Annotated in this window: 50 protein-coding genes and 1 pseudogene; 32 read left to right on the forward strand and 19 right to left on the reverse strand. The window is 66.2% G+C overall.

Going from position 1 to position 53,014, the window contains the following annotated elements:
- From HMPREF2924_RS17900 to HMPREF2924_RS17910, 3 genes and pseudogenes are all read left to right on the forward strand, one after another.
- Window positions 1–231 (forward strand): annotated as a pseudogene (locus tag HMPREF2924_RS17900) (cytochrome C oxidase Cbb3); the annotation flags it as partial.
- Between the two features lie 2 nt (window positions 232–233).
- A complete protein-coding gene (locus tag HMPREF2924_RS17905) occupies window positions 234–455 on the forward strand; it encodes a hypothetical protein (protein WP_003132747.1) in 222 nt (73 codons plus the stop codon).
- A 91-nt stretch (window positions 456–546) separates the two neighbouring features.
- Window positions 547–1,704, forward strand: coding sequence for a CBS domain-containing protein (locus HMPREF2924_RS17910; RefSeq protein ID WP_003132748.1), 1,158 nt, complete (start codon window positions 547–549; stop codon window positions 1,702–1,704).
- On the opposite strand, the gene HMPREF2924_RS17915 is transcribed toward HMPREF2924_RS17910, so the two are convergent.
- Window positions 1,692–2,555 (reverse strand): LysR family transcriptional regulator, encoded by an 864-nt coding sequence (locus tag HMPREF2924_RS17915; RefSeq protein ID WP_003108721.1) that lies wholly within the window; start codon window positions 2,553–2,555, stop codon window positions 1,692–1,694. The two genes, HMPREF2924_RS17910 and HMPREF2924_RS17915, sit on opposite strands and share 13 nt — an antisense overlap.
- 284 nt (window positions 2,556–2,839) lie before the next feature.
- On the opposite strand from HMPREF2924_RS17915, the gene HMPREF2924_RS17920 reads away from it, so the two are divergent.
- Window positions 2,840–3,115 (forward strand): hypothetical protein, encoded by a 276-nt coding sequence (locus HMPREF2924_RS17920; RefSeq protein ID WP_003098204.1) that lies wholly within the window; start codon window positions 2,840–2,842, stop codon window positions 3,113–3,115.
- A gap of 48 nt (window positions 3,116–3,163) precedes the next feature.
- On the opposite strand, the gene HMPREF2924_RS17925 is transcribed toward HMPREF2924_RS17920, so the two are convergent.
- Window positions 3,164–4,369 carry a GGDEF domain-containing protein gene (locus HMPREF2924_RS17925; protein ID WP_003132751.1) on the reverse strand — a complete coding sequence of 402 codons (1,206 nt, stop codon included), beginning with the start codon at window positions 4,367–4,369 and terminating at the stop codon, window positions 3,164–3,166.
- Window positions 4,370–4,617: 248 nt separating this feature from the next.
- Here HMPREF2924_RS17925 and HMPREF2924_RS17930 point away from each other — a divergent pair, with 248 nt between their 5' ends.
- Genes HMPREF2924_RS17930 through HMPREF2924_RS17940 form a run of 3 tightly spaced genes read left to right on the forward strand, consistent with a single transcriptional unit; the run spans window position 4,618 to window position 7,061 of the window.
- Window positions 4,618–5,622, forward strand: coding sequence for a GlxA family transcriptional regulator (locus HMPREF2924_RS17930; RefSeq protein WP_003088040.1), 1,005 nt, complete (start codon window positions 4,618–4,620; stop codon window positions 5,620–5,622).
- Window positions 5,623–5,644: 22 nt separating this feature from the next.
- Window positions 5,645–5,887, forward strand: coding sequence for a DUF1272 domain-containing protein (locus tag HMPREF2924_RS17935; RefSeq protein WP_003088038.1), 243 nt, complete (start codon window positions 5,645–5,647; stop codon window positions 5,885–5,887).
- A gap of 4 nt (window positions 5,888–5,891) precedes the next feature.
- Window positions 5,892–7,061, forward strand: a complete 1,170-nt coding sequence (locus HMPREF2924_RS17940; RefSeq protein WP_003132754.1) for an MFS transporter — start codon at window positions 5,892–5,894, stop codon at window positions 7,059–7,061.
- Window positions 7,062–7,119: 58 nt separating this feature from the next.
- Here the strand turns inward: HMPREF2924_RS17940 and nfuA are convergent, their stop codons facing one another.
- Window positions 7,120–7,704 (reverse strand): Fe-S biogenesis protein NfuA, encoded by a 585-nt coding sequence (nfuA, locus tag HMPREF2924_RS17945; protein ID WP_003088034.1) that lies wholly within the window; start codon window positions 7,702–7,704, stop codon window positions 7,120–7,122.
- 122 nt (window positions 7,705–7,826) lie between these two features.
- Window positions 7,827–10,115 carry a fatty acid cis/trans isomerase gene (locus tag HMPREF2924_RS17950; protein ID WP_003132756.1) on the reverse strand — a complete coding sequence of 763 codons (2,289 nt, stop codon included), beginning with the start codon at window positions 10,113–10,115 and terminating at the stop codon, window positions 7,827–7,829.
- A gap of 361 nt (window positions 10,116–10,476) precedes the next feature.
- Between HMPREF2924_RS17950 and tsi1 the strand changes: the two genes are divergently transcribed.
- From tsi1 to HMPREF2924_RS17970, 4 genes are all read left to right on the forward strand, one after another.
- Window positions 10,477–10,995, forward strand: coding sequence for a type IV secretion system immunity protein Tsi1 (gene tsi1, locus HMPREF2924_RS17955; RefSeq protein ID WP_003132761.1), 519 nt, complete (start codon window positions 10,477–10,479; stop codon window positions 10,993–10,995).
- Between the two features lie 41 nt (window positions 10,996–11,036).
- The gene (gene tse1 / locus HMPREF2924_RS17960) at window positions 11,037–11,501 is read left to right on the forward strand and encodes a type VI secretion system effector peptidoglycanhydrolase Tse1 (RefSeq protein ID WP_003088027.1); all 465 of its coding nucleotides are present in this window, start codon (window positions 11,037–11,039) and stop codon (window positions 11,499–11,501) included.
- 274 nt (window positions 11,502–11,775) lie between these two features.
- Complete coding sequence (metH, locus tag HMPREF2924_RS17965; RefSeq protein WP_003113602.1) at window positions 11,776–15,480, forward strand: methionine synthase; 3,705 nt, start codon at window positions 11,776–11,778, stop codon at window positions 15,478–15,480.
- Between the two features lie 14 nt (window positions 15,481–15,494).
- A complete protein-coding gene (locus HMPREF2924_RS17970) occupies window positions 15,495–15,857 on the forward strand; it encodes a YggL 50S ribosome-binding family protein (RefSeq protein ID WP_003108731.1) in 363 nt (120 codons plus the stop codon).
- Window positions 15,858–15,908: 51 nt separating this feature from the next.
- Here the strand turns inward: HMPREF2924_RS17970 and HMPREF2924_RS17975 are convergent, their stop codons facing one another.
- Together HMPREF2924_RS17975 and HMPREF2924_RS17980 are read right to left on the reverse strand one after the other, a co-directional pair.
- A complete protein-coding gene (locus HMPREF2924_RS17975) occupies window positions 15,909–16,406 on the reverse strand; it encodes a prolyl-tRNA synthetase associated domain-containing protein (RefSeq protein ID WP_003122823.1) in 498 nt (165 codons plus the stop codon).
- 13 nt (window positions 16,407–16,419) lie between these two features.
- Entirely contained in the window at window positions 16,420–16,782 is a 363-nt protein-coding gene (locus HMPREF2924_RS17980; RefSeq protein ID WP_003122824.1) for a DUF1883 domain-containing protein, read from the reverse strand.
- Between the two features lie 37 nt (window positions 16,783–16,819).
- Here HMPREF2924_RS17980 and HMPREF2924_RS17985 point away from each other — a divergent pair, with 37 nt between their 5' ends.
- The 4 genes from HMPREF2924_RS17985 (at window position 16,820) to HMPREF2924_RS18005 (ending at window position 20,702) form a co-directional block, all read left to right on the forward strand.
- The gene (locus tag HMPREF2924_RS17985; protein WP_003132762.1) at window positions 16,820–17,860 is read left to right on the forward strand and encodes an RNA methyltransferase; all 1,041 of its coding nucleotides are present in this window, start codon (window positions 16,820–16,822) and stop codon (window positions 17,858–17,860) included.
- A 64-nt stretch (window positions 17,861–17,924) separates the two neighbouring features.
- Window positions 17,925–18,152 carry a DUF2970 domain-containing protein gene (locus HMPREF2924_RS17990; RefSeq protein WP_003088007.1) on the forward strand — a complete coding sequence of 76 codons (228 nt, stop codon included), beginning with the start codon at window positions 17,925–17,927 and terminating at the stop codon, window positions 18,150–18,152.
- A gap of 410 nt (window positions 18,153–18,562) precedes the next feature.
- The gene (locus HMPREF2924_RS18000) at window positions 18,563–20,221 is read left to right on the forward strand and encodes a nitrite/sulfite reductase (RefSeq protein WP_009876262.1); all 1,659 of its coding nucleotides are present in this window, start codon (window positions 18,563–18,565) and stop codon (window positions 20,219–20,221) included.
- The gene (locus tag HMPREF2924_RS18005; protein ID WP_003088003.1) at window positions 20,205–20,702 is read left to right on the forward strand and encodes a DUF934 domain-containing protein; all 498 of its coding nucleotides are present in this window, start codon (window positions 20,205–20,207) and stop codon (window positions 20,700–20,702) included. Before HMPREF2924_RS18000 ends, HMPREF2924_RS18005 begins: the two co-directional genes overlap by 17 nt.
- Window positions 20,703–20,766: 64 nt before the next feature.
- Here the strand turns inward: HMPREF2924_RS18005 and HMPREF2924_RS18010 are convergent, their stop codons facing one another.
- Window positions 20,767–21,348 (reverse strand): TetR/AcrR family transcriptional regulator, encoded by a 582-nt coding sequence (locus tag HMPREF2924_RS18010; protein ID WP_003098179.1) that lies wholly within the window; start codon window positions 21,346–21,348, stop codon window positions 20,767–20,769.
- Window positions 21,349–21,470: 122 nt separating this feature from the next.
- Here HMPREF2924_RS18010 and HMPREF2924_RS18015 point away from each other — a divergent pair, with 122 nt between their 5' ends.
- Together HMPREF2924_RS18015 and HMPREF2924_RS18020 are read left to right on the forward strand one after the other, a co-directional pair.
- Window positions 21,471–21,908, forward strand: coding sequence for a hotdog fold domain-containing protein (locus tag HMPREF2924_RS18015; protein ID WP_003098177.1), 438 nt, complete (start codon window positions 21,471–21,473; stop codon window positions 21,906–21,908).
- 94 nt (window positions 21,909–22,002) lie between these two features.
- Window positions 22,003–22,878, forward strand: a complete 876-nt coding sequence (locus tag HMPREF2924_RS18020; protein WP_003087999.1) for an alpha/beta hydrolase family protein — start codon at window positions 22,003–22,005, stop codon at window positions 22,876–22,878.
- On the opposite strand, the gene HMPREF2924_RS18025 is transcribed toward HMPREF2924_RS18020, so the two are convergent.
- Both HMPREF2924_RS18025 and sohB read right to left on the reverse strand, forming a co-directional pair.
- Complete coding sequence (locus HMPREF2924_RS18025; protein ID WP_003087998.1) at window positions 22,865–23,857, reverse strand: YhdH/YhfP family quinone oxidoreductase; 993 nt, start codon at window positions 23,855–23,857, stop codon at window positions 22,865–22,867. The two genes, HMPREF2924_RS18020 and HMPREF2924_RS18025, sit on opposite strands and share 14 nt — an antisense overlap.
- Before the next feature lie 58 nt (window positions 23,858–23,915).
- Window positions 23,916–24,941 carry a protease SohB gene (sohB, locus tag HMPREF2924_RS18030; RefSeq protein ID WP_003087997.1) on the reverse strand — a complete coding sequence of 342 codons (1,026 nt, stop codon included), beginning with the start codon at window positions 24,939–24,941 and terminating at the stop codon, window positions 23,916–23,918.
- Between the two features lie 233 nt (window positions 24,942–25,174).
- Here sohB and HMPREF2924_RS18035 point away from each other — a divergent pair, with 233 nt between their 5' ends.
- The 4 genes from HMPREF2924_RS18035 (at window position 25,175) to HMPREF2924_RS18050 (ending at window position 28,380) form a co-directional block, all read left to right on the forward strand.
- The gene (locus HMPREF2924_RS18035; RefSeq protein ID WP_003087996.1) at window positions 25,175–25,885 is read left to right on the forward strand and encodes a histidine phosphatase family protein; all 711 of its coding nucleotides are present in this window, start codon (window positions 25,175–25,177) and stop codon (window positions 25,883–25,885) included.
- A gap of 60 nt (window positions 25,886–25,945) precedes the next feature.
- Window positions 25,946–26,260 carry an SCP2 sterol-binding domain-containing protein gene (locus HMPREF2924_RS18040; RefSeq protein WP_003087993.1) on the forward strand — a complete coding sequence of 105 codons (315 nt, stop codon included), beginning with the start codon at window positions 25,946–25,948 and terminating at the stop codon, window positions 26,258–26,260.
- A 257-nt stretch (window positions 26,261–26,517) separates the two neighbouring features.
- Complete coding sequence (locus tag HMPREF2924_RS18045) at window positions 26,518–27,588, forward strand: phosphotransferase family protein (RefSeq protein WP_003087989.1); 1,071 nt, start codon at window positions 26,518–26,520, stop codon at window positions 27,586–27,588.
- A 24-nt stretch (window positions 27,589–27,612) separates the two neighbouring features.
- Entirely contained in the window at window positions 27,613–28,380 is a 768-nt protein-coding gene (locus HMPREF2924_RS18050; RefSeq protein WP_003087987.1) for an SDR family oxidoreductase, read from the forward strand.
- A 160-nt stretch (window positions 28,381–28,540) separates the two neighbouring features.
- Here HMPREF2924_RS18050 and HMPREF2924_RS18055 read toward each other — a convergent pair whose 3' ends face one another.
- A complete protein-coding gene (locus tag HMPREF2924_RS18055) occupies window positions 28,541–29,302 on the reverse strand; it encodes an SDR family NAD(P)-dependent oxidoreductase (protein ID WP_003113599.1) in 762 nt (253 codons plus the stop codon).
- Between the two features lie 131 nt (window positions 29,303–29,433).
- Between HMPREF2924_RS18055 and HMPREF2924_RS18060 the strand changes: the two genes are divergently transcribed.
- Complete coding sequence (locus tag HMPREF2924_RS18060; protein WP_003132802.1) at window positions 29,434–30,339, forward strand: LysR family transcriptional regulator; 906 nt, start codon at window positions 29,434–29,436, stop codon at window positions 30,337–30,339.
- Here HMPREF2924_RS18060 and HMPREF2924_RS18065 read toward each other — a convergent pair.
- Window positions 30,336–30,980: a hypothetical protein gene (locus tag HMPREF2924_RS18065; RefSeq protein ID WP_003087981.1), complete on the reverse strand. Its 645-nt coding sequence runs from the start codon at window positions 30,978–30,980 to the stop codon at window positions 30,336–30,338. The genes HMPREF2924_RS18060 and HMPREF2924_RS18065 overlap by 4 nt on opposite strands.
- Before the next feature lie 100 nt (window positions 30,981–31,080).
- Between HMPREF2924_RS18065 and HMPREF2924_RS18070 the strand changes: the two genes are divergently transcribed.
- Window positions 31,081–31,860: a TSUP family transporter gene (locus HMPREF2924_RS18070; protein WP_003087979.1), complete on the forward strand. Its 780-nt coding sequence runs from the start codon at window positions 31,081–31,083 to the stop codon at window positions 31,858–31,860.
- Here HMPREF2924_RS18070 and nudC read toward each other — a convergent pair.
- From nudC to HMPREF2924_RS18085, 3 genes are read right to left on the reverse strand one after another with little or no spacing between them, the layout of a single operon-like run.
- Complete coding sequence (nudC, locus tag HMPREF2924_RS18075) at window positions 31,828–32,664, reverse strand: NAD(+) diphosphatase (protein ID WP_003132805.1); 837 nt, start codon at window positions 32,662–32,664, stop codon at window positions 31,828–31,830. The two genes, HMPREF2924_RS18070 and nudC, sit on opposite strands and share 33 nt — an antisense overlap.
- Window positions 32,664–34,352: a type IV pilus/biofilm regulator FimL gene (gene fimL, locus HMPREF2924_RS18080; protein ID WP_003087974.1), complete on the reverse strand. Its 1,689-nt coding sequence runs from the start codon at window positions 34,350–34,352 to the stop codon at window positions 32,664–32,666. Before fimL ends, nudC begins: the two co-directional genes overlap by 1 nt.
- A 39-nt stretch (window positions 34,353–34,391) precedes the next feature.
- Window positions 34,392–35,204, reverse strand: coding sequence for a crotonase/enoyl-CoA hydratase family protein (locus HMPREF2924_RS18085; RefSeq protein ID WP_003087972.1), 813 nt, complete (start codon window positions 35,202–35,204; stop codon window positions 34,392–34,394).
- 223 nt (window positions 35,205–35,427) lie between these two features.
- Here HMPREF2924_RS18085 and nhaB point away from each other — a divergent pair, with 223 nt between their 5' ends.
- A complete protein-coding gene (gene nhaB / locus HMPREF2924_RS18090; RefSeq protein ID WP_003087967.1) occupies window positions 35,428–36,930 on the forward strand; it encodes a sodium/proton antiporter NhaB in 1,503 nt (500 codons plus the stop codon).
- Here the strand turns inward: nhaB and HMPREF2924_RS18095 are convergent.
- Both HMPREF2924_RS18095 and ldcA read right to left on the reverse strand, forming a co-directional pair.
- Window positions 36,914–38,269 (reverse strand): amino acid permease, encoded by a 1,356-nt coding sequence (locus HMPREF2924_RS18095; protein WP_003087965.1) that lies wholly within the window; start codon window positions 38,267–38,269, stop codon window positions 36,914–36,916. The genes nhaB and HMPREF2924_RS18095 overlap by 17 nt on opposite strands.
- A 23-nt stretch (window positions 38,270–38,292) precedes the next feature.
- The gene (gene ldcA, locus HMPREF2924_RS18100) at window positions 38,293–40,548 is read right to left on the reverse strand and encodes a lysine-specific pyridoxal 5'-phosphate-dependent carboxylase LdcA (RefSeq protein ID WP_003087961.1); all 2,256 of its coding nucleotides are present in this window, start codon (window positions 40,546–40,548) and stop codon (window positions 38,293–38,295) included.
- Window positions 40,549–40,741: 193 nt separating this feature from the next.
- Here ldcA and HMPREF2924_RS18105 point away from each other — a divergent pair, with 193 nt between their 5' ends.
- Window positions 40,742–41,131, forward strand: a complete 390-nt coding sequence (locus HMPREF2924_RS18105; protein WP_003132809.1) for a nuclear transport factor 2 family protein — start codon at window positions 40,742–40,744, stop codon at window positions 41,129–41,131.
- Window positions 41,132–41,158: 27 nt separating this feature from the next.
- On the opposite strand, the gene dnaQ is transcribed toward HMPREF2924_RS18105, so the two are convergent.
- The 3 genes from dnaQ to HMPREF2924_RS18120 all read right to left on the reverse strand — a co-directional run bounded on the left by dnaQ (window position 41,159) and on the right by HMPREF2924_RS18120 (window position 43,174).
- A complete protein-coding gene (gene dnaQ, locus HMPREF2924_RS18110; RefSeq protein ID WP_003087958.1) occupies window positions 41,159–41,899 on the reverse strand; it encodes a DNA polymerase III subunit epsilon in 741 nt (246 codons plus the stop codon).
- A gap of 64 nt (window positions 41,900–41,963) precedes the next feature.
- Window positions 41,964–42,410, reverse strand: coding sequence for a ribonuclease HI (rnhA, locus tag HMPREF2924_RS18115; protein ID WP_003087954.1), 447 nt, complete (start codon window positions 42,408–42,410; stop codon window positions 41,964–41,966).
- 2 nt (window positions 42,411–42,412) lie between these two features.
- Complete coding sequence (locus HMPREF2924_RS18120; protein WP_003087952.1) at window positions 42,413–43,174, reverse strand: methyltransferase domain-containing protein; 762 nt, start codon at window positions 43,172–43,174, stop codon at window positions 42,413–42,415.
- A gap of 101 nt (window positions 43,175–43,275) precedes the next feature.
- Here HMPREF2924_RS18120 and gloB point away from each other — a divergent pair, with 101 nt between their 5' ends.
- The 7 genes from gloB to HMPREF2924_RS18155 form a co-directional block, all read left to right on the forward strand.
- The gene (gloB, locus tag HMPREF2924_RS18125) at window positions 43,276–44,052 is read left to right on the forward strand and encodes a hydroxyacylglutathione hydrolase (protein ID WP_003087949.1); all 777 of its coding nucleotides are present in this window, start codon (window positions 43,276–43,278) and stop codon (window positions 44,050–44,052) included.
- 77 nt (window positions 44,053–44,129) lie between these two features.
- Window positions 44,130–45,734, forward strand: coding sequence for a lytic transglycosylase domain-containing protein (locus tag HMPREF2924_RS18130; protein ID WP_003132812.1), 1,605 nt, complete (start codon window positions 44,130–44,132; stop codon window positions 45,732–45,734).
- Between the two features lie 190 nt (window positions 45,735–45,924).
- On the forward strand, window positions 45,925–47,754 hold the full coding sequence (locus tag HMPREF2924_RS18135) for an extracellular solute-binding protein (protein WP_003132814.1): 1,830 nt from the start codon (window positions 45,925–45,927) through the stop codon (window positions 47,752–47,754).
- Complete coding sequence (locus HMPREF2924_RS18140) at window positions 47,751–49,598, forward strand: extracellular solute-binding protein (RefSeq protein ID WP_003132815.1); 1,848 nt, start codon at window positions 47,751–47,753, stop codon at window positions 49,596–49,598. The genes HMPREF2924_RS18135 and HMPREF2924_RS18140 overlap by 4 nt, the downstream gene beginning before the upstream one ends.
- A 6-nt stretch (window positions 49,599–49,604) precedes the next feature.
- Window positions 49,605–50,687 (forward strand): microcin C ABC transporter permease YejB, encoded by a 1,083-nt coding sequence (locus tag HMPREF2924_RS18145; protein ID WP_003087943.1) that lies wholly within the window; start codon window positions 49,605–49,607, stop codon window positions 50,685–50,687.
- A 4-nt stretch (window positions 50,688–50,691) separates the two neighbouring features.
- The gene (locus tag HMPREF2924_RS18150; protein ID WP_003087942.1) at window positions 50,692–51,711 is read left to right on the forward strand and encodes an ABC transporter permease; all 1,020 of its coding nucleotides are present in this window, start codon (window positions 50,692–50,694) and stop codon (window positions 51,709–51,711) included.
- A gap of 1 nt (window position 51,712) precedes the next feature.
- Window positions 51,713–53,014 (forward strand): ABC transporter ATP-binding protein (locus HMPREF2924_RS18155; RefSeq protein ID WP_070700595.1); only part of this gene is annotated, 1,302 nt, incomplete at its 3' end.

Consider the following 53,014-nt stretch of genomic DNA (forward strand, 5'->3'; position numbering starts at 1 on the left):
GTCAACGGCATCACCCAGGGCCTGATGTGGCGGGCGATCAACGAGGACGGCACGCTCACCTACTCGTTCGTCGAGGCGCTGGCGGCCAGCCATCCGGGCTACGTGGTGCGCCTGCTCGGCGGCGCCACCTTCGCCAGCGGCATGCTGCTGATGGCCTACAACACCTGGCGGACCCTGCGCAGCGCGCAGGAGCAGCGGCAGCCGGTCCTGGCGGCCGGCCAGGGGGCCTGAACATGCTGTTGTCCCTGCTGTGCCTCCCCACCCTGGTGCTCGGCCTCGCGCTCAGCCTCGCCGGCAGTACCCGCGAGGAACGCGAGCAGGCCGCCCTGCTGCCGTTCGCCGACGATCCCGAGGCCGCCCGCCGGGTCGCCCGGGATACCGGCAAGATCTGCCGGCAGGTGGTCCGCCCCCTCGAGGAATCCCGCGAGGCCGCCGGCCCGCCGTTCCTCGCCTGAACCGACTCCATCATCCAGGGATGGATGCCTCCAGCACGAAAGTGCCTTACGGGGCCGGCAACGGCCCCTTTCTTTCGCTTCGAAGAGTTCCATGAACGACTCCCCCAGCACCGCCGTACGCACCTGGCTGAAAGGCTTCCGCCCCCTGACCCTGAACGCTCGACCGCGCGACTGCCTGCGCGCCGGACTCGGTACCTGCATCGGCGCGCTCGCCGCGGTATTCGCCTGCCAGGCGTTGTTCGGCAGCGAACTGGCGCTGCGCCTGGCAGCGCCGCTCGGCGCATCCGCCGTACTACTGTTCGCCCTCGCCTCCAGCCCCCTGGCGCAACCTTGGTCGATGCTCGGCGGCAACCTGGTCGCCGCCCTGGCCGGCGGCCTCAGCGCCTACTGGTTCGGGCACGAACTGGCCCCGGCCCTGGTCGGCATGGCCCTCGGCATGCTGCTGATGTTCGCCCTGCGCTGCCTGCATCCGCCGAGCTGCGCGCTGGCCCTGAGCGTGGCCCTCAACCCGTCCCTGAGCGAAGTCGGCATCGACGTGGTCTGGCCGATCCTGCTCTCCACCCTGGTGCTGATCGGCTGCGCGCTGCTCTACAACAACCTGATGCGCTCTCCCTACCCGCGGCCCTACCAGCCGCCGCGGGCCAATCTCCATGGCACCCGCGACCTGGCGCCGAGCGCGCGGACGGACTTCTCCGCCCGGGACCTGGACCAGGCGCTGCAGGACTTCGGCGAATACGTCGACATCACCCGCGACGACCTCGAGCGACTGATCCACCACACCGAGCGCTACGCCTTGCGCCGGCGCATGGGCGAGCTGACCGCGGCACGGATCATGTCCCGCGACGTGCAGACCGCCAGCACCGAGACCTTCATCGACGACGCCTGGAAGCAGTTGCAGGAACACCGCCTGAAGGCCCTGCCGGTGCTCGACGAGCATCGGCGGCTGGCCGGCATCGTCACCCAGAGCGACCTGCTCAAGCACTTCCGCCCCGACGGCAGCCCGTTCAAGCGCCTGCGCTTCCTGCGCGGGACCAAGCTGAAGACGATCATGACCACCCCGGTGGTCTGCGTACAGGCCGACACCCACGCCGTCGAGCTGGTCTCGCTGCTATCCGACGAAGGCCTGCACTGCCTGCCGGTGCTCAACGAAGCCGGCTACCTGGTCGGCATCGTCAGCCAGACCGACCTGATCGCCGCGCTCTACCGCAACTGGCTGCAGCACCTGGGCCAGGCCGATCAGATCACGTAGTCCCAGCGCTGCGACCAGTCGCTGTCCTCGCGGACCACTTCGCGCAACAACTGGAACGCATGGCGCAGGGTCGGCGACAGGCGCTCGCGGGAGTACACCAGGTAGGTCGGGTAGGCGAACTCCGGCGCCTGCTCGACCCGTTGCAGGGTGCCGCCATCCAGGTAGCTGCTCACCACCCGGGTGCGGAAATAGCCGCTACCGCCGTTCTGCATGATGTACTGCAGGGCCAGCGGCCCGAGGTTGCAGGCCAGCGCGGCCTTGGCCCGGTCCGGCAGCGCGGCATCGTGCTGGCTGCGGAAATCCGGGCCCCAGTCGACATAGAGATAAGGCTCCGCGGATACCACGGAACGCACCATCACCAGCTTTTCCTCCAGCAACTGCTCGACCTGCAGCCCTGGCCAGTATTCCGGCTGGTAGACCAGCGCGGCGTCCAGCGCGCCCTGCTCCAGTTGCTTGAGCAGGTCGGCGCCCTGGCCGATCTCGACCCGCACGGCGTGGCCGGGAATCGCCTCGCGCAGGCGCCGCATCCAGTTCAGCAGCAACGGATTGCACAGGCTGACCTCGCCACCGAGGTTGAGCAGGTTGCGGAAGCCGTCCGGCAGCGGCAGGTCGCGTCGCGCCGCATCCCAGGTCTGCACCAGTTGGCTGGCGTAGCCGAGGAAGTGCTCGCCGTCGGCGGTCAGGCGCGCGCCCGCGCGGTTGCGCACGAACAGCCGGCAGCCGAGTTGCCCTTCGAGGTTCTGGATGCGCGCGGTGACGGCCGTCTGGGTCAGGTGCAGGCGTTCCGCGGCAGCGACGAAGCTACCGCTGCGGGCGATCTCCAGGAAGGTACGGGCGAGGTCGATATCCATGCGAAGCGGTCCGCTGCCACAGGTGGGCCGCCATTCTAGGCTGTGCAGGCGCGGGCGGCGAGCGCAAGGCGGCCTGGCCGCCCTCCTGGAAATCTGCGACAAAACACCGCGCCTAACCGCTTCGGCACGCCTAAACCCTTCGAAAAAGCGACAACCTGTTGCACAAACGCGCCACGCCGTGACTTTTTCGCTTTCGAAAGCATCAGTTAGCGTGACCGAACACGGTGGAGCCGGGAAGCGCCACCCATGTTCCACACAGACATGAACGAGAGAGACCGACTCCCATGAACGCTACGCTCCGTTTCAACGAGGCTTTGCTGATCACCGGGCGCGCCTTCCAGCCATACCAGTGCGTTGCCTGGTCCGAGCTAGGCAGTGACGGCGGCCTGAGCCTGTCCGTAGTCGATCGCACCGGCACCCGCCTGCTGGGCCGTGCACGCATTCCGAGCTCCGCCTACTCCGATCCGGAGCAGCTTGCCGGCCTGCTGCAACAGGCACGCGAAGAACTCAGCCACAACGGCTACAACCTGCAGGACTGGAGTATGCCCAGCCAAGGCTGAGCCGCTCCATACGACGAAAGGCGCCCACGGGCGCCTTTTTCGTTTCCTCTATTCGAGGCGGTCGTGCTGCCGGAACGCCACGCGCACCGCGTTGCGCCCTGCATCCTTGGCCTCGTAGAGCGCACGATCGGCCTCGCGATAGAGCGCGTCCAGGCCCATGCCGGAGGTCGAATAGGCCACCCCCAGGCTGATGGTCAGGCAGGGGCCGGCGCTGGAGCCCAGGTGCTCGATGCCCAGCGCCTCCACCGCCTGCCGCAGGCGCTCGGCGATGGCCAGGGTGTTGCCCTCCTCGCTGTCGTAGAGCAACACGGCGAACTCCTCCCCGCCCAGGCGCGCGGCGATATCCAGCGGCCGCCGCGCGCCCTGCCGGAGCACGACGCCAAGCTGGCGCAGGGCGGCATCGCCGGCCGGATGCCCGTAGTGGTCGTTGTAGGCCTTGAAGTCGTCGACATCCACCAGGATCAGCGCCACCCCCTTTTCCTCGCGGGCGCCCTGCTCCAGGGCCCGCTGGGCGAGCAGCTCGTAGTAGCGCCGGTTGACCAGGCCGGTGAGGCTGTCCTGTTCGGCCATCATGCCCAGCAGCCGCCGGCCGAGGAACTGCTCGCGCTGGGCGTAGTCCTGCAGGTACAGGGCGAACGAACAGATCAGGACCACCAGGCCGTTGTAGAGCGTATTCAGCAGGTTGGTACGCAGGTTCTCTTCGCCGCCGAAGAGCAGGAATACCGCCAGGTTCAGGGCCAGGCACAGCAACGCCAGGCGCACGCAGGCCCAGAACGCCAGGCCGAGCGGGAAGAACACCGCGAGGATGCCCAGGGTCGCGCCCAACTGGGTGAAGCGCGGCACCCCATGCCACTCGAACAGCACGTCGCAGGCCAGCACCGCCAGGTTGATCAGCAGCAGGCAGTAGGGCGCGATGGCATCGCCGACCTTGCGCAGGCTGGGCAGGAAGGCCGCCGGCCAGACCACCAGCAGCAGGCCGATCATTCCCAGGCGCACGCCCAGCAGTTGCTCGAACAGGTTGGGATGCAGGCGGATGTCCACCATCAACCAGTCGGCCACGATGAACAGCGTCCAGATCAGGAACGCCACCCCGATGGCAGCACGCCGCTGCATCAGCGAGTTCCAGCTGAGAAACTCGCGAAACTCGTTTTCCAGCTCCTTTTCGAACCGCAACCAACGAAAACCGTTGCGCAACTGGCGCGCATACGGATTATCCGGCAGACCAGCCTGTACCAGGCCGTCGCGTGCAAGCATGCTGACTCCCCTACCTCGGACCGAACGCTGGAACAGGCCTGGACGACAATACCCTGGCGCCTCTACAGCGATGAGTCAAAAAGCCATCACCCGTTACCAGACAATAGGGCATGCGGCGTGCCGAGGCGATACCAGCCATCGGCGCAGCGGGACGCCCCGGCGAGCGAATGGCAAGATCCGTGGGCCAACTGGCATTGCGGCCAGGTCCGAAGGACGCCAGACTGCCGCCATCGCCATGAGGTCATGCCATGCCCGAACCACGCCTGATTGCCTGCCTGATCTATCCCGACGTGATGAGCCTGGACGTGACCGGACCGCTGCAGGTATTCGCCTCGGCCAACGTCGAACGCCAGCGCCAGGGTCTGCCGCCTTTCTACCGGATACAGGTGCTCGGCGAGCGTAGCGAAGCGGTGCCCAGTTCCGCGGGCATCCGCATCTGCGCCGACCTCGCCTGGCGCGACTGTCCGCCGGAAAGCCTGGACACCCTGTTGGTGCCCGGCGGCCTCGGTGTCGAGGCGCAGACCCGCAACGCCGACCTGCTCGCCTGGCTGAAAGCCGCCGAACCGCGCATACGGCGGCTCGGCTCGGTGTGTTCGGGAGCGCTGATCCTGGCCGCCGCCGGGGTTCTCGACGGGCACCCAGCGACCACCCACTGGGCCGACGTGGCGACGCTGCGCCAGGGGTTTCCCGGCGTCCATGTGCAAGGCGACCGCCTGCACACCTACGACCCGCAGTGCCGCGACGGCGACGCCCACATCTTCACCTCGGCCGGCGTCACGGCGGGAATCGACCTGGCCCTGGCGCTGGTCGAGGCCGACCTCGGCCGCAGCCTGGCGCTCAGCGTCGCGCGACGCCTGGTGATGTTCCTCAAGCGTCCTGGCGGCCAGGCCCAGTTCAGCGCCTGGCTGACCCCGGAACCGAGCCGCACCCCGCGCCTGGCCGCGCTGCTGGAGTGGATTCCCGCCAACCTCGCCGGCGACCTGTCCCTGGAAGCCCTCGCCGACCGGGCCTGCATGAGCCCGCGTACGCTGTCCCGGGTATTTCTCCAGGAACTGGGCGTGGCGCCCGGTCGCTACGTCGAGCGGGTTCGCCTGGAGGCCGCGCGCGCCCTGCTGCAGGACGCCCAGGCATCGATCGCCACGGTGTCCCGGCTGTGCGGCTTCGGCCATCCGGAAAACCTCCGGCGGACGTTCCACAAGCATCTTTCGGTCAGCCCCCAGGAATACGCCGAACGCTTCGGCATGCTGGCCTGACGCTCCCACCGAGGACCTTCCCATGCTGGAACTGCGCCCCAACTGCGAGTGCTGCGACCGCGACCTGCCCGGCGACAGCGGCGACGCGCTGATCTGCACCTTCGAGTGCACCTTCTGCCGCGATTGCGCGACGACCCGCCTGGGCGGCCAATGCCCGAACTGCGGCGGCGAACTGCTGGCCCGGCCAAGGCGTCCGCGGGATGCGCTGGTCCGTCAGCCCGCCTCCAGCCGGCGCGTCGTCAGGCCCGGCGGTTGTCCGGAGTGACGCCATGCTGCTACGCAACCCGACCCTGCTCCTGCTGTTCTGCGGCCAGGCCCTGTACTGGTCCTGTTCGCTGATCGGCATAACCCTGACCGCGCTGGTCGGCGTCCAGCTGGCGCCGTTGAACAGCCTGGCCACCCTGCCCCTGGCCCTGCTGGTGCTGGGCAACCTGCTGGCGGTGCAGCCGTTGTCGCACTTCATGCAGCGCCACGGCCGACGTCCCGGGCTGATGCTCGGCGCCGGCGGCGGCGTGCTCGGCGGCCTGGTCTGCGCCGCCGGTGTCTGGACTGGCGATTTCCTCTGGTTCTGTCTCGGCGCGCTGGGCATCGGGGTCTACCAGGCCTCGGCCATGTACTACCGGTTCGCCGCGCTGGAGGCGGTGGATGCCGGGCGGAAAGGTCGCGCCAGCGCCTACGTGCTCGCCGGCGGAGTACTCGCCGCGCTGCTGGCGCCGAGCCTGGCGCTGTGGTCGCGCAACGCGCTGGCCCAGCCCTTCGTCGGCGCCTATCTGCTGATCGCCGTGCTGGCCCTCGCCGGCCTGCTGCTGATGGCCCTGCTCCGCGAAGGCCAGGCGCCACGCCCGGCACGGCTCGCCTGGCGCGACATAGGCGGCCTGTTGCGGCGGCCGGTGGTCCGCGCGGCCATCGCCTGCACCGCGACGGGACACGGGTTGATGATCCTGATCATGAACGCCACGCCGCTGGCCATGAGCTTCTGCGGCCTGCCGCTGGAACAGTCGAGTCGGGTCATCCAGTGGCACGTGCTGGGAATGTTCCTTCCGGCGTTCTTCGCCGGAGCGCTGGTCGACCGCATCGGCAACCGTCGCGTCGCCCTGCTCGGCGCGTTCCTGCTCGCCGCAAGTGCCGGCATCGCCCTGGGTGGACAGTCGGTCATGCATTTTCTGCTCAGTTCGCTGGCCCTGGGCAGCGGCTGGAACCTGATGCTCATCGCCGGCACCACCCTGCTCGGCGAGGGCCACGCCGAAAGCGAGCGCGGCGCCGCGCAAGGATTGATGGAGCAAGGCAACAGCCTGGTGGCGGCGCTGATGTCGTTCGGCTCCGGCGCCCTGATCACCAGCCTTGGCTGGAACGCGGTGAACCTGCTGGTCTGGCCGGCGCTGCTGGTGGCGCTGGCACTGCTCTGGCCGGTACGGCGAACGCGGACGCTGTCGCGCTGAAACGCCGGCAACGAAAAAGGCGACCTTGCGGTCGCCTCTTCTGCTTTACGGAAACGCCTCAGTAGTAGGCGTTCTCCTTGTTGCTGTGGTCGGTCACGTCGCGCACGCCCTTCAGTTCGGGAATACGCTCGATCAGGGTCTTCTCGACGCCATCCTTGAGGGTCATGTCGACCATCCCGCAGCCCTGGCAACCACCGCCGAAACGCAACACGGCGATGTTGTCCTCGACCACGTCGACCAGGCTCACCTGTCCGCCGTGGCTGGCCAGGCCGGGATTGATCTCGGTCTGCAGGTAGTAGTTGATGCGTTCGGTGATCGGGCTGTCCTCATTGACCATCGGCACCTTGGCGTTCGGCGCCTTGATGGTCAGCTGGCCGCCCATGCGGTCGGTGGCGTAGTCCACCACCGCGTCTTCGAGGAAGGGCTCGCTGACCGCATCGATCCAGGCAGTGAAGTCCTTCAGGGCGATGGCGGTGTCCTCGACCTTTTCCTCGCCCGGCTTACAGTAGGCGATGCAGGTTTCCGCGTACTGGGTACCCGGCTGGGTGATGAAGATACGAATGCCGATACCCGGGGTGCTCTGCTTCTCCAGCAACTCGGCCAGATACGCTTGGGCAGCTTCGGTAATGGTGATGGCGCTCATGGCAACTCCTCGCAAATATGCCGACAGTTTACGCCAATCGGTACTTGCGGATAAAGCCCTAGTAAATTAGTAGGAATAATTCGCGATAACCGACCCACCCCTTGCGGAGCGGGTCGCGACACTCAGAGGTTCTCGTAGCGATTCATGTCCAGCGCGCCCGCCTCGACCGGCTCGGTTTCGCGGATGTACGCCTCCAGATCGTGGAAGTAGCTCCAGAACCGCGGATTGCTGCGGCGCACGCCCCAGCGTTCGACCACCTTGTCGAAGTCCTCGCTACTCTTCGCCGCCTCCAGGGCGCCGACGAAGGCCTCGGCATCCGTCGCCGGCAGATCGAACATGAAGTTCGGATAGCTGGACAGCACGCCGGGGTAGATCGTCAGGGTGTCCAGGCCCGGCTGGTAGCGCAGCGACTCGCCGAGCATGAAGGCGACATTGCTGTGCGCGCGGTTGCGCAGCACGGTATAGACCTCGCGCTTGCCGCTGGACGTACGTATCCGCAGCATGGTCGCCTCGGGGAAGCGCTCGATGACCTTGAGGCCGGCCGCCGGCCGGCTGACCAGGCGACTGAAGGCCTGCTCGGCGTCCTGCAGTTCGCGGTCGATGCCCGGTCGATAGCAGTTGCCGTCCAGGCAGCGGTTGATCGGGTCGGGGCGCGCATTGAGGTCGCCGTAGCGACGCAGCAGTTCTTCGGCGAAGGCCTTCTTCGGCTGCTTCTCCGGCAATCCCAGCGCGCTCGGCGTGTCATCGTCGAAGGCCTGGTAGTCCATCCACATCTTCAGCTTGCCGCTGTTCTGGTACCAGTCGTCAAGCAACGGCTGGCGCGCGTCGACCGGCATCAGGCGGAGGAAGTTCTGCTCGGCGCCGTTGCGGATCAGGTCGAAGTACAGACGCGTCTGCGCCTGGTGCGAGACGTTGCCGAAGACATCGAAGTTCACCACCAGCCCGTAGTAGGTTCGCTCGAACAGCGGGTAGTCCATCAGCCACAGGGTCTGCGGTACCTCGCCAAGCAGGCCCTTGCGCACCGAGGCGCTGTCGAACTGGCGGAAGATGCTCAGCAGGGCGTTGTCGTTGCCGTGCCAGATCGTGTTCCAGGTCGGCGGCGGCGCGTCGGCGTAGACGTCCTGGCGCAGGTCTTCGTACTCGTTGCGCTTGTCCCGGTAGGCGCTCCACAGGCCGAGCAGGTTCTTCAGCTCGTCGATCTGCCCCGGCAAGGCCAGCAGCGGCTCGCTCTGCGCGCGGAAGTTGGCGTCGGTGACGAACAGGTCCTGCTCGGGGTCCTGGAATACCACCCAGAAGTTGTCGCGGATCACGTCGGTGGCGATCTGTCCACGGCACACCGGCCCGCGGATGAAGGTACGGGTGAAGTACTCGGCGTTGTCCAGCATGAACTGGTAGCGCGCCCGTGGCGGGATCGCGGCGAAGGTGACGAACGGGTTGGCGCGGCTCTGCACGCCGTAGCCGGGAACCTTGTCGGTGTTCCACTGGGTGCCGAAGAACAGCTCCTGGACGCGTTCCAGCTTCTTCGCCGTCAGCGGATAGGTGATGTGCGTCTTGTGGACGATCACGCCCTGGATCGGCCAGAGGCGGTAATAGAAGCTGTTGCCCGGATCGTCGTTGGGACGCCGGGTCGGGATCGGGTCGATCGGCTGGCCGCTGGGCGTGCGTGAACGCACCAGCTGGAAGAAGTGGGCGGGCGCGCCCTGTTCCGGGAAATACAGGTGCGCCAGGAACAGGTGCTCGTAGAGCCAGCGCGAGACCAGGCTCTGCTTGGCCCCAGGCTGGTTGAGGAAACGCTCCCAGCTGGCCACCTGGCGCGCCTCGGCGGCGGTCGGCCGCAACGGCTGCTGGTCGACCGGGGCGCCCGCGGCCAGCCACTTCTGCAAAGTGGCGTATTCGTCGTCGCTCAGCCCGGCCACCGCGAAAGGCATGCCGGAACCTGGGTTCTTGCGGATGAACGCATCGATGCTGGCCGGCGTCGGGCACTGGTTGGCGCGGTTGATCGAAATGTCCAGGCCTTCGGGGATCTTCGCATTCGGCTGCAACGGCTGGCTGTGGCCAAGCTCGAGCATCCGCGCCATCAGTGCGGCCTGGCCGTCCTGCGGTTCGAGCACCGACCAGAAGTCCTTGCGCCGCCAGGCGTCGGCACCGTGCGCATCGAGGTACAGGCGGGTGGTTTCCTGCGCCTTGGTCCGCGTGCCGTCGTAGACCGGCAGTTGGTTGGCGCCGCGCTGCGCGCCCTCGGCGCTGCTCAGGTTGAGCTGGCAGGGCGAATCGTAGCAGGCGTGGCAGGCGACGCACTTGGCGGTAAAGATCGGCTGGACGTCACGGCTATAGGAAATTTCAGCAGCGGAAACAGACTGGATAAAAGACGACAAAACGAAGGCCAACCCAACCAACGGTCTTGGCAACATGAACCACTCCTCACTCGGCGACGGGCGATTCTAGCAAACCCGCCTCTCTGCGCCGCACTTTCACAACGGCGGGCGAACTCGCCCCGGGCCTGAGCCGCCATTTCGCCAGCATTCCACCGGCTTCGGCCGCCACGTATGCTAGCCGGGCTCCCAGGCCCGCCCTGGCGATCAAGGACGATGACTTCGAGGAAACAGGGATATGTTTCGACTCGCCGCGCCCCATCCGCGCCCGTTCGCGTGCGCCCCACGTCCCCTCTTCGCCGCTTTCCGCCTGCTGTCGCCAGGCGGCGCTTCCGTTCGCGCCCGGCGCGGCCTGGTCCATCCTTTCGCCGCCCTGGCGGCCCAACGGAGAACCCGCCCCATGAAACTGCTCGCCGGCAGCTTCGCCGCTCTCTTCCTGAGCCTTTCGGCCCAGGCGGCGGACTGTACTTTCACCCAGCTGGAAATCGTGCCCCAGTTCGGCTCGCCGAACATGTTCGGCGGCGAGGACGAACACGTCCGCGTGATGTTCAGCAACGAGGATCCCAACGACGACAACCCCGATGCCTTTCCCGAACCGCCGGTCTACCTGGCCGACCGCGACAGCGGCAACGATTGCCGCATAGAGGACGGCGGCATCTGGTCGCGCGGCGGCGTGTTCCTGAGCCAGGACGGCCGACGCGTGCTGATGCATGAATTCAGCGGCTCCAGCGCCGAGCTGGTGTCCTACGACAGCGCCACCTGCAAGGTGGTGCACCGCGAGGACATCTCCGGCCAGCGCTGGGCGGTGGACAAGGACGGGCTGCGCCTGGGTGAGAAATGCTCGGGCGAATCCGTCGACAGCTGCGCGAAGATCGTGAAGCGTTCGCTCGCGCCGTTCTGCCAGACCGCAAAGAAATGATCCGGGCCGGAGCGCCCCTTATCGACACGCATAGGTGATACATGGACAGTCTCGATCAATGCATCGTCAACGCCTGCAAGAACAGCTGGGACAAGAGCTACCTGGCCGGCACCCCGAACAAGGACAACTGTTCCGGCTTCGTCCAGTCGGTGGCCGCCGAGCTGGGCGTACCGATGCCCCGCGGCAACGCCAACGCCATGGTCGACGGCCTGGAGCAGAGCTGGACCAAGCTCGCCTCCGGCGCCGAGGCCGCGCAGAAGGCGGCCCAGGGCTTCCTGGTGATCGCCGGCCTGAAGGGCCGCACCTACGGGCACGTCGCGGTGGTCATCAGCGGTCCGCTGTATCGGCAGAAGTACCCGATGTGCTGGTGCGGCAGCATCGCCGGCGCGGTCGGCCAGAGCCAGGGCCTGAAGTCGGTCGGCCAGGTATGGAATCGCACCGACCGCGACCGCCTCAACTACTACGTCTACTCCCTGGCCAGTTGCAGCCTGCCCAGGGCCAGTTGATTCAGGCCGTGCTGCGAATGAGCCAGACTCATTCGCAGCACGATTCCCCACGAGCATCCCGACTCCACTCGCCCGCCCCTTCGCCACCCGCCTGCGCACTCCGACCTCCGCATTCCGCCCGTATGCTGCGACAAAACGGCGCCTGCGGCTTTTCCGGCCCGCGGATGAACATCTTTCAACTTGAATGAAATTCATGGTCCAGCCACCCCCGGTCGGAAAGCCCCTGCCTTTGTTATGCTTTTCACCTTTCCGCCCACTGACGCCAGGTCCATCCATGTCCAGCCCGCTCACCGATCGCAGCGCCCGCCTGCAAGCCCTCCAGCACGCCCTCAGGGAACGTATCCTGATCCTCGATGGCGGCATGGGCACCATGATCCAGAGCTACAAGCTGGAAGAGGCCGACTACCGCGGCGAGCGCTTCGCCGACTGGCCGAGCGACGTGAAAGGCAACAACGACCTCTTGCTGCTGAGCCGCCCGGACGTGATCCAGGCCATCGAGAAGGCCTACCTCGACGCCGGCGCCGACATCCTCGAGACCAATACCTTCAACGCCACCCAGGTGTCCCAGGCCGACTACGGCATGCAGTCGCTGGCCTACGAACTCAACGTCGAAGGGGCGCGCCTGGCTCGCCAGGTGGCGGACGCGAAGACCGCCGAGACCCCGGACAAGCCGCGCTTCGTCGCCGGCGTGCTCGGCCCGACCAGCCGCACCTGCTCGATTTCCCCGGACGTGAACAACCCCGGCTACCGCAACGTCACCTTCGACGAACTGGTGGAGAACTACGTCGAGGCGACCCGCGGCCTGATCGAAGGCGGCGCCGACCTGATCCTGATCGAGACCATCTTCGACACCCTCAACGCCAAGGCGGCGATCTTCGCCGTCCAGGGCGTGTTCGAGGAACTCGGCGTGGAGCTGCCGATCATGATCTCCGGGACCATCACCGACGCCTCCGGCCGCACCCTGTCGGGCCAGACCACCGAGGCCTTCTGGAACTCGGTGCGGCATGCCCGGCCGATCTCGGTAGGCCTGAACTGCGCCCTCGGCGCCAAGGAATTGCGGCCGTACATCGAGGAACTGTCGACCAAGGCCGACACCCATGTCTCGGCCCACCCCAACGCCGGCCTGCCGAACGCCTTCGGCGAATACGACGAATCGCCGGCGGAAATGGCCGTGGTGGTCGAGGAATTCGCCGCCGCCGGCTTCCTCAATATCGTCGGCGGCTGCTGCGGCACCACCCCGGCGCACATCGAGGCGATCGCCAAGGCGGTGGCCAAGTACCCGCCGCGGGCCATCCCGGAGATTCCCCGGGCCTGCCGCCTGTCCGGCCTGGAGCCGTTCACCATCGACCGCAGCTCGCTGTTCGTCAACGTCGGCGAGCGCACCAACATCACCGGCTCGGCCAAGTTCGCCCGGCTGATCCGCGAGGAAAACTACGCGGAAGCCCTCGAGGTCGCCCAGCAGCAGGTGGAAGCCGGCGCCCAGGTGATCGACATCAACATGGACGAAGGCATGCTGGACTCGAAGGCGGCCATGGTCACCTTCCTCAACCTGATCGCCTCCGAGCCCGACATCTCGCGCGTGCCGATCATGATCGACTCCTCCAAGTGGGAAGTGATCGAGGCCGGCCTGAAGTGCATCCAGGGCAAGGGCATCGTCAACTCGATCTCGATGAAGGAAGGCGTCGAGGCCTTCAAGCACCATGCCCGCCTGTGCAAGCGCTACGGCGCCGCGGTGGTGGTGATGGCCTTCGACGAGGACGGCCAGGCCGACACCCAGGCGCGCAAGGAAGAAATCTGCAAGCGCTCCTACGACATCCTGGTCGACGAAGTCGGCTTCCCACCGGAAGACATCATCTTCGATGCGAACATCTTCGCCATCGCCACCGGCATCGAGGAACACAACAACTACGCGGTCGATTTCATCAACGCCTGCGCCTACATCCGCGACAACCTCCCCTACGCCCTCAGCTCGGGCGGGGTGTCCAACGTGTCCTTCTCGTTCCGCGGCAACAACCCGGTACGCGAGGCGATCCACTCGGTGTTCCTCTACTACGCGATCCGCAACGGCCTGACCATGGGCATCGTCAACGCCGGCCAGCTGGAAATCTACGACGAGATTCCGAAAGCGCTGCGCGACCGGGTCGAGGACGTGGTGCTCAACCGCACGCCCGAGGCCACCGAGGCCCTGCTGGCGATCGCCGACGACTACAAGGGCGGCGGCGCGGTCAAGGAGGCCGAGGACGAGGAATGGCGCAGCTACAGCGTCGAGAAGCGCCTCGAGCATGCGCTGGTCAAGGGCATCACCACCTGGATCGTCGAGGACACCGAGGAATGCCGCCAGCAGTGCGCGCGCCCCATCGAGGTCATCGAAGGTCCGCTGATGTCCGGGATGAACGTGGTCGGCGACCTGTTCGGCGCCGGCAAGATGTTCCTCCCGCAGGTGGTCAAGTCCGCGCGAGTGATGAAGCAGGCGGTAGCCCACCTGATTCCCTTCATCGAGGCGGAGAAAGGCGACAAGCCGGAAGCCAAGGGCAAGATCCTGATGGCCACGGTGAAGGGCGACGTGCACGACATCGGCAAGAACATCGTCGGCGTGGTGCTCGGCTGCAACGGCTATGACGTGGTCGACCTCGGCGTGATGGTGCCGGCGGAGAAGATCCTGCAGACCGCCATCGCCGAGAAATGCGACATCATCGGCCTGTCCGGCCTGATCACGCCGTCGCTGGACGAGATGGTCCACGTCGCCAAGGAAATGCAGCGGCAGAATTTCCAGTTGCCGCTGATGATCGGCGGCGCCACCACCTCGAAGGCGCATACCGCGGTGAAGATCGATCCGCAGTACAGCAACGACGCGGTGGTCTACGTCACCGACGCCTCGCGCGCGGTAGGCGTGGCCACCAGCCTGCTGTCCAAGGAGCTGAAGGCCGACTACGTGGCCCGCACCCGCGCCGACTACGCGGTGGTCCGCGAACGCACGGCCAACCGCAGCGCCCGCACCGAGCGGCTGAGCTACGAACAGGCGATCGCCAACAAGCCGGCGTTCGACTGGGCCGGCTACCAGGCGCCGACGCCTTCCTTCACGGGCGTCAGGGTGCTCGACGAGATCGACCTCGCGGTGCTCGCCGAGTACATCGACTGGACGCCGTTCTTCATTTCCTGGGACCTGGCCGGCAAGTACCCGCGCATCCTCACCGACGAGGTGGTCGGCGAGGCCGCCACCTCGTTGTTCAACGACGCCCAGGCGATGCTGAAGAAGCTGATCGACGAGAAGCTGATCAAGGCCCGCGCGGTGTTCGGCTTCTGGCCGGCCAACCAGGTCGAGCACGACGACCTGGAGGTCTACGGCGCCGATGGCGAGACCCTCGCCACCCTGCACCACCTGCGGCAGCAGACGATCAAGCCGGACGGCAAGCCGAACCTGTCGCTGGCCGATTTCGTCGCGCCGAAGGAAAGCGGCGTGCGCGACTACATCGGCGGCTTCATCACCACCGCCGGGATCGGCGCCGAGGAAGTGGCCAAGGCGTACGAAGCCAAGGGCGACGACTACAACAGCATCATGGTCAAGGCGCTCGCCGACCGCCTCGCCGAAGCCTGCGCCGAGTGGCTGCACGAGCGGGTGCGCAAGGAGTACTGGGGCTACGCCCGCGACGAGCACCTCGACAACGAGGCCTTGATCAAGGAGCAATACGTCGGCATCCGCCCGGCACCGGGCTACCCGGCCTGCCCCGACCATACCGAGAAAGGCACCCTGTTCGAACTGCTCGATCCGCAGGGCCTGTCCGGCGTCAGCCTGACCGAGCACTACGCGATGTTCCCCGCCGCGGCGGTCAGCGGTTGGTATTTCGCCCACCCGCAGGCGCAGTACTTCGCGGTCGGCAAGATCGACAAGGACCAGGTGGAACGCTACAGCCAGCGCAAGGGCCAGGAAGCCAGCGTCAGCGAGCGCTGGCTGGCGCCGAACCTTGGCTACGATGACTGACCAGGAAGGCGACGATGAAATTCCTCACTCCCGAGCAGATGGAAAAGCCGCGCAAGCGCCGCCTGCGCAAGAAACTGCGCCTGGGCGAGTTCCAGGAGTTCGGCTTCAGCTTCGAACTGACCTACGACCGCAGCGCCCTCTCCCACGACGATGCGCTGGACCATCTGATCGACTTCGTCGAGGCCCAGGGCTGGGTGTTCGGCGGCGGAGGCTCGCCGGAACAGGCGGAGATCAGCGGCTACCTGTGCCTGGCGCGGGTCGGCAGCCTGGACGAAGCGGACCGGGAAAGCGCCCGCCTGTGGCTGGAAGCCCAACCCTGGTGCAAGACCTTCGAGGTCGGCCCGTTGAGCGACTGCTGGCACAACTTCTTCGAGTGAAACCGGCGCCGGCATGACCTGGCCTGGCGCCAGCAGGCGCGAAGCTGCGACCTACACCCGGATCAGGCGCGGTTCATGCCCCGTGTGGGCGAGAAAGGCCAGCAGGTCTGCGTAGCGGATGCACTCGGTGGCGGTATTCACCAACGGGTGGAAACCGAGCAACTGGTCCTGGCGAATGGCATCGTCGAGCAACACCTCGACCCTGTGCTGCGGATCGTTGACCAGCGCGAAAGGCGTCACGCAGCCCAGTTCGACGCCGAGGTATTCGCGCAGGCGCTCGACCGAGGCGAACGACAGGCGGCTTTCGCCGATCTGTTCGGCGATGCCCGGCAGGTCGGCCTCCTTGCGCTCGTCGAGCAGCACCAGGTAGTGGCGAGTACCCTTGCGGTTGCGCAGGAACAGGTTCTTGATGCCCTGGTCGGGCAATTCGATGCCCTGCGCGTAATATTCCTCGATGGAGGCGATCGCCGGATGCTCGACCCGCTGGCTGTCGATGGCCAGCTCGCGGAGCAACGCCAGAAGCGCCTGCTCGTCCATTTTCGCACTCATGGGACGCGCGCCCTCAGGTGAACTGCGAACCGGAACGGCGCACGAACTTGATCGACCACTTGAAGTTCGGCTTGCGCGTCACGCTGATCGGGCGCCGGGTCACGGTATCGATGGTGATGTTCCAGAACCCGGTGCTGGGCACCTTGATCTTCGCCGGGAAGCGGTCGAAGGCGCCGCCATGGTAGCTATGCCGCCCGCCATTCTTGAAACTGCGGAAATTGGCGTCGTTCATCAGGCGGATATTGCATTGCTGCGAGCACTCGATGACCACGATGTCGTCTTCGTTGAGGTGTTCGCGCTGGTGGACGAATTTCATGGAACGGTTCCGTTGCTGCGGTGGAGCGGAGCGCAACGATAGCACGTCGGCGCCGGCCATACCGCCTCATGACGGGCAATGGTAGGATGCGCGCCCCATGCGTAGCCAAGACCTCCACCAGCGCCTCGCCGATCTCGGCGCCAAGCCCCTGCATCGCGGGAGGATCGTCCGCGCCTGGCTGCAGGGCCGCGCCCTCGATGCCTGCACCGCCCGCCAGCGGGCCGAGGACTTCCTGCCGCTGGGCGTACGCCATGGTCTGCCCCAGGTAGCCGCGGAACTGGAAGGCATCGCCCGCCTGCACAGCGAGCATCCGGCGAGCGACGGCTCGTCGCGCCTGCTGGTAGAACTGGCCGACCGGCAGATGGTGGAAAGCGTGCTGCTGCCGCGCGGTGGGCTGTGCGTCTCGACCCAGGTCGGCTGCGCGGTCGGCTGCGTGTTCTGCATGACCGGCCGCAGCGGCCTGCTGCGCCAGGTCGGCAGCCTGGAGATGGTCGCCCAGGTGGTCCTGGCGCGGCGTCGGCGAGCGGTGAAGAAAGTGGTGTTCATGGGCATGGGCGAGCCGGCGCACAACCTCGACAACGTCCTCGAAGCCATCGACCTGCTCGGCACCGATGGCGGCATCGGCCACAAGAACCTGGTGTTCTCCACCGTCGGCGATCCCCGCGTGTTCGAGCGCCTGCCCCGGCAACGGGTGAAGCCCGCCCTCGCCCTGTCCCTGCACAGCACCCGCGCCGAACTGCGCCGGCAACTGTTGCCCAAGGCGCCGCCGCTGAGCCCGGAAGAACTGGTGGAAGCCGGCGAGGCCTACGCCCGCCGGGTCGACTATCCGATCCAGTACCAATGGACCCTGCTCGAAGGGATCAACGACAGCCTGGAGGAAATGGACGGCATCCTGCGCCTGCTCAAGGGCCGCTTCGCGGTGATGAACCTGATCCCCTACAACAGCATGGACGGCGACGCCTACCGGCGCCCGAGCGGGGAGCGGATCGTCGAGCTGGTGCGCTACCTGCACAGCCGCGGCGTGCTGACCAAGGTGCGCAACTCGGCCGGCCAGGACATCGACGGCGGCTGCGGGCAACTGCGCGCCAGGGCCACGCAGGGCACGGCGGAACGGCGCATCCCCGCCCGCCAGGCCTGAAGCCACCCTCCTCCCGCCAAGGGTCTAGACTCTCAGGGCAGGTATGGAAAAGGGAGGACCACCGATGGGTATCGAGACGGAAGAACCGAACCAGAAGCCGCCGACCTTCTGGCAGATGCTGCACAGCGTGATGGCTGCCGCCTTCGGCGTACAGAGCGGGCGAAACCGCGCCCGCGACTTCAGCCACGGCAAGCCCGTGCACTTCATCATGCTGGGCCTGCTCTTCACCCTGGTGTTCGTGCTGTTGCTGGCCGGGATCGTGAAACTGGTGCTGAGCCTCAGCGGCCTGTGACCTCTGCGCCGCCGAGGCGGGCTTTCACTGGTGGCTGACCCAGAACACCGCGGTAGCCACCACCAGCAGGATCAGGACGAAGGCCGCGCGGGCGTCGACCACGCTGTCGCGGTTTTCCTGGGTTTTGCTCGGCTCGCTCATGACTCCCCCTGTTTCTTGTGGGTATCGGGACGAAGACATCGAAAGGCACCCTCCAGTTAAGACCAGCGCCGCCCATCGCTCAAGAAAGGCGCCGTTGCGAAGCGGTTATGCTTACCTGGCGACTTAGTCTTTTTGGTTCTTACCATATACTCAAACATCACTTTTACGCATAAATATGAACTGGTATCGTGCGCCCACTCCGCGTGGAGCGCGTAGCCGTGCGCGCTGGTTAACGCAGTAAGCCGCATAGCCTGACAGCAGGAATATTCATGTACGTATACGACGAGTACGACCAACGGATCGTCGAGGACCGCGTCAAGCAGTTCCGCGACCAGACCCGCCGTTACCTGGCGGGTGAATTGACCGGTGAGGAGTTCCGCCCGCTGCGCCTGCAGAACGGTCTCTACATCCAGCGCTATGCCCCGATGCTGCGCATCGCCGTTCCCTATGGCCTGCTCTCCTCGCGCCAACTGCGCAAGCTGGCGCAGATCGCCCGCGACTACGACAAGGGCTACGCCCACATCAGCACCCGGCAGAACGTGCAGTTCAACTGGCCGGAGCTGGAAGACGTGCCGGAAATCCTCGCCGAACTGGCCACCGTACAGATGCACGCGATCCAGACCAGCGGCAACTGCATCCGCAACACCACCACCGACCAGTTCGCCGGCGTCGCCCGCGACGAACTGGTGGACCCGCGCCCCTGGTGCGAGATCATCCGCCAATGGTCGACCTTCCACCCCGAGTTCGCCCACCTGCCGCGCAAGTTCAAGATCGCGGTGAACGGCGCGGTGAGCGACCGTGCCGCCATCGAGGTGCACGACATCGGCCTGGAGGCGGTGAAGAACGAGGCCGGCCAGCTCGGCTTCCGCGTCTCGGTCGGCGGCGGCCTGGGCCGAACCCCCATCGTCGGCAGCTTCATCAACGAATTCCTGCCCTGGCAGCACCTGCTCGGCTACCTGGATGCCATCCTGCGCGTCTACAACCGCTATGGCCGGCGCGACAACAAGTACAAGGCGCGGATCAAGATCCTGGTCAAGGCGCTGACCCCGGAAGTCTTCGCCGAGCGCGTCGAGGCCGAATGGGCCAACCTCAAGGACGGACCGAGCACCCTCACCGAGGCGGAAGTCCAGCGCGTCGCCGCGCATTTCGTCGATCCGGCCTACAAGGCCCTCGACGACCTCGATGAATCCCTCGCCCGGCTCGACGCGGAGCACCCCGGCTTCGCCCGCTGGCGCGCACGCAACACCTTCGCCCACAAGAAGCCCGGCTACGTCGCCGTGACGCTCTCGCTGAAGCCCACCGGCACCGCGCCGGGAGACGTCACCGACAAACAGCTGGAGGCCATCGCCGATCTCGCCGACCGCTACAGCTTCGGCGAGGTGCGCAACAGCCATAACCAGAACATCATTCTCGCCGACGTCGAGCAGGGCGAACTCTTCGCCCTCTGGGGCGAACTGCGCGAACTGGGCTTCGCCACCCCCAACGTCGGCCTGCTGACCGACATCATCTGCTGCCCCGGCGGCGACTTCTGCTCCCTGGCCAACGCCAAGTCGATCCCGATCGCCGAGGCCATCCAGCGCCGCTTCGACAACCTCGACTACCTGTTCGACATCGGCGACATCGACCTGAACATCTCCGGCTGCATGAACGCCTGCGGTCATCACCATGTCGGCCACATCGGCATCCTCGGGGTCGACAAGAAAGGCGCGGAGTTCTACCAGGTCTCCCTCGGCGGCAGCTCGGCGCGCGACGCCAGCCTCGGGCAGATCCTCGGCCCGTCCTTCGCCCAGGAGCAGATGGCCGACGTGATCGACAAGATCATCCAGGTCTACGTGGAACGCCGGACCGAGGAAGAACCCTTCATCGACACCTTCCGCCGTATCGGTATCGACCCGTTCAAGGAGCGCGTATATGCAGCGAATCATTAAGGACCGCCAGGTGGTCGACGACCGCTGGCACTTGCTGCCCAAGGACGCGACCCTGGAAAGCGTGCCCAACAGCGACGACGTGATCATCCCGCTGGCCCTGTGGCTCGAGCACGGCCCGGCCCTGCGCGGCCGCGACGGCGGCCTGGGGGTCTGGCTGGACGCGGACGAGGAGCCGGAAAGCATCGCCGGCGACCTCGACAGGTTCCAGGTGATCGCGGTGAACTTCCCCGCCTTTACCGATGGCCGCGGCTTCAGCAGCGCGCGCCTGCTGCGCGAGCGCTACGGCTACAAGGGCGAGATCCGCGCGATCGGCGACGTGCTGCGCGACCAGCTGTTCTTCATGCGCCGCTGCGGCTTCGACGCCTACGCCATCCGTGCCGACCGCAGCCCGGAAGACGCCCTGGCCAGCCTGGACGACTTCAGCGAGGTCTACCAGACCTCGGTGGAGCAGCCGCTGCCGCTGTTCCGCCGCCGCGGCTGAACCCGGCCCTGACGAAAAAGCCCCGCAGCCGCGGGGCTTTTTCGTTCCCGAGGCCACGGACGCCTCAGGCCGCGCGCACGCTGTCCCAGGCCACCTGCGCCAGCAGTTCGCGACAGTCGGCCAACGCCACCCGGGTTCGCCCGGCCAGCCACTGGCGGGCAAGGTCGTGGGCCGGGCCGATCACCACCGAAGCAAAGCAGTCGTCCGGCATCTCGCGGAACAGGCCCTCGGCCCGATATCCCGCCAGCGCCGCATGGATCCGCGCGAAGTGGGCCTGGTTGTCGGCCCGCAGGCGCTCGCCCAACTCCCCCGCCTCTACCCGCCCGCGGCTGTGCAGGATGAAGCGTGCCCAGTCAGGATTCGCCACGACCCAGTCGATATAGCTGGTGACCAGCAACCTGACCGTTTCCTCGGCGCTGCGCGCCCTGGCGAAGCCGGCTTCGAGCAACGCCGCGTACTGGCCGATCCCGGCCAGGTACAGTTCGCCATGGATGCGTTCCTTGTTGCCGAAATGGTGGTAGAGGCTACCGATGCTCGCTCCGGAACGGTCGCGGATCATCTCGATGGTGGTGGCGTCTACGCCATGCTCGCTGAAGCAGGCCAGGGCGGCCTGGAGAATCTCGTCTTTGCGGGAAGAACGGCCCATGTCGGTCCTTGTCGATAATCGTCGAAACGCTGACTAGAATATTTTTCTAGAATAAATTTCTAACCTTCGTATACTGCCCCGGTGCGCACACATCTTCAATCCTGAAACGCCCGGAGTTTTCCATGAGTCAGATGATGCAGATGTACCAGCAGGTCGGCCCGGCTCAGTTCAGCGCCATGATCGGCCAGTTCGCACCCTATTTCGCCAGCATCGCCCCGCAGTTCGTCGAACTGCGTCCCGGCTATGCCGAAGTCACCTTCCCCAAGCGCCGCGAGGTGCTGAACCATATCGGCACGGTGCATGCCATCGCCCTGTGCAATGCCGCCGAACTGGCCGCCGGGACCATGACCGACGCCTCGATTCCCGCCGGCCATCGCTGGATTCCGCGCGGCATGACCGTCGAGTACCTGGCCAAGGCCACTGGCGACGTGCGCGCGGTGGCCGACGGCAGCCAGATCGACTGGCAAGCCACCGGCAACCTGGTGGTGCCGGTGGTCGCCTATGTCGACGACAAGCCGGTATTCCGCGCCGAGATCACCATGTACGTCAGCCAGGCCTGACCGCCAGGGCGCCCCGGCCGTGCTTTCGGCCGGCTGGAGGCGCCCTGGCGGCCAGCCCTATTCTCGAAGCCGCGAACAGACCACGGAGACCGGCATGAACCCTCCGCAACCACGCCTCATCGATAACGGCAACGGCCATCCGCTGGCCAGCCATTGGTACCGGCCTGCCGGGGAGCCGCGCGGCTATCTCCTGATCGTCCCGGCGATGGGCGTGGAACAGCGCTTCTACGCGCCCTTCGCCGCCTGGCTGGCAGAGCGCGGCTACCTGGCCATCACCTTCGACTACCTGGGCATGGGGCAATCGCGCAACGGCTCGCTGCGCGGTCTCGAGGTCGATGTGCTGGGTTGGGCCCGTCATGACTGCAGCGCCATGCTCGCCGCCGCGCTCGCCGAGAGCGGGAGCAAGCCCCTGTACTGGATCGGCCATAGCCTGGGCGGCCAGATCCTGCCCTTCGTCGAAGGGCGCGAGCGTATCGAGAGGGTCTTCAGCATCGCCAGCGGCAGTGGCTACTGGAAGGAAAACAGCCCGCGGTTGCGCAACAAGGTCTGGTTGTTCTGGTACCTCGTCGCGCCCCTGCTGACGCCGCTGCTCGGCTATTTTCCCGGGCGCCGCCTGGGCATGGTCGGCGACCTGCCGCGCGGGGTGATCGAACAATGGCGACGCTGGTGCCTGCATCCGCAGTACGCCCTCGCGGATGGCGAGGCTATCCGCCGCGCCTTCTCCGCCGTACGCACGCCCATCGTGTCGCTGTCGTTCACCGACGATGAAATGATGTCCCGACGCAGCATCGAGTCGCTGCTGGGCTTCTACCGCGAAGCGCCGAAAACCGCCTGGCGCATCGCTCCCGAGGAAATCGGCGCCCGCCACATCGGCCATTTCGGCTTCTTCCGGCCGCAGTTCGCCGAATCGCTCTGGGCGGGCTACCTGTTGCCGGAGCTGGGCTCCGGCAACGCCCTCAGCCGAGGTTGACCAGCACCCGGCCGACCAGCTTGCCGGCGAGGATCTGGTTGATCGCCCCCGGCAGCTCTTCGAGGGCGATCTCGCGCGCCACCTCTTCGAGGTTGTCGAGCTTCCATTGCAGCGACAGCTTGTCCCACATGGATGCCTTGACCACCAGCGGCAGCTCCACCGAGTCCACCCCGAGCAGGTTGACCCCGCGCAGGATGAACGGCAGCACCGAGGCCTTGAAGCCGGCGCCGGCGGTCAGGCCGCAGCAGGCGACGCTGCCGCCGTACTGCAACGACTTGACCACGTTGAAGAGGATGTCGCCGCCGACGGTGTCCACCGCGCCGGCCCACTGTTCCTTGAGCAACGGCTTGTCGACGCCATCGGCCACGGTGGCGCGATCGAGGATCTGCTTGGCCCCCAGGCGGTTGAGGAACTCGGCCTGCTCCAGCTTGCCGGTGGCGGCCGCCACGGTGTAGCCGAGCTTGGCCAGCAGTTCCACGGCGATACTGCCGACCCCGCCGCTGGCGCCGGTGACCAGCACCGAGCCATGGTCGGGGCGCAGGCCGCTGCGCTCCAGCTTTTCGACGCAGAGCGCCGCGGTCAGGCCGGCGGTGCCGAGGATCATCGCCTCGCGCAGGCTCAGGCCTTGCGGGCGCTTGATCACCCAGGCCGCGGGCACGCGGATGTACTGGCCGAAACCGCCGGCGGTGTTCATGCCCAGGTCGTAGCCGGTGACGATCACCTCGTCACCGGCCGCGAACTCGGCCACCGAGGACTCGGCGACCACACCGGCGGCATCGATGCCGGGGGTATGCGGGTACTTGCGGGTCACCCCGCGGTTGCCGCTGGCGGACAGCGCATCCTTGTAGTTCAGCGAGGAATACTGCACGCGGATCAGTACGTCGCCCGCCGGCAGGTCGCCGGTATCGCGCTCGACCACCTGCGTTTCGTAAACGCCGTGGGGCGCTTCCGTCACCCACAACGCCTTGAATACAGCCATTTCGACCTCCTCTCGTGAAAACCCTGAAGACAGCGTGTTCGTCCCTGTCGGCGCCGGCCTATTGCCAGAACTTCTGCTGGTTGAGCCGCCCCCACCAGGTCACCAGCACGCGGTCGATAACCACGCTGGCGGCCAGGCCGACGCGTTCCTGCAGGCTCTTGCGCTCGACGAATTGCACCTGGTAGACATCGCGCTCCCTGGCCTGCTCGGCCAGGTACTCGTCGCTGGTCTTGAGTTCGTCCACCAGCAGCTTGCCCAGTGCGGCCTGGCCCAGCCAGACCTCGCCGGTGGCGATCTCGTCCATGTTCAGTTGCGGCCGGTAGTGGGCCACGAAGTTCTTGAACAGTTCGTGGGTCACCTCCAGGTCCTCCTGGAACTTTTCCCGGCCCTTCTCGGTGTTCTCGCCGAATACCGTCAGCGTACGCTTGTATTCGCCGGCGGTAAGCACCTCGAAGTCAATATCGTGCTTCTTCAACAGCCGGTGGACGTTGGGCAACTGCGCCACCACGCCGATCGAGCCGAGGATGGCGAAGGGCGCGGAAAGGATCCGATCGCCGATGCAGGCCATCATGTAGCCGCCGCTGGCCGCCACCTTGTCGACGCACACGGTCAGCGGCACGCCGGCCTGGCGGATGCGCGCCAGTTGCGAGGCCGCCAGGCCGTAGCCATGGACCATGCCACCGCCGCTTTCCAGGCGCAGCACCACCTCGTCGTCCTTGCCCGCCATGCTCAGCACCGCAGTCACTTCGTGGCGCAGTTGCTCGGTAGCCGAGGCCTTGATGTCGCCGTCGAAATCGAGCACGTAGACCCGCGACTTCTGTTCAGGATGTTTCTTCGCCTGCTTCGCCGCCTTGCTCTCCTCCTTGCGCAAGGCCTTGAGGCTGGCCTTGTCGAGGACGCTGTGACGGACCCGCTCGCGCAGGTCCTTGTAGAAATCGTTGAGTTTCTGCACGTCGAGGTGCCCGCCTGCGCCGCGCCGGCCGCGGCCGCGCAGGGCGACGATCACCACCAGCACCACGATGATCGCCGCCAGCACGGTCACGGTCCTGGCCAGAAAGCCCGCATATTCGGCAATGAACTCCACACAACCCCCTCTCTACTGTTGACGCACCCGTCTACGGGCGACACGATTGCGCAAGCATACCCAGGCCACCGACGGGCGGCCAGCGATGCCACTGCCTGGAGAGCCTTTGCAGGGCACGCCCGGAGCAGCCGATAAAGGCAGCGAATGACATTCAAACAAGCGTATGTTTTTTCGTTGACAGCCCTGGGTGATCCTCATACCCTCGCGGAACTTTCACCCGCCGAGGTCCGCCCGTGGGCAGCATCTACCTGATTCGACATGGCCAGGCGTCGTTCGGTGCCGACGACTACGACGTGCTGTCGCCGACCGGCATCCGCCAGGCGGAAATCCTCGGCGACCACCTGCTGAACCTCGGCGTCCGTTTCGACCGCGTCCTCAGCGGCGGCTTGCGCCGCCAGCAGCACACCGCCCGCGCCGCCCTCGAACGCCTGGAGTCCTCCGGGCTGGCCACGCCGGAGCTGGAAGTCGATCCGGCGTTCAACGAATTCGAAGCCGACGCGGTGATCCGCGCGCACCTGCCGGACCTGCTCGAGGAGCAGCCGGAAGCCTTGCACATCCTTCGCCATGCGGCCGAGCATCGGGCCGAGTTCCAGCGCCTGTTCTCCACCATCATCGCGCGCTGGGTTTCCGGCAACCATGAGAAAGATGGGCTGGAAAGCTGGCAGGAATTCCTCGATAAGGTCCATGACGGTCTTCGTCGTCTGCTGGCGCAGGCCAGCGGCAAGGACAGGGTCGCCGTGTTCACCTCCGGCGGTACCATTACCGCCCTGCTCCAACTGATCGTCGGCGTTCCGCCGCTCAAGGCCTTCGAGCTGAACTGGCAGATCGTCAATACCTCGCTGACTCGCCTGAAATTCCGCGGCGAGGAAGTGTCCCTGGCTTCCTTCAACAGTCACGTGCACCTGGAACTGTTGAAGGCGCCGGAACTCATCACCTATCGATGAGCCGGCCTACCGCGACCGTTCCGGTCGCCGAAAAAACCCTAGAAGAAAGGAATAGAACCCATGACCACCGTTGCTGACATCGTCTCCACCATGAAAAGCAAGTTCAACGCCAGCGCGGCCGCCGGCCTGGATCTGGTGTTCCAGTTCAACATCGAAGACGGCGACAACCACTACCTGGTCGTCAAGGACGGTACCTGCGAAGTGGTACAGGGCGACGCCGAGAACCCCAACGTCACCCTGATCATGGACAGCGAAACCCTGAAGGGCATCACCAGCGGCGAGACCGACGGCATGCAGGCCTTCATGGCCGGCAAGCTGCGCGCCGAAGGCGACATGATGCTGGCGATGAAGCTGGGCGAACTGTTCCCGGTCTGACCGTTTCCGGCGCCATGCCAGAAGGAAAACCGGAGTCCCTCGCGGCTCCGGTTTTTTTTCGTCCGGCATTCCTCCAGGCCGACGATCAGGGACCGTGATGGAGCGGCAACACGCTTGCCCATAACGCCCGGCCGCGGCTTGTGAGGGCCGGGACAGGGCATTAGATTAGCCAATTATCGCCGGTCACCATCATTGCGCAGCCTGATGCGCGCACCGGCTCCCGCGGCTCCGCCGTGGCACCACGAGAAGGGAACCCCATGTCGCTGACTGACCAATCCACTCGCATCCGCGCCGGCGAAGAACTCGACGCCGCCGTCATCGACCCGTACCTGAAAGCCCATATCCCCGGCCTCGAAGGCACCCCGAAGATCAGCCAGTTCCCCGGTGGCGCGTCCAACCTGACCTACCTGATCGAGTATCCGCGCCAGGAGTTCGTCCTGCGTCGCCCGCCATTCGGCCACAAGGCCAAGTCGGCCCACGACATGGGCCGCGAATACCGCATCCTGAACCAGTTGAACGCAGGCTTCCCCTACTGCCCGAAAGCCTACCTCTACTGCACCGACGAGTCGGTGATCGGCGCCGAGTTCTACGTCATGGAACGGGTCAAGGGCATCATCCTGCGCGCCGAACTGCCGCCTGAGCTGAATCTCGACGAACAACAGACCCGCAGCCTGTGCAAGAGCTTCATCGACAAGTTCGTCGAACTGCACAACGTCGACTACGCCGCCTGCGGACTGGCCGACCTGGGCCGCCCGGACGGCTACGTGCAGCGCCAGATCGCCGGCTGGACCGACCGCTACGAGAAGGCCCTGACCCCCGACGCGCCGCTCTGGGAACCGGTCAAGGCCTGGCTCAAGGACAAGCAGCCGGCCGATCACCACAAGCCGGGCATCGTGCACAACGACTACCGCTTCGACAACGTGATCCTCGACCCGGACAACCCGATGCAGATCATCGGCGTGCTGGACTGGGAACTGGCCACCCTCGGCGATCCGCTGATGGACCTCGGCAACACCCTCGCCTACTGGGTGGAAGCCGGCGACCCGGCTCCGGTGCAACTGACCCGCCGCCAGCCCAGCCACCTGCCGGGCATGCTGACCCGCCGGGAGTTCGCCGACTACTACGCCGAGCGGGCCGGGATCCCGCCGATCGACAACCTGGACTTCTACTACACCTATGGCCTGTTCCGTCTTGCCGGCATCGTCCAGCAGATCTACTACCGCTACTACCACGGGCAGACCCAGGACAAGCGTTTCGCCCAGTTCGTGCAGATGAACAAGCTGCTGGAGCAGATGAGCCTGCAGGCCATCGAGCGCTCCCGCCTGTAACCGACCACTACAAGGGGATAGCCCATGTCCAAGACCCACCTGTTCGACCTCGACGGCAAGATCGCCTTCGTTTCCGGCGCCAGCCGCGGCATCGGCGAGGCGATAGCCAAGCTGCTGGCCCAGCAAGGCGCCCACGTGATCGTCTCGAGCCGCAAGATCGATGGCTGCCAGGCGGTCGCCGACGCGATCACCGCGGAGGGCGGCAAGGCCACCGCGATCGCCTGCCACATCGGCGAGATGGAGCAGATCCAGAACGTCTTCGCACAGATCCGCGAGCAGTTCGGCCGCCTCGACATCCTGGTCAACAACGCCGCCACCAACCCGCAGTTCTGCAACGTACTGGAAACCGACCTCGGCGCCTTCCAGAAGACCGTCGACGTCAACATCCGCGGCTACTACTTCATGTCCATCGAGGGCGGCAAGCTGATGAAGGAACACGGCGGCGGCAGCATCATCAACGTGGCCTCGATCAACGGCGTATCGCCCGGCGAGTTCCAGGGCATCTACTCGGTGACCAAGGCCGCCGTGATCAGCATGACCAAGGTCTTCGCCAAGGAATGCGCGCAGTTCGGCATCCGCTGCAACGCCCTCCTGCCAGGGTTGACCGACACCAAGTTCGCTTCGGCGCTGGTGAAGAACGACGCGATCCGCAACCTCGCCCTGCAGCGCATCCCGCTCAAGCGCGTGGCCGAGCCGAGCGAAATGGCAGGCGCCGTGCTCTACCTGGCTAGCGAAGCGTCCAGCTACACCACCGGCGTGGCGCTGAACGTCGACGGCGGCTTCCTTTCCTGACGGAACGGCGAACGCGCGAAGAGGGAGCCAGGGCTCCCTCTTTTCATTTCAGGATTGCCAATGCCTCGCACCAGCGCGGGACAGGCGCCCCACGGCTATTCACCTGCGTTCTCGGGTAGCCGGACGAGTACCCCCATAGGTGTTACCCGCCGCCTCCACTTCAGTTGCCGACCCGCCAGCCACCGTTCACCGACACCACCGTTCCGGTGACGAACCCCGCCTCGGGCGAGGCCAGCCAGGCCACCGCCGCGGCGATGTCCTCGACCCGGCCGGTCCTGCCCAGCGGGGTCTCGCCGACGATGGCGGCGACCCGTTGCGGATCGAGGCCGCCGGGAAAGAACCGGGTGTCGGCGATGTAACCCGGCGCCACGCTGTTCACCGTGATCCCGCGCGAACCGAGTTCCCGCGCCAGGGCCACGCCGAAGCCATGCAGGCCGGCCTTGGCTGCCGCATAGCCCAGCGCACCGGGACTGCCGCTACCGGTCTGCGCAGCGATCGATCCGATATGGATGATCCGCCCGCCCTCTTCCGCGAAATGCGGCAACACCGCCAGCGACATGAGGAACGCGCTTTTCAGGTTGCCGTCCAGCAGCGCATCCCATTCCCGCTCGGCCTCAGCCAGCGGAGTGGTGGCGGCGATCTTTCGGGTGAACCCGGCGTTGTTCACCAGCACGTCGAGCCCCTGGAAGGTGTCGCCGACCCAGGCGGCCACCGCCTCGACAGCTTCGCGGCGGGAAAGATCGGCGGCCATCCAGGGCACACCGCCCAACTCGGCGGCAGCGCGTTGCAGGCGCTGGGAATCACGGGCCACCAGGGCGATCCGATAACCCTGTTGCCGAAGGCGCCGGGCGATGGCCAGGCCGATGCCCGACGAGCCGCCGGTGACCAGGGCGGTACGGGGGATTGGAGAATGAGTGTGCATGACGGGCTTCCTCTGTAATGGATGGAACGCCTCGTCTGGCCAGAGCGAGCGTACGGATAGATTCTCGACGGATTCGCCGCGATATATCCAATACTGTCTTTCTTAACTCACCATATCCGGGAGATATCGCAATGGCCGACTTGCGCCAGTTCCGCCAGTTCGTCGCGGTTGCCGAGGAGCTGAGCTTCCGCCGCGCCGCTGAGCGCCTGCACATGGCCCAGCCACCGCTGACCACCGCGATCCGGCGGCTGGAAGAAGAAGTCGGCGCCAGCCTGCTGGAGCGTGACAACCGTATCCACCGCCTGACGCCGGCGGGCCGCGCGTTCCTCGACGAAGCCCGGCGCACCCTGGCCCAGGCCGAACGCACCCTGGCGGCCGCGCGCAGCGCCGCCAGCGGACGCAGAACGTTGCGCCTGGCGTTCGTCGACAGCACCATCAATATTCTGCTACCGCGCATACTCCAGGCATTCCGCCAACAGCATGGCGCGCTGGACTTCCAGCTCCAGGAAGACACCACCGCGGGGCAACTGGAGGCGCTGCGCGAAGACCGCATCGATGCCGGCCTGATCGTCCTGCCGGTCGACCGCCAGCCCGGCCTGTACACGCATCTACTGGTGGACGGCGACATGCGCGTGGCATTGCCCGAAGGCCATCGGCTGGCACGCCATGCGCGCCTGCGCCTGGAACAACTGGCCGGGGAACCCTGGCTGCTGTTCCCACGGCACTATGGGCCGGGCATGCACGACCTGATCGTCGCCGCCTGCGCGGCAGCCGGCTTCGTCCCGGAGGTAGTGCAGGAGGCGCGGCAGATGCAGACCATCGCCGGGCTGGTGGCCGGCGGCATCGGCGTCGCGCTAGTGCCTTCGCTGCTACAACCGTTGCGCCCGCCGGGAGTCACCTTTCGTCCCCTGCAAGGGCGGCGGGCGCGAATTCCCTACCGGCTGGCGTTGGCCTACCGCACGCCGTCGGACCTCATCGAACGCTTTCGCGAAACCGCCCAGACGATCGCCGCCGCCCCGGCTTTTCGCATGGCCTAGCGCCAGTCCCTGAGCGCCTCCTCGGCCGCCAGGTTCATCGGCTCGGCAAGCAGCCCGGCGACGCCGTAGTTCACCGCGAACACCGCCTTGTCCGCCATCGGCAGGAAAGTCACCCGCCCCGCCAGCGGCTCGAACAGGAACAGGTCGTGCTCGCCGGCCCGCAGCCAGCGCCAGAGATCGACCCCCAGCGGACTCTGCGACAAGCCCAGGCGGCGGCCCCGGGACTGCTGCTCGAGGGCCAGGAAGCGGCCGCTGAGCGCGTCGAGGCGATAGCCCGGCGCCAGACCGATCAACGCGGCCAGCCCCTTCCAGCGGAAAATCCGCGCGTCCAGTTGCCAGAGTTCGCCGTCCAGCACCACGCTGCGCTCGTTGGCGCCCTCCTGGATCAGCACCCGGTAGCGCTGCGGCCCTTCGGCCTGGAAGCTCAGGGTGGCCATCGGCTGCTCGGGCTTGAGCAGCGAATAGCTGCGCAGGTCCCAGGCGAGCACCAGCAGCAGCGCCGCCACGGCGACGAAGGCCAAGCCGCAGGTGCCGCGCAGCCAGCCGAGGAACCAGGTGCGTTCGAAGAGGATGCGCACCGCGACCAGGGCGGCCAGCAAGGCCAGTAACGCGAATGCCCAGGCCAGACCGTCGTACTGCATGCAAGCGATTCCTTCTGCGTGAAATTGCGGGCATTATGCGCACCCCTCCTCCCGACGGCCAGCGAGGCCGTTTCCCGATTGGAAGCAGGTCCGGTTTTTCATGCCCTTCGAACTCGCGATAGACCCCAGCACCCTGATCATCCTGGCCGTGGTGGCCTTTCTCGCCGGCTTCATCGACGCCATCGCCGGCGGCGGCGGCCTGTTGACCATCCCTGCGCTGCTCACCGCCGGGGTCCCGCCGCACCTGGCGCTGGGTACCAACAAGCTGAGCTCGACCTTCGGTGCGGCGACCGCCAGCTACACCTTCTACCGGCGCAAGCTGTTCCATCCCGGGAAGTGGCGCAACGCTCTGCTCGCCACCGCGATCGGCGCCGCCATAGGCGCCTGGGCGGCTCACCTGCTGCCCGCCGAGTGGCTGAACCGGATGCTCCCGGTGGTGGTATTCACCTGCGGCCTCTACATGCTCTTCGGCGGCACGCCGAAGGCGCCGCTTGACGCCGATGCGCCGGTCGGACGCAAGCGCCAGTGGCCGCAGGGCCTCGCCCTGGGCTTCTACGACGGCGTGGCGGGACCGGGCACCGGAGCGTTCTGGACCGTCAGCTCGCTGCTCATGTACCCGCTGGACCTGGTCCGCGCCAGCGGTGTGGCGCGGAGCATGAACTTCGTCAGCAACATAGTGGCGCTGGCGGTGTTCGTCGCCTCCGGCCAGGTGATCTGGTTGCTCGGCCTGTGCATGGGTGCGTCGCTGATGGTCGGCGCCTATTTCGGCGCGCGCACCGCCATCGGCGGCGGGGCGAAGTTCATTCGCCCGGTGTTCATCCTGGTGGTCCTGGCGCTGACCGCGCGGCTAGCCTGGCAGCACTGGTTCAGCGGCGCCTGAGCGGCGCGCCAGGTACAGGTCGATCAGGTGCCGGGCGATCGAGCGCTGCGCCGGTAGCGGCGGCAAGGCATCGAGGGAGAACCACTGGGCGTCCTCGATCTCGTCTTCCTGCGGGACGATCTCGCCGGACACGTACTCGGCGTGGAAACCGAGCATCAGCGAATGCGGGAACGGCCAGTTCTGGCTGCCGATGTATTCGAGATTGGCGACCTCCACCCCGACCTCTTCGCGCACCTCGCGGACCACGCACTGCTCCACCGACTCGCCGGCCTCGACGAAGCCGGCCAGGGTACTGTAGACCCCCGGCACGAAGCGCGGCGAACGCGCCAGCAACACCTCGTCGCCCCGGGTCACCAGGACGATCATGCTCGGCGACAGGCGCGGGTACTGGTGCAGCCCGCACTGCGGACACTGCATCACCCGCTCGTGGTCCTGCGCCTGCATGCGTGTGCCGCAGTTGCCGCAGAACCGGTTGTGACGTGCCCAGATGCCGATCTGGCTGGCATAGCCGAGCATGCAGAACTGATCGAAATCGCCGTGCAGCATGAACTGCCGCAACGGCGCCCAGGCCATGCCCGGCAGCTCGATCGGCTCGTCCAGTTCCAGCACGTAGACCGGCTCGCCCTGCCAATGGCCGACCCCATGTTCGGCGAGCAGCGGGAGTTCCTGGCGCTTCAGCCATTCGCGGGGGAACAGCAGGCCGTTGTCGTCCTGGAGGAAGCGCTGCTGACAGTGCGCGAGCACCCAGCCGCCGACCTGGGCGGTAGCCGGCCGACCTGCCTGCCAGCGGGACTCGCCGGCCATCAGGCGGCCACCGGCAGTCCGAGCGCCTTGACGCTGGCGCTGGCCAGGTCGAGGACGTCCGGCTGGCCCTGCGGACGCAGCACGGCACCGCCCTCGAGATAGTATTCGAGACTGGTCAGGGCGTCGGCGAGGGTTTCCAGCATCTGTTCCGAAGGCATCTGCGCGGTCTCGATCATGCGCTGCTGGATGTAGTCGGCGCAGCCGCCGACCAGCAGCGCGGCGCGCTCCTGACCGAGGAACCAGAGGCCGCCCCGGACCGCCTGCAGGCTGGCCGGGACGTTGGCCAGGTTGAGCTTGTCGCCATTGGATTCCAAGTACGCGGTGATCGCACGCTTGGCTAGGGCCAGGCCGGCCTTGGCCTCCTCGATCACCACGATGCGCGCCTCGGCCAACTGGTGCACGGCGAACGCATCGGCTTCTTGCCCGGGCTCCGCCGGAGTCGGCCGGGTGATGCGGCGCTCGCCGCGCTCGAGGTTGCCGACCATGCTTTCCACGTAGAGCACCGCATCGGCCAGGCGCAGCAACGCCGGCGGCGAATCGGCGACGCCGCTGGCAGCCCAGGCGGCCACGGTGGGTAGCTGGGTCTGCAGGGCGGTGCCGGCCGAGTTCAGGCCGACCATGCCGAGGGTCTTGCTCAGCTTGCCCAGTTGCGCATGCAGGTTGGTCAGGCTGTCCGGCTGGGCCACGCCGCGCTCGATCAGGTCGAGCATGTCCTTGACCCCGGCGAGTTCCTCGCGGATCGCCGTGGACAGCGAACGCATCACCGACTGGCCGGGGCCGGACAGGCGCTGCGATTCCTCTTCCAGCAGGTGGTCGGTGAACGGCAGCGGCGCCAGCCCATGCAGTTCGCGGACCTCGCGCGAACGCGGGCCCTGGCCGTCGGACAGCGCCACCAGGTAGAGCAGTTCCTTGAGCAGATGGCGCGGCGCCTCGTAGGCCGGGCCGATCAGCAATTGCTTGAGCTCGCGGTCGATGCGCGAGAACAGTTGCTTGCGCGACTTGCGCGGCAACAGTTGGCCATCGACGATCGACTCGATCGCCGCGGCGCCGATCCAGCACAGCCGCGAACGGGCCACCCCGCCGTGCAGGCTGTCGAGGCGCGCCAGCGCGCGGCCCATCAGCTTGAGGCTGGGATAGAGGTTCTGTTCGCGGATCAGGCCGAGCAGGCCGATCTGGTACATGTGGCGCATCCGCCGGCTTTCCTCGCCCAGTTCGGCTTCGGAAGGCAGGTGGTCGATGGCGGTGCTCGGCGGCCGCGGGATATCCAGGCGGGCGCTGAAGAAGAAGCTTTCCGGCAGCGCCGGCTGCCCTGCGGCACAGCGCACTTCGTTGATCGCCGGCAAGAGCAGCTCGGGGATCTCCTGGCGATTGGCCTCGACGTTCTCCAGGTAGCGACGCAGCACGTACAGGGCGTTGCCCAGGGCTGCCAGCTGGCCGTCGCGCTCCTCGCTGACGCCGGTGGGAATGTCGGTCGCCAGCTGCAGGGCTTCCTGGGCCAGCAGCTCGGCGCCGGCCAGCTCGATCAGGTTGAGGGTGCCGCGGATCTGTTGCAGGCATTCGACGGCGTGCTGCAGCAGGCTGCCGTTCTGCCGCTCGGCAATGAACTGCTCAAGACCCTGTTCGGCCTGTTCCATGGTGGCGAACAACTCGTCGCGCACCAGACTGAGGGACGTGGCTCCTGTGACCATCGGTCTAGTGCGCCTCCCGCGCAAGAATATACAACGGCATCAATCAGCGAATTCCGGCTTCTGCTTGGCCATATGCGCGGCCATCGCCACCCGCAGGTCGGCGGACTGGAGCATGGCGGCGTTCCAGGTAGCGACGTACTCGAGGCCGTCGTCGACCCGGTGGTCGCGCATATAGCGGATCATTTCCTTGGTACCACGGATGGCGATCGGCGACTTCGCGGCGATCTGCCGCGCCAGTTCGAAGACCCCATCCATCAATGCGGCCTGGTCCGCGTAGGTACGATTGACCAGGCCGATGCTCCGTGCCTCTTCGCCGTCGACCATGCGCCCGGTGTAGGCCAGCTCGCGCATCATGCCATCGCCGATGATCCGCGGCAGGCGCTGCAGGGTGCCGACGTCGGCGGCCATGCCGATGTCGATCTCCTTGATCGAGAACTGCGCGTCGGCGGTCGAGTAGCGCATGTCGCAGGCCGAGACCAGGTCGATGGCGCCGCCCAGGCAGTAGCCCTGGATCGCCGCGAGCACCGGCTTGCGGCAGTTGTCGACCGCGTTGAACGAGGCCTGCAGCTCGAGGATCTTGCGACGCAGGGCGTCGGCGTTGCGGCCGACGTCCTTGCCCAGTTGGCTGCCGACCTGGGCCAGCAGCATCAGGTCGATCCCCGAGGAAAAATGCTTGCCCGCCCCGGACAGCACGACCACCCGCACTTCGTCGGTATCGTCGACCCAGCGGAAGATCTCGATGATCTCGCGCCAGAAGTCCTGGTTCATGGCATTGATCTTGTCCGGACGGTTGATCTGGACGTGGGCGATCTTGTCTGCCAGCTCCACACGGAATGCGTTGTACTCGGTCACGGCGATAGTCCTCGGCAGAGCAACTGCGCTGTCAGAACGCAGAGATTTTTGTTGTGCGGAAAATCCCGCAACTATAACAAGGGCGAGCCAAATGTCGATGCTGCACTATGTGATGCACGGCACGCCCATTGATACCGCAATCTCTTCGATGATTGCGCTAAACGCTTGATCCAACGAAAGTCCTGCTGGCATTTTCAGTCTTTTCCTTGCCGTGGAGTCCATCGTGAGCAGTCCCCTGAGCCAGGCTTTCGCACAGAACTTCCTCGGGCATTCGCCGCGCTGGTACAAGCTGACGGTGCTCGCCTTCCTCTTGCTCAATCCCCTGCTGCTATGGCTGGCCGGGCCGGTGACAAGCGCCTGGGTGCTGGTCGGCGAGTTCATCTTCACCCTGGCCATGGCGCTGAAATGCTATCCGCTGCAGCCGGGCGGCCTGCTGGTGCTGGAGGCGCTGTTGCTCGGCCTGGCTACCCCCGAGGCGCTCTATGCGGAGTTGCAGCACAACTTCCCGGTGCTCCTGCTGCTGATGTTCATGGTCGCCGGCATCTACTTCATGAAGGACCTGCTGCTCCTGCTGTTTTCCCGCCTGCTGCTCGGCGTGCGCTCGAAGGCCCTGCTATCGCTCCTGTTCTGCCTGCTGGCCGCCCTCCTCTCGGCCTTCCTCGACGCCCTCACCGTGACCGCCGTGGTGATCAGCGTGGCGGTGGCATTCTTCGCCGTGTACCACCGGGTCGCTTCGGGGCAGCGCGCCAGCGAGGACTACGATCCCGCCACCGACCGCCAGGTCCCGGAGCTGCACCGGGCCCATCTCGAAGAATTCCGCGCCTTCCTCCGCAGCCTGCTCATGCACGCGGCGGTCGGCACCGCGCTGGGCGGCGTCTGCACCCTGGTGGGAGAACCGCAGAACCTGCTGATCGGCCACGAGGCCGGCTGGCATTTCGTCGAGTTCTTCCGCCAGGTCGCGCCGGTATCCATGCCGGTACTGGCGGCCGGCCTGCTGACCTGCGTGCTGCTGGAGAAGAGCCGCCGCTTCGGCTATGGCGCCCAGTTGCCGGCGGCGGTGCGCCAGGTGCTCGCCGAGTACGCCGCCAGCGAAAGCCGCAAACGCGGAGCGCAGCAGAAGGCCGCGCTGCTGGTGCAGGCCCTGGCGGCGCTGGTACTGATCGTCGGGCTGGCCCTGCATGTCGCCGAGGTCGGCCTGATCGGCCTGTTGGTGATCGTGCTGATCACTGCCTTCACCGGCGTCACCGACGAACACCAGATCGGCCGCGCCTTCCAGGAAGCCCTGCCGTTCACTGCGCTGCTGGTGGTGTTCTTCGCGGTGGTCGCGGTGATCCACCAGCAGCACCTGTTCACCCCGATCATCCAGGCGGTGCTGGCGCTGCCGGCGGAACGCCAGCCGGGCATGCTGTTCATCGCCAACGGCCTGCTCTCGGCGATCAGCGACAACGTATTCGTCGCCACCATCTACATCACCGAGGTGAAACAGGCGCTGGATGCCGGCCACATGAGCCGCGAGCATTTCGATACCCTGGCGGTGGCGATCAATACCGGCACCAACCTGCCCAGCGTAGCGACGCCCAACGGCCAGGCGGCGTTCCTCTTCCTGCTGACCTCCTCCATCGCCCCGCTGGTGCGCCTGTCGTACGGCCGCATGGTCTGGATGGCGCTACCCTACACCCTGGTGATGGGCGGCCTGGGCTGGTGGGCGGTCAGTCATTGGCTTTGAGCGTCGGCACTCCGTTGACCTGGTTGCGCCATTGCCGCCAGGTGTACATCGGGATACCGGCCATCAGCACCAGGAAACCCCAGAAGATCGCCTGCTGGCCGGTGCCATACAGCGCCCATAGCGAGTAGGCGAAGCCCAGCGAGCCGATCACCAGCAATTGCCGGCGTGAACGCGGCGAGAACTCGTCCGGTCGCACCGCCAGCAGTTGCAACAGCGCGGCGGTGCAGAACGCGTAGGGGACCACCCCGGTCATGGTGCCGAGCAGGATGATCACGTTGAACACATCGACCAGGTCGCCATGCCCGTCGACCATCACCAGCGCCGTCACCAGCAGCCCCGAGGCCAGCAGGCCGTGGGCCGGCGCGCCGTTCTTGTTGAGCTGGCCGAGCGACTCCGGGAACAGCCCGTCGCGCGCCGGAGCCACCGGGATCTGGCCCTGCAACAGGACCCAGCCATTGAGCGCGCCCAGGCAGGCGATCACCGCCCCGGCAGCCACCAGGTAGTAGCCCCAGTCGCCCATCAGGATCCGTGCCGCGTCGGCGAACGGCGAGGTGGAGCGGGCCAGCACCTCCGGCGGCATCAGGCCCTGCACCGCAGTGATAGAGAGGATGTAGAGGGCCGCCGCGGCCAGCGTGCCGAACAGGGTCGCGCGGGGAATGGTGCGGCGCGGGTCCTCGACGTCGTCGGCCGGCACGGTGGCCGACTCCAGGCCGATGAACGACCACAGGGTCAGCGCCGCGGTGGTGGCGATCGCCTGGGCATAGCCCATGTTCGGCAGTTCGCTGCGCGCCGGGATCGCCAGGTGCTCGGGATTGAAGTGGAACCAGCCGAGGATACCGACCAGCAACAACGGCAGCAGCTTGAGGATGGTCAGCAGGTTCTGCACCACGCTGAAGGTGCCGATGCCTCGCAGGTTGATCAGGGTGCACAGCCAGATCGCGGCGATGGCCACGCAGACCATCAACAGCGGATCCGCCAGCGCCGGGATGAACACCCGCAGGTAGCCGACCAGGGTCACGGCGATCGCCGCGTTGCCGATCCAGGCGGCTTTCCAGTAGGTCCAGGCGCACAGGTAGCCGGCGAAGCTGCCGAAACCGTCGCGGGTATAGGCGTAGGGGCCGCCGGCGCCGGGGTTGACCCGCGCCAGGCGGGCGAAGGTCAGCGCCAGCAGCACCGCGCCGGTGCTCGACACCAGCCAGCCGAACAGGCTGAGCCCGCCGAACGCAGCCAGGCTGGAGGGAAGCAGGAAGACTCCCGAACCGACCATGTTGCCGATCACCAGCGCGCTGCAGGTCCAGAACCCCATGCCGCGCTTGCCGGCCTTCTCTCCCCCCGCCATCGACACCCCTTAGCCTGTCGGCCTCATTCTTTTATGCATTCAACGGTATAGCAGCGCCCGGACGGTCCGTCCTGATGCTGCAGGCCGTGCACATCGGAGTCGAAACCAGGGAAGGCGCGCTCGAAGGTCCGCGCGAACTCGAGATAGTCGAGGATCGAGCGGGTCGCCTCGGTGAAGCGCTCACCCGGCATGATCAGCGGGATACCCGGCGGATAGGGTACCAGCATGACGGCAGCGATGCGCCCTTCCAACCGAGCGATCGGTACCGCCTCGACCTCGCCGCGCACCAGCTTGTCGTAGGCCTCGGACGGCCGCATCGCGACCTCCGGCAGCACCGTGTACATGCGCTTCATGGCCTTCGCCGTGGCGTTGTCGCGGTAGCTGGCGTGCATGGCGTCGCTGAGGTCGCGCAGGCCCACGCCGTTGTAGCGCTTGCCGCCGGCCTGGGCCACGGAGGGCAAGACGTCGAGCAGCGGCAGGTTGGCGTCGTAACAGCGCTTGAATTCGAGCAGTTCGGTGACCAGGGTGCTCCACTTGCCCTTGGTGATGCCCATCGAGAACAGCACCAGGAAGGAGTAGAGACCGGTTTTCTCCACCACCAGCCCGCGCTCCCAGAGGAAGCGGCTGACGATGGCGGCCGGAATCCCCTGCTCGCTGAGCTTGCCGCCGGCGCTCAGGCCCGGGGTGGTCAGGGTGACCTTGATCGGGTCGAGCAGCACGTAGTCTTCGGCGATATCGCCGAAGCCGTGCCAGTCGGCGCTCGGCTCCAGCACCCAGTCATGGGTGCCGACCTGGTCGGTGCCCTCCACCTGCTCCGGCTGCCAGACGCCGAACCACCAGTCGTTCCGGTCCAGGTTCTGCCGTACGTTGGCCAGGGCCCGGCGGAAGCTGAGGGCCTCGTCGAAGGTCTCCTGGATCAGCGAACGCCCGGCGGGCCCTTCCATCATCGCCGAAGCCACGTCCAGCGAAGCGATGATGCCGTACTGCGGCGAGGTCGAGATGTGCATCATGAAGGCTTCGTTGAAGCGCGCCACGTCCAGCTTCCGGGTCCCGCCATCCTGCACGTGGATCATCGAGGCCTGGCTGAAGGCGGCGAGCATCTTGTGCGTGGAGTGGGTGGCGAACACCAGGGGGCCCTCCTCGCTGCGCGAGGTGCCCATGCCATAGCGTCCGTCGTAGAACTCGTGGAACGCGGCATAGGCGTACCAAGCCTCGTCGAAGTGCAACACCTCGACGCTGTCGCCGAGGGTCTGCTTGATCAGCTCGGCGTTGTAGCACAGGCCGTCGTAGGTGGAGTTGGTCACCACCGCCAGCTTCACCTTCGGCTCGCGGCCGCGCGCCAGCGGGCTGGCGGCGATCTTCGCGGCGATCGACTCCTTGCTGAATTCGCTCAGCGGGATCGGCCCGATGATCCCCAGTTCGTTGCGTTCCGGAGTCAGGTAGAGCGGTATCGCCCCGGTCATGATGATCGAGTGGAGGATCGACTTGTGGCAGTTGCGGTCCACCAGCACCAGGTCTTCGCGACCGACCATGGAGTGCCAGACGATCTTGTTCGCGGTGGAAGTGCCATTGATCACGAAGAAGGTATGGTCGGCGCCGAAATTGCGCGCGGCACGGTCCTCGGCCTCGGCCAGGGGGCCGGTATGGTCGAGCAGCGAGCCCAGCTCGGGGACCGAGACCGACAGGTCGGAACGCAGCGTGTTCTCCCCGAAGAACTGGTGGAACGCCTGTCCCACCGGACTCTTGCGATAGGCGACACCGCCGCCGTGGCCCGGCGTATGCCAGGAATAGTTGGACTGCGCGGTGTGCTCGACCAGCGCACGGAAGAATGGCGGCAGCAGCCCGGCCAGGTAGTTGCGCGCCGCCCGGGCGACCTGGCGGGCGAGGAACGGCACGGTGTCTTCGAACAGGTAGAGGATGCCGCGCAACTGGTGCAGGTCGGCCATGGACTCGGCCGGCGCGTTCTCGATGGTCACCTGCTCGCCGAGGGCGAAGATCGGCAATTGCGGCGCCCGCACGCGGGCCACGCGGATCAGTTCGACCACATCCTGCAGCAGGCGCTGGTTTTCCCCGGCACCTTCGGCGGCGACCAGGATGCAGGCCAGGCCGTGGTGGGTGGAAGCGACGATGCGCCCCTCGGCGGAGCTGGCGGTGGAGAGAATGCTGAAGCCGTCCTGCTCCAGTTCGTGGGCGATGCCCCGCACGCGTTCGCCGGCAACGGTGTCGGCCTTGATGTCGCGATGGACGATGAGGACGGGAAATTTGAGGTCTTTATACATTGTTGATCCCGAGCAGCAGGCGGGCGAACCCCGCCGGTCGGCTCAGGGTAGAGACTTGCCGGCACGCGCGTAACCCCCGGCGGCTTGCCCTTGTAAGAAAAGGTCGCGGCAACACAAGTCGGCGCGCCGCGCTTGCCTCCGCTCCCGCCAGCGAGGAGCATGGACCTCTCTGCCCTGCTACGGAGCGACAACGATGCGCAGCGCTTATCGGATCGTCAGCGATCACTATGCGGCCTCGAGCCGTGGGGACCTCGCCGGAATGCTGGCGGACATGGACGAACGCACCGAATGGACGGAAATGGCCGGTTTCCCGCTGGCCGGCACCTATGTCGGCGCGGCCGCCATCGGCGCCGGTGTGTTCCAGGCCTTGCAGCGGGACTGGGAGGGCTTCAGGGTCGAGATCGAGCGCCTGATCGACGGCGGCGACAGCGTGGTCGCTGTCGGTCGATATGCAGCGACCCACCGTCGCAGCGGCAAGTCGTTCGAAGCGCGCGTGGCACACGTATGGACGGTGGAGGACGGCAGGATCCGCCGTTTCGAGCAGTTCTGCGACACCTTGCTGGTGGAGCGGGCGACGCGCTGAACGCGGCGCCCGTGGTGCATGGGCAGGCTATTCGCCGACCGGCGCTTCCAGTTGCGCCCAGAGCGACGGACCACCTGCCGACTTCTCGATCACCGCCAGCCGCGCCGCATGCGCAGCCAGCTCTTCGGCGTTGGCGCGCAGCACCGGGGTGGCGACCCGCGCCGGATCGAGCCGACGGATCGGGCTGACCATCGGCCGGCCGCTGCCGTCGCCTTCCGCGCCGCTGCCGGCCAGCGACAGGCTGGTCTGGCCGCCGGTCATCGCCAGGTAGACGTCGGCGAGGATCTCGGCGTCGAGCAACGCGCCGTGCAGGTCGCGGCCGGAGTTGTCCACGCCGTAGCGCTTGCACAACGCATCGAGGTTGTTGCGCTGGCCCGGATGGCGCTCGCGGGCCATCAGCAGGGTATCCAGCACCGAGCAGTACTCGGTCACGTCCGAGCGGTCCTGCTGGCCCAGCAGGGCGAACTCGTTGTTGATGAAGCCGATATCGAACGCCGCGTTGTGGATGATCAGCTGGGCGCCGCGGATGAATTCGAAGAAATCGTTGGCGACCTCGCGGAAGCGCGGCTTGTCCTTCAGGTATTCGTTGGTGATGCCGTGGACGGCGATCGCCCCTTCGTCGACCTCGCGATCGGGTTGCAGGTAGACGTGGAAGTGGCGACCGGTCAGGCGGCGCCCCTCCAGCTCGACACAGCCGATCTCGATGATCCGGTGACCATCGGTCACCGGCATGCCGGTGGTTTCGGTATCCAGTACGACGCTACGCATCTATAGAGCCTTTCTCTGTTTCGCTGCAGCCGTGGCTGCTGAACGCTTGTTTCGGTGTGGCCGCTCAGCGCGGCAATTCGGCGACGCCACGGTTGGCCAACTGGTCGGCCCGCTCGTTGCCGGGGTCGCCGGTATGCCCGCGGACCCACTGCCACTCCACCTGGTGCCGGGCGACCTGTTCATCCAGGGCCTGCCAGAGGTCGGCATTCTTGACAGGCTGCTTGCTGGCGGTCTTCCAGCCGCGCTTCTTCCAGTTCGGCAACCATTCGGTGATGCCGCGCATCACGTATTCCGAGTCGGTGATCAGACGGATCGGACAGGAACGCTTGAGTGCCGCCAGCGCCTGGATCGCCGCCATCAGCTCCATGCGGTTGTTGGTGGTGTCCGGCTCGCCGCCCCAAAGCTCTCGCTCGGCGCCCTTGTAGAGGAGCAACGCCCCCCAGCCGCCGCGCCCAGGGTTGCCCTTGCAGGCGCCGTCGGTATAGATCACTACCTGTTCTTTATCTGTCATGCCTAAATTTCGGAATCTCGCCGGCTGACTTTCGCCACCGGCATGGGCACCAGCTGACCGCGCGGTTCGCGCTTGCTCTGGCGCAACGGGCGCAACCCCACGACCAGCTTGCGTGCCACCAATAGATAGAAGCCGGCGCCCGAAGACTGCCAGGCGTCGCCCCAGCGCTCCAGGCGAGCCAGGCGCGATTGCCAGGCTGCCGACGCAAGCGGCGGACGATAGCACCCGAAGCGCCGTTTCTCCAGCGCGAAGCCCAGCAGGTTGAGCCAGTCGCAGGCCCGCGACGGAGGAATGCAACGGGCCTGGCGCAAGGCATCCCCGGCGAAATAATGACGGATGCCCCACAGGCTCCATGGGTTGATTCCGATCAGCAGCAGGTGGCCGCCCGGACGAACGGTACGCGCGGCTTCGCGCAGGAGACGGTGAGGCGACAGGCAGAAATCCAGGCCGTGTTGCAGCAGGACCACGTCCGCGGCATGTTCGCTGAGCGGCCAGGCGCCCTCTTCGCAGGCGATGTCCACGCCCGGCAGCGGCGGCCCCAGGCGCACGCCGCGCTGAATCTGCCCGGTGCTCGGCGGCAGTTCGGCATGCGGCCCGTAGTGCACCAGGTAGCCACCGAAGTAACGGGTCAGCTCGTCGCACAACAGGCGTCGCTCCTCGGCCAGCATCAGGCTGCCCAGCGGGCCCTGGAACCAGTCGCGCGCCCGGTTGATCGATGCCAGCCACTCGGCATCGGTCTGGGCGAAGGCTTGCGGTTCGTTCATGCGTACCTCCAGCGTCTTCCCCTTCGCGGCGACGGACGCCGGCACGACGGGAAAATAAGCAATACTATGCGCCAATGACTTCTGCTTAGCGACATCGACCCATGATACAGATCGACGCCCTGCCCGCCTTCAACGACAACTACATCTGGCTGTTGCAAGATGCGACAAGCCGTCGCTGCGCGGTGGTCGACCCCGGCGATGCCAAGCCGGTGGAAGCCTGGCTGGCCGCCCATCCCGACTGGCGGTTGAGCGATATCCTGGTGACCCACCACCATCACGACCACGTCGGCGGCGTCGCGGCCCTGAAGGAACTGACCGGCGCGCGGGTTCTCGGCCCGGCCAACGAGAAGATCCCGGCCCGCGACCTGGCGCTGGAAGACGGCGAACGGGTCGAGGTGCTCGGCCTGGTCTTCGAGATCTTCCACGTGCCCGGCCATACCCTCGGCCATATCGCCTACTACCACCCGGCGGAGACGCCGCTGCTGTTCTGCGGCGACACCCTGTTCGCCGCCGGCTGCGGCCGTCTCTTCGAAGGCACCCCGGCGCAGATGCACCATTCCCTGGCGCGACTGGCCGCGCTGCCGGCCAACACCCGGGTCTACTGCACCCACGAGTACACGCTGAGCAACCTGCGCTTCGCGCTGGCGGTGGAGCCCGACAACGCGGCGCTGCGGGAACGCTTCGAGGAAGCGACCCGGTTGCGCGAACGGGATCGCATCACCCTGCCGTCGGAAATCTCGCTGGAATTGTCGACCAATCCATTTCTTCGCGTTTCGGAAAATTCTGTTAAGAAAAAAGCCGACCAGCGGAGCGGCCAGCAAAACCGCACCCCGGAGGAGGTTTTCGCCGTCCTGAGGGCCTGGAAGGACCAGTTCTGAAGGTTGGCGAAATCTTGACCACTCTTGAGGTCATTTCTAGAATCGGCTGAATTTTTGCCCGGAACAGCACTCAGCCGATGCCGCCACAGACACGTAAAACCCCCGATCTAGACGCCCTGGCTCGCGCCGTTCGGGTGTCCATCCTGCTCATCGCCGGTGCGCTCGCCGGCTGCCAGGGCAGCGGCCAGATCAAGGGGGAGGCCCAGGCCAAAGCAGCACGTCCCGGCGCCCGAGCCGTCGACGTCCAGTTCAATCCCTCCTGGCTGCATGCCCAGCCCGGCCAGAACGCCGCCTACAACGACATCTGGGACCGCATGCGCGACGGTTTCCAGCTCCAGGATGCGATCAGCACCAACCCGCGCATCGAACGCCAGCGCCTCTGGTTCCTCAGCAACCAGTCGTTCCTCGAACAATCGAGCGCGCGCGGCAGCCTCTACATGCACTACGTGGTCGAGCGCCTGGAAGAACGCAACATGCCGCTCGAACTGGCGCTGCTGCCGGTCATCGAAAGCGCCTACAACCCCTTCGCCCTGTCGCGCAGCAACGCCGCCGGCCTCTGGCAGTTCATTCCCGCCACCGGCCAGCATTTCAACCTGCGCCAGACCAATTTCTACGACGGTCGCCGCGACATCACCGCCTCGACCAATGCCGCCCTGACCTATCTCGAGCGCCTGCACGACATGTTCAACGGCGACTGGATGCTCGCCCTGGCGGCCTACAACGCCGGCGAAGGCACTGTCAGCCGCGCCATCGAACGCAACGAGAAACTGGGCCTGCCGACCGACTACTGGAACCTGCCGCTGCCGCAGGAAACCCAGGACTACGTACCCAAGCTGCTCGCCCTCTCGCAGATCGTCATGGCGCCGGATTCCTACGGCATCAGCCTGAACCCGATCAACAACGAGCCCTACTTCCAGGCCGTCCGGGTCAAGCGCGGGATCGACCTGTCCAGCGTCGCCGCGCTGGCGAACCTGGACGAGGACGAGCTGTACCAGCTGAACCCGGCCTACAAGCGCCGCGTGACCATGGACGGCCCCCAGCAACTGTTGGTGCCGATGGAGAAAGCGGCGTTCCTGACCGCCTCGCTGGACACCCTCAAGCCGAAGGAAGTCACCGCCTGGCAGCAATACCGGGTGCGTAGCGGCGACAGCCTGCACAGCATCGCCAACCGCTATCGGATCACCGTAGCGGAGCTCAAGAGCGCCAACCGCCTGTCCAGCAACCACCTGCGCAAGGGCCAGCAACTGAGCATCCCCGGGCAGATCGCCGGCGGCGCCGTCAAGCCGGTCTACCAGCAACTCGCCCGACAGGCTTCCACCCCGGCCAGGACCCGCTCCTATAAGGTCAAGAACGGCGACAGCCTGTGGCAGATCGCCCGCAACAATGGCGTCGACGTCAACGACCTGAAGCGCTGGAACGGCCTGGACAAGCACGCCCTGAAGGTCGGCCAGACCCTCAAGCTGCAAGGCGGCACCCAGGCCCTGGCGGCCCGCAAGGGAAACGCCGCCGGCAAGCGCGACAGCGCCACCTACTACAAGGTCAAGCAAGGCGACTCGATGTACCTGATCGCCAAGCGCTTCAATGTCGAGATGAAGCACCTGCAGCGCTGGAACCCGCGCAGCAAGCAGGCGCTCAAGCCCGGCCAGACCCTGACCCTGTACCTGGACACCGCGAGCCGCTGACAGCCCATTGCAGGCCGTCCCGAAACGCCACGCCCGCTCCTGCCGGCGTGGCGTTTTCGCAAGCGCTGCCAGAACCCCGGACCCTAGGCCGGCCAGGCCCGCGCTCCCTCTTTTTTCCTGTGCGGGCAAGGTGTTACTGTTGCCTGACGATTCGTTGTCAAAAATAGCCAAGGACCCGGACACACGCCTGATGCGTCGCCTCTCCTTCCTGATCCTCGGCCTGGCCGTGAGCCTGCCCAGCTTCGCCGCGATTACCCAGAGCCATGGTTATGCCCAATTCGGCACGCTCAAGTATCCGGCCAATTTCCAGCACTTCGACTGGACCAATCCCGACGCCCCCAAAGGCGGCACCTTGCGCCTGATGGCCTCGGGCAGCTTCGACACGCTCAACCCCTACACCCTGAAAGGCACCAGCCCGATCGGCACCGGCGATTTCCTCCAGTACGGCGTCAATGAGCTGAACGAACCATTGATGGTGGGCACCGGCCTGTACGACCCGTCCGGCGACGAACCAGCCTCCAGCTATGGCCTGATCGCGAAGAGCGTGGAATACGCGGAAAACCGCAGCTGGGTGGTATTCAACCTGCGGCCGGAAGCACGCTTCCACGACGGCAGGCCGGTCACCGCCAGCGACGTGGCCTTTTCCTATCGCACCCTGGTCAAGCAGGGGCACCCGATGTACCGCACCTACCTGCAGGAGGTGAAGCGGGTCGATATCCTCACCCCCCACCGGGTGCGTTTCGTCCTGCGGCGCTCCGGCAACCCGCTGCTGATCCTGCGCCTGGGCGAGCTTCCGGTGCTGCCGCAGCATTACTGGAAGGATCGCGACTTCCGCGCCACCACCTTCACCGCGCCGCTGGGCAGCGGTCCCTATCGCATCGTCGAGGTCGATCCCGGGCGCCGCCTGGTGTTCGAACGCGTGAAGGGCTGGTGGGGCGAAAAACTGCCGGTGAACCGCGGCAAATACAATTTCGACCGGGTCGTGGTGGACTTCTACCGGGACAACGGCGTCGCCTTCGAAGCCTTCAAGGCCGGCGAGTTCGACTTCTACATCGAGCACCAGGCGAAGAACTGGCTGAACAACTATCGCTTCCCCGCGGTTCTGCGCGGCGATGTGATCCGCACGGAAATCCCGCACCAGATCCCCAGCCAGACCCAGGCGTTGTTCATGAACACCCGTCGCGCCGCGTTCAAGGAGCGCGCGCTACGCCAGGCGCTGGGCGAGATGTTCGACTTCGAATGGACCAATCGCGCCCTCTTCAGCAATTCCTACCTGCGCTCGCGCAGCTACTACCCGAACAGCGAATTCGCCGCCAGCGGCGTCCCGGAGGGCCAGGAATGGCTGTACCTGTCGCCGTACCGCAAGCAATTGCCGGCGCAGTTGTTCAAACAGCCGTTCAGCCTGCCGACCACCGAGGGGCGCGGCATTCCCCGTGAAACCCTCAGGCATGCGCTCGGTCTACTGGCCGATGCCGGCTGGAAGCTGTCCGGCGACCGACTGCTGAATAAAAAGGGCGAACCGCTGCGCTTCGAAATCCTGCTGGTCAATCCGAGCCTGGAGCGTATTCTCCAGCCCTATCGCGAAAACCTCGCCAGCATCGGCATCGACGCGCGCCTGCGCACCGTCGACCGCGCCCAATACAAGCAGCGCCTGGACCAGTTCGACTACGACATGATCCTCATGACCCTGCCGCAGACCCTCAGTCCCGGCCTGGAACAGTGGCAGTACTTCCACTCCAGCCAGGTGAAGGTCAAGGGCAGCAAGAATTACGCGGGCATCGCCAACCCGGTGGTCGACGCCATGCTCAACCGCCTGCTAGGCGCCCACAGCCGCGACGAACAGGTCGCCGCCGCGCGAGCCCTGGACCGGACCTTGCTCTGGCAGTACTACAGCATTCCCAACTGGTACCTCAATTCGCACCGTCTGGCGTACCGCAACCGCTTCGCCTTCGTCGCCACCCCGCCCTACACCCTGGGCCTGCGCGCGTGGTGGCAGAAAAACCTGGAGACGTCCCGATGATCCGTCCCCGCTTCACCCCTCTGCTGGCAGCCCTGCTGCTCGGCTGCTGCGGCTCGCTCCTCGCCGCCCCGAAACATGCACTGACGCTCTACGATGAGCCTCCGAAGTATCCCGCCGATTTCAAGCATTTCGACTACGTGAATCCGGATGCGCCGAAAGGCGGCATCCTCCGCCAAGCCGACTTCGGCGGCTTCGACAGCCTCAACCCGTTCATCGGCAAGGGCGTCTCGGCCCCTTCGCTGGGCCTGATCTACGACACCCTGGCCTTCCAGTCGCAGGACGAGCCGTTCACCGAATACGGCCTGCTCGCGGAGAAGATCGAGAAGGCACCGGACAACAGCTACGTGCGCTTCTACCTGCGCCCCCAGGCCCGTTTCAGCGATGGCACGCCGGTCACCGCCGAAGACGTGGTGTTCACCTTCGAGACGCTGGTGAGCAAGGGCGACCCGATGTACCGCAACTACTATGCGGACGTCGACAAGGTGGTCGCCGAGGACAAGCTTCGCGTGCGCTTCGACTTCAAGCACGCCGGCAACCGCGAACTGCCGCTGATCCTCGGCCAGATCGCGATCCTGCCGAAACACTGGTGGGCCGACCGCGACTTTTCCAAGACCGGCATGGAAATCCCGGTAGGCAGCGGTCCCTACCGCATCGCCAAGGTCGATCCGGGACGCTCCATCAGCTACGAGCGAGTCAAGGACTGGTGGGCCAAGGACCTTCCGGTCTCCCGCGGACTCTATAACTTCGACACCATCACCATCGACTCCTATCGCGACATGTCGGTCGCCCTGGAAGCCTTCAAGGCCGGCCAGTACGACGTCAACCTCGAATATTCGGCGAAGGACTGGGCCACCGGCTACGAGTCGCCGGCATTGCGCGACGGGCGCTTCATCAAGGCCAGCATCCACAACCACAACCCGGTGGGGATGCAGGGCTTCGCCTTCAATATCCGCCGCCCGGTGTTCCAGGACCGCCGGGTACGCCAGGCGATCAGCCTGCTGTTCGACTTCGAATGGTCGAACAAGCAGCTGTTCTTCAGCTCCTACAAGCGCACCAACAGCTATTTCGAGAACTCGGAGATGGCCGCCCACCAGTTGCCCAGCGAAGCCGAGCTGAAGATCCTCGAACCGCTGCGCGGCAAGATTCCCGACGAGGCCTTCGACCAGGTCTTCCAGAATCCGGTCAATGACGGCAGCGGGGTGATCCGCGAGCAGCGGCGCAAGGCCTACCAGTTGCTCACCGAGGCCGGCTACAGGATCGAGAACAACCGCATGGTAGGTCCCGACGGCCAACCACTGAGCTTCGAATTCATGCTGTTCCAGGCCAACATGGAACGGGTCATCCTGCCGTTCAAGCGCAACCTGGCCGAACTTGGCATCGACATGCAGATCCGTCGCGTCGACGTCTCGCAGTTCGTCAACCGCCTGCGCTCGCGGGATTTCGACATGACCTCGGCGACCTGGCCGCAATCCAACTCGCCAGGCAACGAACAGCGAGAGTTCTGGCATTCCAGCAGCGCCGACAAGGCCGGCAGCCGCAACTTCATCGGCCTCAAGGACCCGGCCATCGACAGCCTGGTGGAAAGCCTGATCCAGTCCGACTCGCGGCAAAGCCTGATCAACCATACCCGCGCCCTCGACCGCGTACTGTCGTGGGGCTACTACGTGGTTCCCAACTACTACGTCGATACCTGGCGGGTCGCCTACTGGAACCGTTTCGGCCGGCCGAAGGTGACGCCGCTCTACGACTGGGGCCTGATGACCTGGTGGCAGACCAGCGACAAGGCGCTGCCGAGCAAGGCGCAAGCCGAAGCCGCGCAAGACGCCGAGCCGGAACGGGAGTAACGCCGCATGCTCTCCTACATCCTGCGGCGCCTGCTGCTGATCGTCCCTACCCTGTTCGGCATCCTGCTGATCAACTTCATCATCATCCAGGCCGCTCCCGGCGGTCCGGTGGAGCAGATGATCGCCAAGCTGGAAGGCTTCGACGCCGCTTCCGGCGGCGCCACCGGGCGCATCTCCGGCGGCGGCGGCGAAGTCGCCGTGGCCGGCTCGCAATACCGCGGCGCGCAAGGCCTGGACCCGGAGCTGGTGAAAGAGATCGAGCGCATGTACGGCTTCGACAAGTCGGCCCCCGAGCGCTTCATGATCATGCTGAAGAACTACCTGCACCTGGACTTCGGGCAGAGCTTCTTCCGCGACGCCAAGGTCACCGACCTGATCGTCGAGAAATTGCCGGTGTCGATCTCGCTCGGGCTCTGGAGCACGCTGATCATGTACCTGGTGTCGATCCCGCTGGGGATCGCCAAGGCGGTCCGCCACGGCAGCGTCTTCGACATCTGGACCAGTTCGGCGATCATCGTCGGCTACGCCATTCCCGCCTTCCTCTTCGCCATCCTGCTGGTGGTGCTGTTCGCCGGCGGCAGCTACTGGGACTGGTTCCCCCTGCGCGGCCTGACCTCGAACAACTTCGACCAGCTCAGCCTCGGCGGCAAGGTGCTCGACTATTTCTGGCACCTGGCCTTGCCGGTAACCGCCCTGGTGATCGGCAACTTCGCCACCATCACGCTGCTGACCAAGAACAGCTTCCTCGACGAGATCGGCAAGCAATACGTGGTCACCGCCCGCGCCAAGGGCCTGACCGAACGCCGCGTGCTCTACGGGCACGTATTCCGCAACGCCATGCTGCTGGTGATTGCCGGCCTGCCGGCTGCGCTGCTGGGGATCTTCTTCACCGGTTCGCTGTTGATCGAGGTGATCTTCTCCCTCGACGGCCTCGGCCTGCTCAGCTTCGAAGCGGCGATGAACCGCGACTACCCGGTGGTCTTCGGCACGCTGTTCATCTTCACCCTGTTCGGGCTGGTCATGAAGCTGATCAGCGATATCGTCTACACCCTGGTCGATCCGCGCATCGACTTCGAGAACCGGGAGTAATCCGATGCGCCTGTCTCCCATCAACCAGCGCCGCTGGGCCCGCTTCAAGAGCAACAAGCGTGGCTGGTGGTCGCTCTGGCTGTTCCTCATCCTGTTCGTCGGCAGCCTCGGCGCCGAACTGATCGCCAACGACAAACCGCTGGTCGTGCATTACGACGGCGGCTGGTATTTCCCGGTCTTCAAACGCTACCCGGAAACCACCTTCGGCGGCGAATTCCCCCTGGAAGCCAACTACAAGAGCCCCTACATCAGCCAACTGATCGCCGAGAAGGACGGCTGGGTGCTTTGGCCGCCGATCCCCTACAGCTACGACACCATCAACTACGAGCTGAAGGTTCCCGCCCCCGCCCCGCCGTCGGCGGAAAACTGGCTGGGCACCGACGACCAGGCCCGCGACGTGCTCGCCCGGGTGATCTACGGCTTCCGCGTGTCGATCCTCTTCGCCCTGACCCTGACCGTGCTCAGTTCTCTGATCGGCGTCACCGTCGGCGCCCTGCAAGGCTACTACGGCGGCTGGGTCGACCTGCTCGGCCAGCGTTTCCTGGAAGTCTGGTCGGGGCTGCCGGTGCTCTACCTGCTGATCATCCTGGCCAGCTTCGTCCAGCCGAACTTCTGGTGGCTGCTGGGCATCATGCTGCTGTTTTCCTGGATGAGCCTGGTGGACGTGGTCCGCGCCGAGTTCCTCCGCGGGCGCAACCTGGAATACGTCCGCGCCGCCCGGGCCCTCGGCATGCGCAACAGCGCCATCATGTTCCGTCACATCCTGCCGAACGCGATGATCTCGACCCTGACCTTCATGCCGTTCATCCTCACCGGCGCCATCGGCACCCTCACCTCCCTGGACTTCCTCGGCTTCGGCCTGCCGCCCGGCGCGCCGTCGCTGGGCGAGTTGGTCGCCCAGGGCAAGTCCAACCTCCAGGCACCCTGGCTGGGCATTTCCGCCTTCGTGGTGCTGGCGGTCATGCTGAGCCTGCTGGTGTTCATCGGCGAAGCCGCCCGCGACGCTTTCGACCCGAGGAAATGAGATGAGCGAGAACATTCTGGAAATCCGCGACCTCGCCGTCGAATTCCTCTCCGGCGAGCAACGCCAGCGGGTGGTCGAAGGCGTCAGCTTCGACATCCGCCAGGGCGAGACCCTGGCCCTGGTCGGCGAAAGCGGCTCGGGCAAGTCGGTGACCGCCCACTCGATCCTGCGCCTGCTGCCCTACTCCGTCGCCAGCCACCCAGCAGGCAGCATCCACTACCAGGGCGAGGATCTGCTCAAGCTCCCGGAACGGCGCCTGCGCGGGATCCGCGGCAACCGCATCGCCATGGTCTTCCAGGAACCCATGACCTCGCTCAATCCGCTGCATACCATCGAGAAGCAGCTCGCCGAGGTCCTCGCCCTGCACAAGGGCCTGGGTGGCGCCAAGGCCAGCGCGAGAATTCTCGAACTGCTCGAGCTGGTCGGCATCCCCGAGCCAGCCAAGCGCCTGAAAGCCTATCCACACGAACTCTCCGGCGGCCAGCGGCAGCGGGTGATGATCGCCATGGCCCTGGCCTGCGAGCCGCAACTGCTGATCGCCGACGAACCGACCACCGCGCTCGACGTCACCGTCCAGTTGAAGATCCTCGATCTGCTCAAGGACCTGCAGGCACGCCTGGGCATGTCCCTGCTGCTGATCACCCACGACCTCAACCTGGTCCGGCGCATCGCCCACCGCGTCTGCGTCATGCAACAAGGGCGGATCGTCGAGCAGGCTTCCTGCCAGGAACTCTTCGCAGCCCCGCGACACCCCTATACCCGCGAGCTGCTCAACGCCGAGCCCAGCGGTGCGCCGGCAAGCAACCCGCCCGGTGAAACCCTGTTGGCGGTGGACGACCTGCGGGTCTGGTTCCCGATCCGCAAAGGCGTGTTCCGCCGCACCGTGGACCACGTCAAGGCGGTCGACGGGGTCAATTTCGAACTACCCCGCGGGCAGACGCTGGGCATCGTTGGCGAAAGCGGCTCGGGCAAGTCGACCCTTGGCCTGGCAATCCTGCGGCTGCTGGAAAGCCAGGGCGGCATCCGCTTCGAAGGCACCCGGCTGGACGGTCTCGCGCAACATGACGTGCGCCCGCTGCGCCGCGAGATGCAGGTGGTGTTCCAGGACCCGTATGGCAGCCTCAGCCCACGCATGTGTGTCGGCGAGATCGTCGGCGAAGGCCTGCGCATCCATAGGATCGGCAGCGAGGCCGAACAGGAGCAGGCGATCATCGACGCGCTGGTGGAGGTCGGGCTCGATCCGCAGACCCGCTACCGTTACCCCCACGAATTCTCCGGCGGCCAGCGCCAGCGCATCGCCATC

The organism is Pseudomonas sp. HMSC063H08 (assembly GCF_001813645.1).
GTDB lineage: Bacteria > Pseudomonadota > Gammaproteobacteria > Pseudomonadales > Pseudomonadaceae > Pseudomonas > Pseudomonas aeruginosa.

Coding starts and splice junctions, on each gene's coding strand:
- HMPREF2924_RS17905 (WP_003132747.1), top strand. CDS start 234: ATGCTGTTGTCCCTGCTGTGCCTCCCCACCCTGGTGCTCGGCCTCGCG.
- HMPREF2924_RS17910 (WP_003132748.1), top strand. CDS start 547: ATGAACGACTCCCCCAGCACCGCCGTACGCACCTGGCTGAAAGGCTTC.
- HMPREF2924_RS17915 (WP_003108721.1), bottom strand. CDS start 2,555: ATGGATATCGACCTCGCCCGTACCTTCCTGGAGATCGCCCGCAGCGGT.
- HMPREF2924_RS17920 (WP_003098204.1), top strand. CDS start 2,840: ATGAACGCTACGCTCCGTTTCAACGAGGCTTTGCTGATCACCGGGCGC.
- HMPREF2924_RS17925 (WP_003132751.1), bottom strand. CDS start 4,369: ATGCTTGCACGCGACGGCCTGGTACAGGCTGGTCTGCCGGATAATCCG.
- HMPREF2924_RS17930 (WP_003088040.1), top strand. CDS start 4,618: ATGCCCGAACCACGCCTGATTGCCTGCCTGATCTATCCCGACGTGATG.
- HMPREF2924_RS17935 (WP_003088038.1), top strand. CDS start 5,645: ATGCTGGAACTGCGCCCCAACTGCGAGTGCTGCGACCGCGACCTGCCC.
- HMPREF2924_RS17940 (WP_003132754.1), top strand. CDS start 5,892: ATGCTGCTACGCAACCCGACCCTGCTCCTGCTGTTCTGCGGCCAGGCC.
- nfuA (WP_003088034.1), bottom strand. CDS start 7,704: ATGAGCGCCATCACCATTACCGAAGCTGCCCAAGCGTATCTGGCCGAG.
- HMPREF2924_RS17950 (WP_003132756.1), bottom strand. CDS start 10,115: ATGTTGCCAAGACCGTTGGTTGGGTTGGCCTTCGTTTTGTCGTCTTTT.
- tsi1 (WP_003132761.1), top strand. CDS start 10,477: ATGAAACTGCTCGCCGGCAGCTTCGCCGCTCTCTTCCTGAGCCTTTCG.
- tse1 (WP_003088027.1), top strand. CDS start 11,037: ATGGACAGTCTCGATCAATGCATCGTCAACGCCTGCAAGAACAGCTGG.
- metH (WP_003113602.1), top strand. CDS start 11,776: ATGTCCAGCCCGCTCACCGATCGCAGCGCCCGCCTGCAAGCCCTCCAG.
- HMPREF2924_RS17970 (WP_003108731.1), top strand. CDS start 15,495: ATGAAATTCCTCACTCCCGAGCAGATGGAAAAGCCGCGCAAGCGCCGC.
- HMPREF2924_RS17975 (WP_003122823.1), bottom strand. CDS start 16,406: ATGAGTGCGAAAATGGACGAGCAGGCGCTTCTGGCGTTGCTCCGCGAG.
- HMPREF2924_RS17980 (WP_003122824.1), bottom strand. CDS start 16,782: ATGGCCGGCGCCGACGTGCTATCGTTGCGCTCCGCTCCACCGCAGCAA.
- HMPREF2924_RS17985 (WP_003132762.1), top strand. CDS start 16,820: ATGCGTAGCCAAGACCTCCACCAGCGCCTCGCCGATCTCGGCGCCAAG.
- HMPREF2924_RS17990 (WP_003088007.1), top strand. CDS start 17,925: ATGGGTATCGAGACGGAAGAACCGAACCAGAAGCCGCCGACCTTCTGG.
- HMPREF2924_RS18000 (WP_009876262.1), top strand. CDS start 18,563: ATGTACGTATACGACGAGTACGACCAACGGATCGTCGAGGACCGCGTC.
- HMPREF2924_RS18005 (WP_003088003.1), top strand. CDS start 20,205: ATGCAGCGAATCATTAAGGACCGCCAGGTGGTCGACGACCGCTGGCAC.
- HMPREF2924_RS18010 (WP_003098179.1), bottom strand. CDS start 21,348: ATGGGCCGTTCTTCCCGCAAAGACGAGATTCTCCAGGCCGCCCTGGCC.
- HMPREF2924_RS18015 (WP_003098177.1), top strand. CDS start 21,471: ATGAGTCAGATGATGCAGATGTACCAGCAGGTCGGCCCGGCTCAGTTC.
- HMPREF2924_RS18020 (WP_003087999.1), top strand. CDS start 22,003: ATGAACCCTCCGCAACCACGCCTCATCGATAACGGCAACGGCCATCCG.
- HMPREF2924_RS18025 (WP_003087998.1), bottom strand. CDS start 23,857: ATGGCTGTATTCAAGGCGTTGTGGGTGACGGAAGCGCCCCACGGCGTT.
- HMPREF2924_RS18040 (WP_003087993.1), top strand. CDS start 25,946: ATGACCACCGTTGCTGACATCGTCTCCACCATGAAAAGCAAGTTCAAC.
- HMPREF2924_RS18045 (WP_003087989.1), top strand. CDS start 26,518: ATGTCGCTGACTGACCAATCCACTCGCATCCGCGCCGGCGAAGAACTC.
- HMPREF2924_RS18050 (WP_003087987.1), top strand. CDS start 27,613: ATGTCCAAGACCCACCTGTTCGACCTCGACGGCAAGATCGCCTTCGTT.
- HMPREF2924_RS18055 (WP_003113599.1), bottom strand. CDS start 29,302: ATGCACACTCATTCTCCAATCCCCCGTACCGCCCTGGTCACCGGCGGC.
- HMPREF2924_RS18060 (WP_003132802.1), top strand. CDS start 29,434: ATGGCCGACTTGCGCCAGTTCCGCCAGTTCGTCGCGGTTGCCGAGGAG.
- HMPREF2924_RS18065 (WP_003087981.1), bottom strand. CDS start 30,980: ATGCAGTACGACGGTCTGGCCTGGGCATTCGCGTTACTGGCCTTGCTG.
- HMPREF2924_RS18070 (WP_003087979.1), top strand. CDS start 31,081: ATGCCCTTCGAACTCGCGATAGACCCCAGCACCCTGATCATCCTGGCC.
- nudC (WP_003132805.1), bottom strand. CDS start 32,664: ATGGCCGGCGAGTCCCGCTGGCAGGCAGGTCGGCCGGCTACCGCCCAG.
- fimL (WP_003087974.1), bottom strand. CDS start 34,352: ATGGTCACAGGAGCCACGTCCCTCAGTCTGGTGCGCGACGAGTTGTTC.
- HMPREF2924_RS18095 (WP_003087965.1), bottom strand. CDS start 38,269: ATGGCGGGGGGAGAGAAGGCCGGCAAGCGCGGCATGGGGTTCTGGACC.
- ldcA (WP_003087961.1), bottom strand. CDS start 40,548: ATGTATAAAGACCTCAAATTTCCCGTCCTCATCGTCCATCGCGACATC.
- HMPREF2924_RS18105 (WP_003132809.1), top strand. CDS start 40,742: ATGCGCAGCGCTTATCGGATCGTCAGCGATCACTATGCGGCCTCGAGC.
- dnaQ (WP_003087958.1), bottom strand. CDS start 41,899: ATGCGTAGCGTCGTACTGGATACCGAAACCACCGGCATGCCGGTGACC.
- rnhA (WP_003087954.1), bottom strand. CDS start 42,410: ATGACAGATAAAGAACAGGTAGTGATCTATACCGACGGCGCCTGCAAG.
- HMPREF2924_RS18120 (WP_003087952.1), bottom strand. CDS start 43,174: ATGAACGAACCGCAAGCCTTCGCCCAGACCGATGCCGAGTGGCTGGCA.
- gloB (WP_003087949.1), top strand. CDS start 43,276: ATGATACAGATCGACGCCCTGCCCGCCTTCAACGACAACTACATCTGG.
- HMPREF2924_RS18130 (WP_003132812.1), top strand. CDS start 44,130: ATGCCGCCACAGACACGTAAAACCCCCGATCTAGACGCCCTGGCTCGC.
- HMPREF2924_RS18135 (WP_003132814.1), top strand. CDS start 45,925: ATGCGTCGCCTCTCCTTCCTGATCCTCGGCCTGGCCGTGAGCCTGCCC.
- HMPREF2924_RS18140 (WP_003132815.1), top strand. CDS start 47,751: ATGATCCGTCCCCGCTTCACCCCTCTGCTGGCAGCCCTGCTGCTCGGC.
- HMPREF2924_RS18145 (WP_003087943.1), top strand. CDS start 49,605: ATGCTCTCCTACATCCTGCGGCGCCTGCTGCTGATCGTCCCTACCCTG.
- HMPREF2924_RS18150 (WP_003087942.1), top strand. CDS start 50,692: ATGCGCCTGTCTCCCATCAACCAGCGCCGCTGGGCCCGCTTCAAGAGC.